This is a genomic window from Streptomyces sp. M2CJ-2, from assembly GCF_016757295.1.
Taxonomy (GTDB): domain Bacteria; phylum Actinomycetota; class Actinomycetes; order Streptomycetales; family Streptomycetaceae; genus Streptomyces.
This window is the reverse complement of record NZ_JAESIF010000044.1, coordinates 1-57413: the sequence shown is the minus strand read 5'-3', so window position 1 is coordinate 57413 and position 57413 is coordinate 1. Positions and strand designations below refer to the sequence as shown.

Below are 57413 nucleotides of genomic sequence, written 5' to 3'. Positions count from 1 at the left end.
CGCTCCAGGATCCGCCGCCCGGCGTCGAACTGCGCACCGGCGCCGACTTCGCCGACGACCCGCGCCCGCTGTTCGTCCTGGACGCGGAGACCTCGTCGGACGAACCGAGCGACATCGACACCGAGTTCACCGACTACGAGGCCTGGCTCGAGGCGACCTGGCGGCACCCGCTGCTCGACCCCGCCCTGACCACGGTCGCGGTGGTCGACGGCGCCCCCGCCGCCTTCACCGCGGTCTACACCGACGGCGCCGGCCGCTACAGCACCGCCATGACCGGCACCGCCCGTGCCCACCGCGGCCGGGGCCTGGCCAAGCTCGCCAAGAACGCCTCCCTGCACCGCGCCCGCGCCGCCGGGTGCACGGAGGCCTTCACGGGCAACGACACCGGGAACGAACCGATGATCGCGATCAACAAGTGGTTCGGCTACGAAATCTGCGCAACGGAGGTACGCCATGTCCGCGAACTCGTCTGAGGGCCCCGCACGCGTCGAGGTCGTCCTCGTCAAGGCGGGCCGCACCAAGATCCGCTACCCCGCCGACCTCCTCTCCGACGACGGCACCCGCATCACCGTGCGCGCCCCCTGGGCGGGCGACGGCACCCGCGACTTCGGCTTCGTCCGCTTCGAACCCGGTGACGTCTTCACCGAGCACTACTGGCGCGACCGGTGGTACTCCGTGAAGGAGGTGCGCACCGCCGGGGGCACCCTCAAGGGCCACTACTGCGACATCACCCGCCCGGCCGTGCTCACCGGTGCGGAACTGGTGGTCGAGGACCTCGACCTGGACCTGTGGCGCTCCGCCGACGGCACGGACGTACGGCGGCTCGACGAGGACGAGTTCGCGGCGAGCGGTCTCCCGCAGACGGACCCCCGTGCGGCCGCCGCCGCCGTCGCCGCCCTCGACGAACTGGAGACCCGGGCCCACGACGACGAGTTCGTCGAGCTCCTGAGTTGAGGAGGTGGGCCCGGCCGGGCCCACCTCACTCCGGCATCGCGACCACCACGTACCACTCTTCACCCACCTCCCCCACAGCGCCGCCTCGTCCGACAGCCCCTCGACCCGCACCTGTGCGGCGAGCGGGGCGAGGAGCGAGGTGAGCCGGTCCTTCGGTATGCCGACCGGGCTCACCGTCCCCCAGAACCCCTCCACCAGCACGAACCGGCCACCAGGACGCAACAGCCCCCGCCAGCGCCGCAGCACCCGGGCCGGATCGGGCAGCGCCCGGGGATCGCGCAGCCCGTGGTCCGGTTCCTCGTCGAAGGCGGCGGCCGCCAGGTCCCAGTCGACACCCACCGTGCCCGTCACGTCACTGTCGTCGGTCATGGGGCAAGAGTGGCAGCTGCCACTGACAATCGATTCGTGATCGGAGCCACAGACAGATCGGGATCGATGAGGAACTCTCCCCCGAAAGGTCCACCCCTGCGAGACCGCGGTGTCCGTGGACCCCGGAGGAGGCAGCCATGCGCCGTGTCACCGCACAGAAGCCCCTGAAGAAGACGGAAGCCCGCCGGATCCGCGAGAAGACCGGCGAGCGCCCGGCCACGCGCCCGGAGATCCGCGAGGACATCGCCCGCACCTGGTGGCCGGACGGCTGAGCGTGTCCGGTGGGCGGCGTCCGTCACACGGCGCACACCGCCTACCTGATCTCAGTCTGAGCGCTTCCTTAACGCGGCCATAAGGATCTCCTCGTACAGCCTCTGCCAGGCGATTTCACTGTTTCTTGGGGCTAGTTTCTGAGCCGTCCCCCCACGGGATCCCCCCTCAAGTCCAGTGATCGTTCCGAGGAGTTGCTGCCCCATGACCGCACGCCGCAAGGCCGCTGTCGCCGCCGTCGGTATCGTCCCGCTCGTCCTGACCGGGCTGTCCGCCGCACCGGCGGCCGCGCACGGTTCGATGGGCGACCCGGTCAGCAGGGTCGCGCAGTGCTTCGCCGAGGGACCGGAGAGCCCGAAGTCGGCGGCGTGCCGGGCGGCGGTCGCGGCCGGCGGCACCCAGGCGCTCTACGACTGGAACGGCATCCGCATCGGCGACGCGGGCGGACGCCACGAGGAGCTCATCCCCGACGGCAAGCTGTGCAGTGCGAACAACGAGGCGTTCAAGGGGCTCGACCTGGTTCGCGACGACTGGCCGACCACGTCGGTGAGCAGCGGCTCGTACACCTTCAAGTACCGGGTGACCGCCCCGCACAAGGGCACCTTCGAGGTGTACATCACCAAGCCCGGCTACGACCCGTCCAAGCCGCTGGGCTGGGGCGACCTGGATCTGGCGAACCCGGTGGCGACGTCCACCGACCCGGCCGCCTCCGGCGGTTTCTACACGTTCACCGGCACCCTCCCCGAGCGCTCCGGCAAGCAGTTGCTGTACGCAGTGTGGCAGCGCTCGGACAGCCCGGAGGCGTTCTACTCCTGCTCGGACGTCACGTTCGGCGGGGCGAGCGGAAGCACCACGAACAAGAGCACCGCTGGAAGCGGTGCCGAGTCCGGCGGCGACACACCCAAGAGCGCGGCCGCCCCGGCGCCGGTCGCCTCCGCGCCCTCCGAGAAGCAGGTCGAGGACGGCGCCGAGAAGTCGACCATCGAGAACCACGGGCACGGGGACGACGATCCGCACACCACGGCGCAGCCCACCCCGGCGGCCGACGACACCTCCGGCGACAGCACGGACGACGGCTCCGACGCGGCAGCCGGCGACACCACCGACGACACCACCGGGGCCACCCCCAACCAGCCCAAGGCGGCCGGCGCTTCGCAGAACCTCGCGGAGACCGGGGGCGACGGGAACACCCCGTACCTGATGGTCGGCGGAGCCGCGGCGCTGGCGCTCGGTTCGGCGGCGCTGTTCGCCTCCAACCGGCGGCGCGCGGCGAGCGGACGGAACGGCAGCTGACCCGACTCCGCCCGCACCCGGGGGGCCTGTCCGGCGGCTCAGGCCGGACAGGCCCCCGGCATGCGTGTCACCGACCACACGCATCACCGACTACACGTGTCATTGGCTACACGTGTCAGCTGAACACCGAAGCGCAGGTGGTGGGTCGGGCGTTGGCCGGGTCGAGGGCGTTGGCGACTTCGTGGAAGGCGATCCGGTCGAGCAGCCCGATCGCCAGATGCTCGGACAGGTCGAGCGGGCACAGGTCCTGGAGCAGGACGTTGCGTACGTTCGGTCCGCTCAGATACTGGCTGCGGTAGGGGGTGACCACCTCGTCGTACCGGGTGGCGAGGACGGTGTAGCGGACGCCGGGCACGGTGTCACCGCCCGCGTTCAGCTTGGTGAGGAAGTCGGAGCCGACGATCTGCTGGGCGAGGGCGGGGGTGTTCTCGTTCAGCAGGTCACCGGCGCCCGGGAAGTAGGGCAGCAGGTTGGTGAGGCCGCCGAGGGTGGTGCCGTGGTTGCTGGGCGCGATCCCGACGAGGGCGTTCACCTCGTCGGCTCCGCCGAGGAACTTGAGGTAGTAGCGGGGCATCATGCCGCCCTGCGAGTGCCCGACGAGGTCGGCCTTGGTAGCGCCGGTCGCGGCGAGCACCTTGTCGACGAAGGCGTCGAGTTGTTCCGCGGACCGCTCGATGGGGCCGAGGCCGTGGAAGAGGGGGACGCCGGCGAGCTGACCGTAGTCGAGGGAGAAGACGCAGTAGCCGCGGTGCTTCAGATAGGGCGCGAGGCCCAGCCAGTTGTCGACGGAGTTCCCGAAGGTGCCGTGGACCAGGACGACGGGACGGGGATGGGCGGCGGACGGCTTGCAGGTGTAGTCGTTCCAGCCCGAGCTGGGTGCAGCCGCGGCGTGGGCGCCGGTGGCGGTGGCGGTGGCGGTGGCGGTGGGGACGGTGAGGGCCGCGGTGGCCAGCAGCAGTGCGGCCAGCGGTCTGGCCACTCGCTTCCAGGGCAGCATCGAGTGATCTCCTTGCACGTCGAGGGGAGAGTGCGACGGCCTTGCGCCCTGTGACCCGGATCACGAGGATGTTGTTCACTCGTCAAGTTACGGGTGAGTAGCCACACAGGGAAGTTACGCGTCGGTAAAAACTTCCCACGACAGCCGACAACGCACGACGCTGCCTGATAGTGAGTCATCAAGCGGGACAATAAGGGCCGTTGGGCGCAATGCGCAGCAGACCTTCGCGCAGCAACCGCGCTTCCCGCACCGGGCGGGCACACGAAAACGCCCCGCCCCCCGTATGGAGGGACGGGACGTCCGCGTGTGTGCCGCAGGTACTACGGGTACCGCGGGTGGATCAGCCGATCCGGGTGCCGGTCACCGAGAGGGCCTCCGTCACCGGCTGGAAGAAGGTCGTACCGCCGGAGGTGCAGTTGCCGCTGCCGCCGGAGGTGAGACCCACCGCGCTGCTGCCCGAGAAGAGCGAGCCGCCGCTGTCGCCCGGCTCGGCGCAGACGTCGGTCTGGATCAGCCCGTTGACGATGTCGCCGTTGCCGTAGTTCACGGTGGCGTCCAGGCCCGTGACCGTACCGGAGTGCACCTGGGTCGTGGAGCCGCTGCGGGGAACCTGCATGCCGACGGTGGCCTCGGCGGCGCCGGAAATCGCCTGCGTGGAGCCGTCGTAGAGGTTCACCTCGCTCGGGTGGCCCATGTCGGCGGTGTACTTGACCAGGCCGTAGTCGTCGCCCGGGAAGCTGGACGCCTCGTTCTCGCCGATCACGTTGCCGGAGGAGTCCGACCACGTGGAGATGCCCTCGGTGCAGTGCCCGGCGGTGAGGAAGAACGGCTCGCCGCCCTTGGTCACGTTGAAGCCGAGCGAGCAGCGTCCGCCGTTTCCGGTGATGGCGTCGCCGCCCGCGACGAAGGTCTTGAACTCGTCCTTGCTGCACTGGAGTTCGACCTTGCCCCCGAGCCCGTCGACGACCTTCGTCAGGGTGGCCCACTCGGCCTCGGAGACCGTGCGGTCCGCGGTGACGACGACCTTGTCGGTGGTCGGGTCGGTCACCCAGGAGGTACCCGGGATGGTCGCGTCCTGCTCGAGGGTGGTGCGCGCGGTCTTCAGCTCGGCGAGGGAGTTCGCCACGACTCTCGCCTTGGCGCCGGCCGCCTCGGCGGTCTCGGCGGCGGCCTCGTCGAGCACGTTCACCACGAGGCTCTTGTTCTTCGCGTCGTAGTACGTTCCCGCCGCGTCGGCGCCGAGGTCCTCGGCGAGCGTCGAGGCGAGGTTTCCGGCCGCCGCGATCGAGAGGGTCCGGGGCGTGGAGGTCTCCGGGGTCTCGCTGGCGTTCGCAGTCTGGAAGTTGAATCCTCCCCTCCCTGAGGGGGAGGGGATTCCTGGCTCAGGCCGCCTCCCGGAGCAGCGCCCCGGGAGGTCTTGTGCCGTCGGCTTCGGCATCCCGGCCCGGCGCGCCCCGGGCAGGCGCTCCTTGGCGTCCTTGTGCGCCTTGGCGCGGGAGCGGCCGAAGCCGCGGATGACCTGCTGCTGGGGCACCGACGAGCCTTCACGCAGTCACGGCGTGCGGGCGCGGGCTTCGGTCAGCATCCTGTCGAGCCGAGCCGGGCCGCACGTGGCCTTCTGGCCGGTGGACTTGTTGTACAGGTGCACGGCCCGGGACTTGGCGACGCATTCGTTCCACACCCAGCGGCACCGGTCCCACTCCGCCGCCAGGACGGTGCGGGCAGCGGACGACACGCGCAACCGGTAGGTGTACCGGGCATGCCCGGCCCCCGCATCCGCCCCCACCTGCGCCATCTCGCCTCCGCACGGCCCCGCCCGGAACACTCCGTCCCGGGCTCTTTGAGGGACCGTACGTACGACAGCCGCACAGACGCACCCCGATCCCACGGTCACCACCCCCACCGGCGACCACGGGCACACGCGTTCGCATCACCCCGACGGCAGCGCCGGCGGTACGGGGGCGCCGCGCCCCGGACCGGATGCGGCGACGCCCCGCGTCGCGACACCCGAATGCGATTCCTCCCCGGCGTGCACGCCGGGGCCTCCTCACAAAAAACAGGTAACTCCGCGCCCCCATCAAGAGCGAGCCCCCGCACGGCGGTTGCCGTACGGGGGCTCGTCATGCTGCCGTCTGCGGTGAACCTGCGGGGGCCGGTGGTACCGGCCGACCCCCGGTCCGTCCTCCTGGACGGGTGACCCGCTGCTGGTCCGTCGACCCAACAGGTCCAGCAGGCCTAGTAGACGCTGACGCCGTAGGCGCTCAGGGCCTCCGTCACCGGCTGGAAGAAGGTCGTACCGCCGGAGGTGCAGTTGCCGCTGCCGCCGGAGGTCAGACCGTACGCGGTGCCGTTGCTGCCGTAGAGCGAGCCACCGGAGTCGCCGGGCTCGGCGCACACGTTGGTCTGGATGAGGCCCGAGACGATGTCGCCGCCGCCGTAGTTCACGGTCGCGTTGAGCGCGGTGACCCGGCCGCTGTGCGTGCCCGTGGTGGAGCCGTCACGGATGACGGTGGTGCCCACGGCCGGGGTGGCCGCGCGGGTGATGTCCACGCCGTTCGCGGTGCCGGGGCGGCTGACGGAACCGGTGTAGCGCACGATGCCGTAGTCGTTGCCCGGGAAGCTGGAGCCGGCGGTCGTGCCGATGGCCGTGGTGCGGGCGGAGTTGGAGTACCAGGTGCCCGCGCCGTCGGTGCAGTGACCGGCGGTCAGGAAGTACTCGACACCGCTGCTGCTGCGGACGTTGAAGCCGAGGGAGCAGCGCCAGCTACTCGCGTAGATGGCGTCGCCGCCCTGGATGAGCTTGCTGAACGTACCGGGTGTGCGCTTGATCTGCAGCGCGCCGGCGTCGGCACCGGCCTGCTGCTTGATCTGCGCGATCTCGGCCTGGGACACCGTGCTGTCGACGGTGACGACGACCCGGTTGGTCTTGCTGTCGACGGCCCAGGCGGTGCCCGGGATGTCGGCCTTCAGCACCGATCCGCTGACGCTCTTGAGCTCGGCGGAGCTGAAGGTGGTGGGGGATTCGGACGCGTTCGCGCTGGGGATCGCGATCGCGGCGGCGGCCACGAGGCCGGTGGAGACGGCGATCAGCCGGGTGCGTCTCGAGATGCCACTGCGGGGGGTGGTGCGCTTGATCCTCACTTCTCGTTCCTCCACAAAGGAAGTAGGGGGCCCCGTGGGGTTCGGGCCCGTGAGGCGCAGTCAGGGGACCGACCGTCCGGATTCCGAACATGCCGTGCCCCTGACAAGCGCTGGGGGTGAGTATTCGGCCGAACGACCGGTCGACGCAAGAGTGCCTTTCGGCCGTCACCCGCCTCGAGGTGTCCGGAAGTCGCCCCTCCGGTTCCCCTCCGGTTCCCCTCCGGTTCTCCTCCGGGCTCCTCCGGTTCCTTCTGCGGAGCCCCCTCGAACGCCTCCCCTGACGCCGGTTCAGCAGTCGCAGCCGCAGCCGCCGTCCTCGCCGCAGCAGCTGCAGCACTCACAGCAGCTGCAGCAGTCGCAGCACCCGCCGCAGTCGTACCGGGAGCAGACCGCGTCCTTGTGCTCCCGGCTCCAGGGGTCCTCGTAAGTGCCGCAGCACATCTGGCACGTACAGGCCAGTCCCAGCCACACGGCGCAGCCGGCGAGCAGCCCGCGCCGGTCGCGGCGCGGCGGCTCGGGCGGCATCGGGCCTCCGGGCGTGCCCGGTGTGCCGGGTGGTGCGTAGGGGCCGGAGCCGTGGGCACAAGAGACGGTGTCGAAGGCACGGTGGACGGAGTTGGGCAGTTCATGGACGAGCAGCCGGTGCGCCAGAGAGCCGTCGCCGAACTCCACCTCGCGCAGCGCGAGCCGGATGCCGTGCACGGCGTCGTCGGCGAGCCGGCGGGCTTCGGCGAGGGGGGTTCCGGTGGCGGTGAGGGGGTTCCACGCGCCCGCCGCGGCGTCGGCCTCCCGGTCCTCCACGGCGTCCAGGAGATGGGCGAGCCGACCGAAGAGACGCCCGGCCTCGGCGAGCGGCCCAGCATTGTGCGGGCGCCCGGCGAGCACCGCGGTGTGCGCGAAGGCCGCCGCGGTGGCGGTCTCGGTCGGTTCGGTGACGGTGAGGATCGGGGTGCCCGGCCCGGCCAGGGCCTCGATGCCGGCCTGCCGGTCGACGGCGTCGACCAGGACGGCCGTGTCGAACCCGACGTCCGAACCGGTCCGCGCCCCGGCCCGGTCCCAGCTCGCGGCGACGCGGCGAGCGGCGAGCGCCACCGGTCGGCGGGCCAGCAGCCCGTCCCCGTCGGCCACATGGTCGCGCACCTTGGCGGAGGCCAGGACCAGCGAGACGGCCGCCGCGAGTCGCGCGCCCTCACCGTGCGCGACGGAGGCGGTCCGCATGCCGCGCAGCGGGCACGGCCCCGCCGTGCGCCGTCCGGCGTCCGCGCGCATCGCCTGAGCCTCCGTCAGGACCGAGACGAGCAGCCCGTCGTAGTTGGTGACCACGCGTGCGAGCTGCCCGTGGTCCCCGCGCAAGGCCAGGCACAGCCCGCACAGATGCGCCGTCCACTGAGCCGTGAGTCGTTCACCGAGCCGATGCCGGCAGGGCCTGACCATTCCGAACATGACGTCCCCCCGTGGGTGCCGCGAAGTGGAGCGGCGGCATCGTACCGACTGTCGCGTTCACCCGTACGCGCCGCTCATCACCCATACGCCGAGAAGAATCATATTTCACTCACAGTCAGCATCCGCTTGCGTCAATGCCCTTGGGGGGCTTGGGCTCTCGACGGATTCTCCGTGCACCAGTACCGTCACAAACCCCCCGCGCGGCGTCCCATCACTTGGCGCGCCATCCGCATCATGGACGACCATAGGGATGCGGAAAGCAAGAAGGACCGCTGTGAGAGGAGGCGTCCATGGGATCGGTACGCAAGGCAAGTGCCTGGCTTGGCCTCGTCGACGACAACGAAGACGAGCGTTACTACGACGACGACTACTCCGACGGGACCGAGCCGGGGGGCGCCTGGGTCACCGATCCGCGGGTCAAGGTGGCCTCGGACGTCGCCGAGGAGAGGGGCCGCCGCATCGGCACGGTCACCCCGGACAGCTTCCGGGACGCCCGCGCCATCGGCGAGCTGTTCCGGGACGGGATCCCCGTCATCATCAATCTCACCGCCATGGACGCCGGTGACGCCAAGCGCGTCGTCGACTTCGCCGCCGGGCTGATCTTCGGTCTGCGCGGTTCCATCGAGCGCGTGTCCAACCGTGTGTTCCTGCTCAGCCCGGCCGACACCGAGGTCGTCAGCGGAGAGCCCGCGGCGCACCGGTCGGACGGCTTCTACAACCAGAGCTGAGGCAGGGCCGCTCGCCGGCCCTGCCCCCACCGGGCCTACCGGAAGGCGTCGATTCCGGTGAACGCCTTGCCCAGCACCAGCTGGTGCATCTCCACGGTGCCCTCGTAGGTGAGCACCGATTCGAGGTTCGTCGCGTGCCGCATCACGGGGTACTCGAGCGAGATCCCGTTGGCGCCGAGGATGGTGCGGGCCGTGCGGCAGATGTCGATGGCCTCGCGGACGTTGTTCAACTTGCCGAAGCTGACCTGCTCGGGACGCAGGCGGCCGGCGTCCATGCGCCGCCCGAGATGATGGGCGAGCAGTATCCCCTTGTGCAGTTCGACCGCCATGTCGGCGAGTTTCGCCTGCGTCAGCTGGAACCCGCCGATGGGCCGCCCGAACTGCTCCCGCGACTTCGCGTAGTCGACGGCGGCCTCGAAGCAGGCGCGCGCAGCGCCCATCGCGCCCCAGACGATCCCGTACCGGGCGTGCGTCAGGCAGCTGAGCGGTCCGCGCAGCCCGGTCACCTCGGGCAGTACGGCGTCGACGGGCAGCCGCACGTCGTCGAGGACCAGCTCGCTGGTGACGGAGGCGCGCAGCGACCACTTGTGCTTGATCTCCGGCGCCGAGAACCCGGCGCTGTCGGTCGGCACCACGAACCCGCGGATGCCGTCGTCGGTCTGCGCCCACACCACGGCGACACCGGCCACGGATCCGTTGGTGATCCACATCTTGCGACCGTTCAGGACCCAGTCCCCGCCGTCGCGCTTGGCGTACGTCCGCATGGCCGCGGGGTCGGAGCCGTGGTCGGGTTCGGTGAGCCCGAAGCAGCCGATGACCTCACCGGCGGCCATCTTCGGCAGCCACCGCTGCTTCTGCTCCTCGCTGCCGAACCGGTGGATCGCGTACATGGCGAGCGAGCCCTGTACGGAGACCAGGGACCGGATGCCGGAGTCGGCGGCCTCCAGTTCCAGGCAGGCGAGCCCGTACTGCACGGCCGAGGCGCCCGCGCAGCCGTAGCCGCGGAGGGGCATGCCGAGCGCGCCGATCCCACCGAGCTCCCGGGCCAGCTCCCGGATGCCGGGCAGCTCGCCCTTCTCGTACCAGTCGGCGACGTGGGGCAGCACCCGGTCTCCCGCCCAGGCGCGCACGGTGTCCCGGACCGCCAGGTCCTCCGGCTCCAGCAGGTCGTCGAGGCCGAGCGGGTCGGCCGGGTCGAAGGGGGGCAGCTTCGATGACTTCGCTGACTTCGCTGACGCGGACACGGGACCTCCGGGGGATCCGACCGGGGCGGAGCCGGCCGGCACACTGGTCAACTAGCGCTGCTAGTCGCGGCTCGGACCGACCCGACGTTACGACGCGGTGTCGCACACGTCCACCCGGCCCGGCGGCGGTGTGCCTCACACCGAGACACGGGAGTCCGCGGCCGCCCGCGGCGCGGGCACATCGCCAGTTTTGCCCGATCCGCCCGAAGGGTCATCGGCGGGCACGTCCGCGGGAGCCTCGGTCGGCACGTCCGCGGGAGCCTCGGTCGGCACGTCCGCGGGAGCCTCGGTCGGCACGTCCGCGGGGGCCTCGGTCGGCACGTCCGCGGGCGTTTCCCCGGCCGCCGCCGTCTCGCAGTCCATCGCCCGCGGCAGCCGCAGCGCCATCGCGGCCCCGAGCAGCAGCAGGCCGGCGCTGACCAGCAGGGTCACATGCAGTCCGTGCACGAAGGCGTGGCGTGCCGCGTCCAGCAGGGCGGCTCCGGCGGGCCCGCCCAGTCGGGCGGCGACCTCGTGGGCCTCCCCCAGCGAGTGTCCCGCCGCCGTGGACGCCGACGCGGGCACCCCGGGGACACCGGTGAGGCCGGGCGCGTAGGCGGCGTTCATGACGCTGCCGAGGAGCGCGATCCCGATGCCCGCGCCCAGCTGGTACGAGGTCTCGCCTATGGCGGCGGCCCCGCCCGCCTGCTCCGGGGGCGCTTCGCTCAGCATCGACTCGTACGCCCCGAACAGGGTGGTCTCCAGGCCGAAGCCGAGCAGGACGAATCCGCTCAGCAGCAGGGTGCGGTTGTCCTGTCCGCCCATCGCGGTCAGCAGCAGCACCGCGGCGGCCGTCAGACAGAAACCGAAGCAGACCATGCGGCGCGGCCCGAACCGGCGCAGCAGCCGCGCACCCGCCAGTCCCGCCGCCATCGCCGCGAACGTCAGCGGCAGCAGGCGCAGGCCGGTCTCCAGCGGGGACAGTCCCAGGACGAGCTGGAGGTACTGCGCGGCGATCAGTTCCAGGCCCACCAGGGCGAGCATCGCCAGCACGATGCAGCCCACCGACGTACTGAACGCGGGCCGGGCGAACATCCGCAGGTCGACCAGCGGGTGCGCGCGCCGCCGCTGCCGACGGACGAAGGCGAACAGCAGGGCGGCGCCCGCGACCAGCGTCAGGGCGGTCCACACACCGCCGCCGGCGGCGAATTCGCCGCTGCCGAGCCGCTTCACGCCCAGGACCACCGCGAACAGCCCGGCGGCGGCCATCAGCGCGCCCGCCACGTCCCAGGGGCCGCTGCCGTCGCCCTTCGACTCCGGCAGCAGGATCCGCCCCACCGGGAGGCTGACCAGCATCAGCGGAATGTTGATGAGGAAGACCGAGCCCCACCAGAAGTGCTCCAGCAGGAACCCGCCGAGCAGGGGCCCGACCGCCGCACCGACCGCGGCGACCGCGCTCCAGACGCCGATGGCGAGCGCCCGCTCGCGCCGGTCCGGGAAGACCTGCCGCAGGATCGACAGCGTCGCGGGCATGATCATCGCACCGCCGACGCCCAGCAGTACCCGCGCCGCGATCAGCACCTGCGCGTTGTCCGCGAGGGCCGCGATACCGGAGGCGACGCCGAACAGGGCGTAGCCGAGCAGGAGGACGCGTCTGCGCCCGACCCGGTCGCCCAGGGTGCCGAACAGGATCAGCAGCGAGGCGCAGACCAGCGGGTAGGAGTCGACGATCCAGAGCAGTTCCATCCCGCCGGGCTTGAGGTCCTCCGTGACGGCGGGGACCGCCACGTGCAGCACGGTCGCGTCGACGGCTACGAGCAGCAGGCTGGCGCACAGGACGACGAGTACCACCCAGCGGTTGGCACCGGACCCGGCCGCCCTACGGCGCAGCGCGGCGGCCGTGGTCGTCCCGGACATGCACAGACCTCCCAGATGTTCCCTCGCGCTCGGCGGGCTCACGGGGTGGGGACTCCCCCGCGACTCGGCCGGAGAGGAGCGGTGTGGCCTCCGGCCTGCGCAACGAACGGCGAGTGACACGTCAGCGTACGCGAGGGAACGGCGGTATCGAGTGGCGGGCCTCTCACAGATTCGGCAGAAACGTGTGGCGTACACCACTTTCTTTCGGGCCGCCTCCGGTGCCTTCCGGGCGCCTGCGGGGCCCGTACGCCCTGCCGGGCCGCCCTTTCGGGTGGGCGGCCCGCTCTGGAGGGTCGGGCGCTCCGCCGGGCCGCCCCGCCCCGCGCCCGGTCGATAATCGGGCCCGTGACCGATCTGGAGACGCGTGCCCTGCCGTCCCGCCCCGGCCTGCTGCGCCGGGCCGGGCCGGCGCTCCTCGGGTACGCAGCCGTGCGCACCCTGGGCCTGGTCGTCCTGGCGCTGTGGAGCGAGGCGCGCGGCAAGAGCGCGTACACCCTGCTGACGGCCCGCTGGGACGCGCTCTGGTACACGAGGGTCGCCGAGCTGGGGTACGGCTACGAGGTGCGCCTCCCGAACGGGGACGTGCACTCGAACCTGGCCTTCTTCCCCCTGCTCCCCTGGCTGGAGCGGCTGCTGGCGGCGGTGTCCCCGCTGTCGTACGCCGACGGGGGCTTCGTCGTGGCCGTGCTGGCCTCGCTCGCCGCCGCCTGGGGGATCTTCGCGGTGGCGGACCATGTGTACGGGCCGCGGGTCGGGGTGTGCGCGGTGCTGCTCTGGGCGGTGCTGCCGGTCGGTGTCGTCCAGTCGATGGCGTACAGCGAGTCCCTGTTCACGGCACTCGCCGCGTGGTCGTTGTACGCGGTGCTGACCGGGCGCTGGGTGGCGGCCGGGGGGCTGGCGGGTCTGGCCGGCCTGACCCGCCCGGTGGGGCTGGCGGTGGTCGCGGCGGTCTGGGTGGCCGGCATCGCCTCTCTCGCGCACAGCCGCCGCTTCCCCGTCGGCTTCCGCTCGTTCGGGGGAAGCCGGGGTGCGGCAGCGGTGGGCGGCGCGCGATCCGGGGAAAGCGCCGCACCGCACGAGGACGCCCGGCGCGTTCCCGCACCCGAGGGCGCGCACGTGCTGCCGGGCGCCCCCGGCGTCCGCGTCCGCCGGGCGCTCGGCATGTTCCTCGCTCCGCTCGGCGCCGCCGGTTACGTTCTGTGGGTCGGCCACCGGACCGGGAAGGGGCTGTTCGGGTATCTCGATGTGCAGGCCGGATGGCGGAACGGGTTCGACGGGGGTTATGCCTTCGCCCGGTTCACCCTCGAGAAGTTCACGTCGTTTCCGTCGGCCCTGGCGGGGCTCGGACTGGTCCTCGGGGTCGGTCTGCTGGTGTGGCTATACGTGATCTGCGTACGGCAGCGCCAGCCGCTCCCACTCCTGGTGTACGCCGGTGTCGTCACCGCCCTCGCCCTGTGCGCGTCGAGCTACTTCGGCTCGAAGCCTCGTCTGCTCATGCCCGCCTTCCCGTTGCTGCTGCCCCTCGCGCAGGGCCTGGCCCGGCTGCGTACGCCCAGGTCGGCGCTGGTGGTGGCGTCCGTCGCGGTGGCCTCGGCGGTGTACGGCGCCTTCTGGCTGAACGGTTCCGGTCCGCCCTGAGCCGCCCCCGCCCCGCCCACCGGCGGTGATCACCGGGGAAATTCCGCGCCATCCCCCGGTGAACGGATTCCAAAAGCGCGATAAATCCGCGACCCCGAATGATCAAAAGAATGGAGAGAAACGATGTCCGGGGATTGCCGATTCGCCAAGAATAAAGATCACCTTGAGAGCAATCCCACATCACATCGTCATCACAAAGCCGCTGATTCGGCGGGGCTGCGCGTTCACTCCCTGTAACGTCGATTGGGTGCGTACCGAACGTAAGCCCACCCGTCTGGACCGGGTGTTCGCGAGGCTGGATCGTGAGCCGGAACGACCGGCTCACATCGACATGCCCCGAATGAGCCGGCACCGGACGGTGCTCTTCGGCTCCGCCCTGGCCTTCTACGTGGCGATCGTGTGGGCCGTCGTCATCACGTCCTGGCTGGTCCGGCTGGACTGGCGGGTGATGTTCTTCCGCCCCTACGAGCAGTGGGCACAGCTCCACGCCTTCGTCGACTACTACGTGGTGCTCGGCCAGCGCGGCCCGACCGCGGTGATGGTCGCCGCCTGGCTGGGCTGGCGCTCCTGGCGGCAGCACACGCTGCGTCCGCTGCTCGCGCTCGGGGTCTCCCTGCTGCTGCTCAACATCACCGTCGGCGCCGCGAAGTACGGCATGGGGCGCCTCGGGCCGCACTACGCCACCGAGATCGGATCCAGCGAGATGTGGCTCGGCGGCAGCATATTTCCCAGCGGCCACACCGCCAACGCCGTGGTGACCTGGGGAATCCTGGCCTATCTGGCCTCCACCCCGAGAGCCCGGCGCTGGCTGTCCGCCCTGTCCGCGGTGACCTCGCTCGGTGTCGGTCTGTCCACCGTCTACATCGGCACCCACTGGCTGAGCGACGTACTGCTCGGCTGGGTGGCCGGCCTGCTGATCCTGCTGGCGCTGCCCTGGTTCGAACCGATGATCGCCCGCGCCGAGGACCGGATCTTCGACTGGCGCGACCGCCGGCGCGAGCGCCGGCACGCACGTCGGGACCGTACGGCGCCCGCCGCCCCCCTGCCCGCCGCAGCGCCGGTCGCGCTCAAACCGCTCACCGACCGCGAGGGCACCGCGGCCCCGGAGCCGGTGGCCACGTCCCGTTCCGCCACCCGGTCACCCGTCTACCTGGCGCCCGGCCCGCACACGGGCCGGGCGGAGCGCAGCCCGGTCACCCCGACGGGCAGCCGCCGCCCGTCGCACGGGGAACGCCATCCGCGCGGCAGCGCACCGTCGGCCCGCTCCTGACGGGATCCCAGGGCACCGCCACGTCTCAGCCCTTCCAGGACCGCACCACGCTGCCGTCCCTCACCTCGAAGTTCAGCCGTCCCACGAGGTACTCCATGGTGATGATCGCCCCCGGCGGCAGCGCCCGCACCGTCGACCAGCCGCGCTCGCGCGCGAGCTGCTCGGCGCGGTCCGCGGGCAGGCCCACATAGGCGTCCGGGCTGTCGTCGGGTTCCGCGGCGGGTGTCGGAATCGGTGCCATACGGTCACGCTATGCCCTCCCCGGCGGACGGGGAAGGCCCGGCCGGGAACACGCTCCGAGATCCCCCGAGGGTCACACTTCTGTCACAGGATCACGACAGGCGTTTATGCCCGCACCATCACACGAATGGGTGATTCGGTGCCTCGCCCGGAGGAAGTCTCGGACAATTCCCGAGCGTCGCGCCGGGGGCGCGGATAAACCCGGCGGCGAGTCCCGGAAGAAACGTGCGGGAGTTCATGCATTTCGCCGTCCACATGCCCGCGAGGACGGAACTGCACAGAATGTTCGCGTTCCCCTCACATGGTCCGCCGTCTTCGCGGTCCCGGCGCGGGAACCGGGACCGCGGGTGATGCCTCAGGGCTTGTAGGCCAGGTGCGGCACGTCGAAGCAGGTGCGGTTCATGTCGCCCTGGGAGATCCAGCCCTCGCCGTCCCGCCAGCGGGCCACCGACAGACAGGTCCTGCGGTGCCCGGCGGTTCGGGCGAGCGGGCGAACGTGACGGGAAGCAGCAGCCCGCCCGCGGTGTAGCCGTCGGCGCGGTCCACGAAGCCGTCGACGCACGCGCGCGTGATGCCCGTGCGGGCACAGGACCTCGCCGCGTCGGTGAACCAGCGCGCGGCGGCCCACCCCTCCAACTGCCACTGGGAGTGTGCCTTCAGGCCCTCGGTGGCGTCCCGGAACTCCCGCACCGCCTCGTGGCCGGTGTCGTCGAAGTTGCGGCTGGAGCCGGTGGCCCACAGGGCGTTGCGGCAGTGCGGGGCGTCCTTGTAGTCCTCGGCGACGGTGGACGTCCAGTTCTGCACGTTGGTGACCTTGGCGGTGACCTGGGCGCCGACCTCGTCCATCGCCTGGCAGAGGCGTGCGTTGCCGTGGCTGTCGATGGAGTCGAAGACGAGGTCGGCGCCCTGCTGGCCACCCGGGTCCTCCGCCGGGGCCGCACCGGGCGGGCCCTGGCGGCGATGCGGGACCACGAGTCGGGGGCGCGGGCGGTGGGTGTGCCCGTACCGTCGCTGAAGCTCCTGGCCTTCGTCTCCGGCGCCGCGCTGGCCGCGCTCGGCGGCGGCATGCTGGGCATGGGCCTGCGGGCCTTCGACCCCGAAGCCTTCGACCCCGTGCGGGGTCTGCTGTGGTTCGCCGCGGTCGTGGTGCTGGGGGCGGACAGCACCCTGGGCGCCCTGCTCGCCTCGGGCCCTCCTGGTCGGCCTGGACGCGGGCACGCACGGGGGCGTGGCGGCGGCCGTGATCGGCGTCCTGGCGGTCCTGGTCGGCCGCTTCCCCGGCGGCCCCTACGAGGCCCTGCGCACGGCGCCGCGACGCCTGCGCCCGGAACCGCACGGGAAGCCCACGCTCACCCCGCTGGGAACACGGGTGCGCCGACGGCTCCGCCCGGCCCGTACGGAACCGGCCGCCACCCCGCCACCACCGACCGGAGCGACGGCTACGGCTACGGCTACGGCGAGCACCGCGCCGCGGCCGGGCACGCGGCGCACGCGGGGTGCGGGCGCACGCGGGGTGCGGGCGCGCGAGGGGGTGAGCGGCCGGCACGAAACCGCCCGGACGACGGGGGAACCCGGGAAACCCAGGGAACCCCGCCCGTGCTCACCGCGCGCGGACTGTACGTCCGCTACGGGGGTTTCACCGCGCTCGACGGCGTCGACATCGACCTGCCCGCGGGACGGGTGACCGCGGTGGTCGGGCCCAACGGGGCCGGGAAGAGCACCCTGTTCCACCGTCTGGCGGGGACGTCGCGGCCCGCGCGGGGAAGGGTCCGGTTCGGCGGGCGGGACATCACGCGGCGGTCCGCGCACGCCCGCACCCGGCTCGGGATCGCGCGGACGTTCCAGCGGCTGGCGGTCTTCCCGACGCTGACCGTGGCCGAGAACGTGCGCGTGGGCGCCGAACAGGGACGGACGCGCGACCCCGGCGCGGCGGAACGGGCGCTGCGGCTGCTCGGGCTCGACGGACCGGTGCGCGCCCTGCCCGCGGCCGGACTGCCCACCGGAACGCTGCGCCGCGTGGAACTCGCGCGGGCGCTCGCCGGTGGTCCGCGCGTGCTGCTGCTCGACGAACCGGCCGCCGGGCTCGACACCGCCGAAGTGACCGCGCTGGCCCGGGTGCTGAAGGCCCTGGCCGCCGACGGCACGGCGCTCCTGGTCGTCGAGCACGATCTCGACCTGGTCGCGGACCTCGCCGACCGCGTGCACGTGATGGCGGCCGGCCGGATCGTCGCCTCCGGGCCTCCCGGTCGCGTGCTGGACGTCCTCGGGGAGGCGAGCGGCCGGTGAGCACGGTGTCCCTGCGTCACGCGCGTGTGCGCTACGGCCCGTTGGAGGCCCTGCACGGCGTCACCCTGGCCGCTCCCGGCCCGGGCCTGACCGTGCTGCTGGGCCGCAACGGCTCCGGCCGTACGACCGTCCTGCGCGCGCTGGCCGGTACGGTGCCGCTGTACGGCGGGGCGGTGGTGTGGGACGGCACCGACGTGACGGGCGTACCGGCCCATGCGCGGGCCCGGCGCGGGATGCGCCTGGTGCCGGAGCGGCAGGCGGTGTTCGGCTCCCTCACCGTGCGCGAGAACCTCGTGCTCGCCGCTCCCGCGCGCCCCGGTGGCGGCTCCTCCGGCGCCTTCGCGGTCCGCGGCGCGACGGCCCCCGACACGGCGGCCCTCGACGCCTGTCCGGAGCTGCGGCCGCTGCTGGAGCGCCGCGCGGGCACCCTTTCCGGCGGTGAGCAGCGCATGCTGGCCGTCGCACGGGCGTTGTCGGCCCACCCGCGCGTGGTGCTCGTCGACGAGCCCGCCCAGGGCATGTCCCCGGCGGCCGCGGCCCACACGTACGGACTGCTGGCCGCGGCCGCGCTCCACGCGTGCGTGGTGATCGCCGAACAGCGGTTCCCGTCCGCACTGCGCGACCGGCCCGCCTTCGTCTACGAACTGCACCGGGGTGCGGTGGTGTTCGCCGGAGAGGCGGGGGAACCCGGCCGCCGGATCTGACGCCGGACCTGGCACCGGGGGTCCCGTCCGGGCGGCCGAGGAGCGGCGGCCGACCGGTGGGCCTCACCTCGGGTGAGCGGGCCTCGTCCGGGGCCCTGGTCCGCCCGGGGCGGTTCAGAGCGCGAGACGCTGTCCTGGCATGATCACGTCGGGGTCGCCGCCGACGACGTCCTTGTTGGCGGCGTACAGCCGCTGCCAGGTGGTTCCGTGCCGGGCGGCGATGCCGCTCAGCGTGTCGCCCTTGCGGACGGTGTAGTAGCCGCCGGACGGGCCCTGCTTCGCGTCGCCCGACGGCTTCGCCGGTGGCTGGGACGGCTTCGCCGGTGCCTTCTGCGGGGGCGCCGGGTCGGCAGCGGGTGCGCTCCCGGACGCCCCGGCGCGTACCGAGCAGGTGGGCCAGGCGCCCCACCCCTGGGCCTGCTGGACCTTGGCGGCGACAGCGATCTGCTGGGACTTGGTGGCCCGGTCGGCGGTCGGCGCGTAGGCCGTGCCGCCGAACGCGCGCCAGGTGGAGGCGGTGAACTGCAGCCCGCCGTAGTGGCCGTTGCCGGTGTTGATGTGCCAGTTGCCGCCGCTCTCGCACTGCGCGATGCGGTCCCACACTCCGCCGCCCGCCGCCGCGGCGTCGCCGTTCCCGGCCAGCAGCCCGAGGGGCGCGAGCAGTGCCGCGCCGGCCAGAACCGCCGCCGTACGGGGCCTCTGAGCCTTCCGGGCGTCGTCGTGGATGTCGTCGCGGGTGTTGCCGGCACATTCGAACATGTAGTTCCCTCTCCAAGGACTCGGGGTCCCCCTCAAGGCGGAGCGCCACCACCACGTCACGAGACGCCGTGCGTCAACGCCCGAACCGGCAGGATCAAGCAACTCCCCGTCCTCCCAGGCCAGTTCACCTTCACCCTAAGTAGCGTCAGCTTCAGGACGTCCACTTTATCCCCCTATTTCCTGATTTACCGACCGACACGCCGAATGTTCCGTGAGTCACTTCGCCCGGACAACGCCGTTGACATCGAAGGTAGTTGACGACGAGTGTCTGATTCCGTGCCGGAAGTGACCGGGTGCGCCAGATGGTTCGATTCCGTTCGCTCCGGGGCGTGACTCCCCCCACGGATCGCCCGTTGTCTTCTGTATGAGCCGGGGACCCGCCCGGACCACGGGCCGGGAGCCCCCGGCCTCGCCACGCACCGCATCCCGAGGGAGCCACCCGTGCCGCGCATGCTCGACGTCAGCGACGAGGTACGCGCCGAGATCGGCGACGAAGAAGCCGACCGCCTGCTCGCCGGAGATTCCGCCCCGGGCGGCTACGACTGCACCTCCTGCCGCACCCCGGGCGACCCGGACCAGGAGCGCACCAGCACAGTCCTGTTCATCGGGGACGAGACCGCCGTCCTCGCCTTCGCCCACTCCACCTGCCTGCCCTCGCAGGTCGTCCAGGTCACCGAGGAGCAGCTCCAGGGAGCCGTGCGGTCCATCGGCGGAAACGACACCGCGCCCGCACCCGCCGTGCAGGCCGCACACGTCGCACCGGAACAGGTCGCACCGGAACAGGCCGTACCGGAGCAGGCCGTGCTCGGCGTGACCAGCGGACTGGTCCTGATCGCCGGGGAGCTGCACCCGGCCCTGGTCGTCGAGCCGACCGCGCCGGTCGCGCGGCCCGGTTCGCTCACGGCCGGCGACGACTTCCTGCCGCTGCTCATCGAGCAGGGCTTCATCCCCGTGACCGAGTTGTCCACCACACCGCCCGTGCTGCACGGCTGGTCGGTGCTGCTGGCCGTGGGCCAGCTGCACGCGGTACTGCAGCCGAATCCGAACGGCGGACAGCCGGTGGCCTGGTGGCAGGCCCACCAGCCGCTCCAGGTCACCGAGGGCTGGCGGACGGCCGCCAACAAGCACCAGCAGGTGCTGCTGTTCGCGGCCCCGGTCGGCTCGATCGGCCGTCAGCCGCGCGAGGACCTGCTGCGCGACGCCCTGGACCGGGCGGCGGCGAACGGGAGGCTGGTCGCGGCGGCACTGCCGCTCGCCGGCCTCTGACCGGCGAAGAGGGGCGGCCGTCGGACGGGCGAAGGGGGTCGGCCGTCCGGCGACGGCCGACCGGCCGGTGACCGGCGAAAACCCCACGTGGGCCGCATCCCTTGCCGAGCGGGGTCGTTTGGAGATATGTGCACGCATACGACGTTCCCCGCCGCCAGACCTTCCCGCTGGTCCCCGCCCCGGTGCGGTCGGCTCAGGACTCCACGAGCGGCCCTTCGGCCACGCCGATCTACGACGCGCTCTACGCCGAGTACGTGAAGTCCTTCCGCTCACTGCCGGGCGACCGCAGCGGCGAGGAGAAACTGGGCTTCACCGCCTTCGGAAGCATCCCGCACAGAACGAGCCCGTCCGCCGGTACGGACTCGTCCGTCGGCCACGGTTCGGGGACCTTCGGCGGTTCCCTCGGCGGCGGGTCGTACGACGCCCACGGCGCGGGGGCGGACGGCGCCCGTCAGACCGCCGGGCAGCAGCCGCAGTGGCAGCAGGTCACAGCGGTAGGCCGGCACGCCATCGGGATGCACCACGTGCCGGCGGCGCTGCCCCCGGCCCCGCGCCGGGAGTCCTGACCGAGGGCCACCAAGCCCGCCGACGGCACACGGCACACGGGGTGAAGGGGGCGGTCCCGGTCGGGACCGCCCCCTTCACCCCGTGTGCCGTCGGGTCACTTCTTCTTGCCGCGCTTCTCGCGCACCCGCACCGAGATGTGGATCGGCGTGCCCTCGAAGCCGAACTCCTCGCGCAGCCGGCGCTCGATGAACCGCCGGTAACCCGCCTCGATGAAGCCGGAGGCGAACAGGACGAACCGCGGCGGCTTGGTGCCTGCCTGCGTGCCGAACAGGATGCGCGGCTGCTTGCCACCCCGCACGGGGTGCGGGTGGGAGGCGACCAGCTCGCCGAGGAAGGCGTTCAGCTTGCCCGTCGGGACGCGGGTCTCCCAGCCCGCCAGGGCCGTCTCGATCGCCGGGACCAGCTTCTCCATGTGGCGTCCGGTGCGGGCCGACACGTTCACCCGCGGCGCCCACGTCACCTGGCCGAGCTCGGTCTCGATCTCCCGCTCCAGGTAGTAGCGGCGCTCCTCGTCGAGGGTGTCCCACTTGTTGAAGGCCAGGACGAGCGCCCGCCCCGCCTCGACGGCCATGGTGACGATGCGCTGGTCCTGCACCGAGATGGTGTCGGCGGCGTCGAGGAGGACGACGGCCACCTCGGCCTTCTCGACGGCGGCGGCGGTGCGCAGCGAGGCGTAGTAGTCGGCGCCCTGCTGCAGGTGGACGCGCTTGCGGATGCCCGCGGTGTCGACGAACTTCCAGGTCTTCCCACCCAGCTGGATCAGCTCGTCGACCGGGTCGCGGGTGGTGCCGGCGATCTCGTTGACGACGACGCGCTCCTCACCGGCGACCTTGTTCAGCAGCGAGGACTTGCCGACGTTCGGGCGGCCGATCAGGGCGACCCGGCGGGGACCGCCGACCACCGTGCCGAAGGTCTGCGCGGGTGCCTGGGGCAGCGCCTCCAGGACCTGGTCCAGCATGTCGCCGGTGCCGCGGCCGTGCAGGGCCGAGACGGGGTGCGGCTCGCCCAGGCCCAGGGACCACAGGTAGGAGGCGTCGGCCTCGCCGCTCGGGCCGTCCACCTTGTTGGCGCACAGGACGACCGGCTTGCCCGCCTTGCGCAGCAGCCGGACGACGGCCTCGTCGGTGTCGGTCGCGCCGACCTTGGCGTCCACCACGAACACCACGGCGTCGGCCGCCTCGATCGCGTACTCGGCCTGCGCCGCCACGGAGGCGTCGATACCGAGGACGTCCTGCTCCCAGCCGCCGGTGTCGACGACCTTGAAGCGGCGGCCGGCCCACTCGGCCTCGTAGGTGACACGGTCCCGGGTGACGCCGGGCTTGTCCTCGACGACGGCCTCGCGGCGGCCGATGATGCGGTTCACCAGAGTCGACTTGCCGACATTGGGGCGTCCGACGACGGCGAGCACGGGCAGCGGACCGTGCCCGGCGGCCTCGATGGCGCCCTCGACGTCCTCGAGGTCGAAGCCTTCCTCCGCGGCGAGCTCCATGAACTCCGCGAACTCGGCGTCACCGAGCGCCCCGTGATCGTGCTCGTGCTCGGCCGAGCCGTCGGGCTGGATGTGGTCGTTCATGAAGTCCGTACCTCGTTGTCCGTCGTGGTCGGTGGAATGCCCGGTTCCGGGTGATCCACTACTCAGTGTCGCCTAGCGCCCGGTGAGGCGTCTGGCGTTTTCCAGGTGCGCGGTGAGCTGCTTCTGGATCCGCTCGGTCGCCGCGTCCAGCGCCTTGCGGGTGCGGCGGCCGTCGCCGTCACCCGCGTCGAACGGGTCGCCGAAGACGACGTCGACACGGGAGCGCAGCGGGGGCAGCCCCTTTATCAACCGTCCGCCCCGTCCGGAACTTCCCAGCACGGCGACGGGCACGATCGGCGCGCTGCCGCGTACGGCGAAGTACGCGAGCCCCGCGCGCAGCGAGGCGAAGTCGCCCTCGCCCCGGGTGCCCTCGGGGAAGATACCGAGGACGCCGCCCTCCCGCAGGACGCCGAGCGCCCGGGAGACCGCCGTGCGGTCGGTGGTGTCCCGGTCCACCTTCACCTGGCCGATGCCGGTCAGGAACGGGTCGAGCGGTCCGACGAACGCCTCCTTCTTGATCAGGAAGTGCGTCGGCCGGGGCGCCACGCCCATGACCATCGGTCCGTCGATGTTGTGGGAGTGGTTCACGGCGAGCACCACCGGACCGGTCGCGGGCACCCGCCAGGCACCCAGCACGCGCGGCTTCCACAGCCCGTACATCAGGCCGACGCCGATCCGCCGCCCGACCTCGGCACCCCGCGCCGACGGAAGTTCGGTCACCGGCCGGCTCGCTTCTCCTCGACGAGGGTGACGACACACTCGATGACCTGCTTCAGCGTCAGGTCGGTGGTGTCCACCTCGACCGCGTCGTCCGCCTTGGCCAGCGGGGAGGTCTTGCGGCTGGAGTCGGCCGCGTCCCGCTTGATCAGGGCCTCGCGGGTGGTGTGCAGGTCGGCGCCCTTCAGCTCACCGCTGCGGCGGGCGGCGCGCGCTTCCGGGGAGGCGGTGAGGAAGATCTTCAGGTCGGCGTCGGGCAGCACGGTGGTCCCGATGTCGCGGCCCTCGACGACGATGCCGGTGACGGCGGAGCCGGCGATCGTGCGCTGCAGCTCGGTGATCCGGGAACGCACCTCGGGGACCGCGCTGACGGCGCTGACCTTGGAGGTGACGTCCTGCTCGCGGATCGGACCGGCCACGTCGACACCGTCGACCGTTATGGTCGGTCCCGCCGGGTCGGTGCCGGAGACGATCTCGGGCTTGCCGGCCACGGCGGCGATCGCGGAGGGGTCGGCGATGTCGATGTCGTTGGCGACCATCCACCACGTGATCGCCCGGTACTGGGCGCCGGTGTCCAGGTAGCTCAGGCCGAGCTGTGCCGCCACGGCCTTCGAGGTGCTCGACTTGCCCGTGCCGGACGGGCCGTCGATGGCGACAATCACTGGCGTGGCGCTTTCCACAGTGGGGACCTTCCTGGACCTGGCTGGCGGGGAGCGGGGCGCGACTGCCCTGGACAAGGTTACTGGGTGTATGTCCCTCGATCGGCCCTACCCGCTCCCGGCTGCGCGCAGGGCCCCGGAAGCGGCACGGGCGCTGTCGCGGGACACACCGCCCGCCCGCCGTCCGGCGGGTGCCTACTGGCGGATCGCCCAGCCCCGCTCCCGGAGTGCCGCGGTGAGTACCAGGGCCGCGTCGGGTTCCACCATGAGCTGCACCAGACCGGTCTGCTGCCCGGTCGCGTGCTCGATGCGCACGTCCTCGATGTTGACGCCCGCCCGTCCCGCGTCGGCGAAGATGCGGGCCAGCTGGCCCGGCTGGTCGTCGATGAGCACCGCCACGACCTCGTAGACGCGCGGCGCGGAGCCGTGCTTGCCGGGGACCCTGATCTGGCCGGCGTTGCCGCGGCGCAGCACGCCCTCGATGCCGGTGCCGCCCTCGCGGCGCTTGTCCTCGTCGGAGGACTGCAGCGCGCGCAGGGCCCGTACCGTCTCCTCCAGGTCGGTGGCGACGTCGGTGAGCAGGTCGGCGACCGGTCCGGGATTCGCGGAGAGGATGTCGATCCACATCCGGGGGTCCGAACCCGCGATCCGGGTCACGTCCCGGATGCCCTGCCCGCACAGCCGTACGGCGGCCTCCTCGGCGTGCTCCAGGCGCGCGGCGACCATGCTGGACACCAGGTGCGGCATGTGGGAGACGAGGGCCACGGCACGGTCGTGGGCGTCGGCGTCCATGACGACCGGCACGGCCCTGCAGTGCGAGACCAGCTCGAGGGCGAGGTTCAGCACCTCGGTGTCGGTGTCCCGGGTGGGGGTGAGCACCCACGGGCGGCCCTCGAAGAGATCCGCGCCGGCGGCCAGCGGGCCGGACTTCTCCCGGCCGGACATGGGGTGGGTACCGATGTACGCCGACAGGTCGAGCCCCCGCTGCTCGAGCTCACGGCGCGGACCGCCCTTCACGCTGGCGACGTCGATGTAGCCGCGCGCCGCACCACGGCTCATGGCCTCGGCGAGGACTTCGGCCACACGGGCGGGCGGGGCGGCGACGATCGCCAGGTCCACCGGCCCCTCCGGCTCCCGGTCGGTGCCGGCGCCGAGCGCGACGGCCGTACGTGCCTGCTCCGGGTCGTGGTCGACGAGGTGGACGACGACACCCCGCCGGGACAGGGCGAGGGCGGCGGACGTGCCGATCAGCCCGGTGCCGATGACGAGTGCGGTTCTCACTGGGCGATGTCCTTGCGCAGGGCCGCCGCGGCACCGAGGTACACATGCGCGATGTCGGCACGCGGCAGATCGGATTCGATGTGCGCGAGGACGCGGACGACGCGGGGCATGGCGCCCTCGATGTCCAGTTCCTGGGCGCAGATCAGGGGGACGTCGACGATGCCGAGCTTGCGGGCGGCAGCGGCCGGGAAATCGGAGTGCAGGTCGGGCGTGGCCGTGAACCAGATGCTGATCAGGTCGTCCGCGGCCAGACCGTTGCGCTGCAGAACAGCGGTGAGCAGGGCGCCGACCTGCTCCTCCATGTGGCCGGGCTCGTCCCGCTCTAGCTGGACGGCGCCCCGGACCGCTCGTACCGCCACGACGATGCTCCTTGCTGGTGCGCTGGTGTACGGGTGTGCCGGCGTGTTCACTCGTCGGCACGCCGACGTGGGTGTCGGTCGTCCAGCCTAGTCAGAACGGGCGCGGCCGGTGTCCGGTGCCCGCCCGCCGAGACGGACGGCGCGTCCGGTGCCGGACTGCCGGGCCCCTCCGCCTCACCCACGGTCCTCTCCCCCGGAGTGACGACGTGTCCCTTCCCGCAACGCGGCGCACGGTCCCTCTCACGACAGGCGCGACGGCACCGGCCTCGACCCGCGGCATCCCGGTGGGCGGAGGGAAACTCGATTCGCCTGGCGTGAGTCGCCGCATACGCTCCCGGGCATGCGCCCCGAACACCTGGTCCGCGACCACACCGTCTACGCCTGCGTCATGGGGTCGCGTGCCTTCGGTCTGGCCACGGAGGGCAGCGACACCGACCGCCGGGGCGTCTTCCTCGCCCCCACTTCCCTGTTCTGGCGCTTCGAGAAGCCGCCGACCCATGCCGAGGGACCGGCCGAGGAGCAGTTCAGCTGGGAGCTGGAACGCTTCTGCGAGCTGGCCTTACGGGCGAATCCCAACGTCCTGGAGTGCCTGCACTCGCCGCTCGTGGAGTACGCCGACGACACCGGACGCGAGCTGCTCGCCCTGCGCGGCGCGTTCCTCTCCCGCCGGGTCCACGAGACGTTCACGAGGTACGCCTACAGCCAGCGTCGCAAACTGGAGGCCGACGTCCGCGCCCACGGGGCTCCCCGTTGGAAGCACGCGATGCACCTGCTCCGTCTCCTGGCCTCCGCCCGCGACGTGCTGCGCACGGGCACCCTCACGATCGACGTGGGCGAGGAGCGCGAGTCGCTGCTCGCGGTGAAACGGGGCGAGGTCGCCTGGTCCGAGGTCGAGGCGCGGATGACCCGCCTGGAGCGGGAGGCCGGGGAGGCCGCCCGCCACAGCCCGCTCCCCGCGGAACCGGACCGCCGACGGGTGGAGGACTTCCTCGTCCGCACCCGCCGGGCCTCGGCCCTCCGGGCGGGTTAGGGACGGGCGTCCCAGAGCGCCCCCAGTGTCAGCAGTTCGTCCCGGTACTCGATGCGGTCCGCCCACTCGGCGGGCCAGGCGTCCGCGCCCAGGTGGGCACCGGCGAAGGCACCCGTCAGGCAGGCGATCGAGTCGGAGTCGCCCGCGGTGCAGGCGGCGCGGCGCAGGGCGGTGAGCGGTTCGTCGACGAAGAGCAGGAAGCAGAGCAGGCCGGTCGCCAGGGCCTCCTCCGCGATCCAGCCCTCCCCCGTCGCCAGGCACGGGTCGGTCTCCGGCGAGACGGTGCGCACGGCGTGCCGGAGGCGTTCCAGGACGTCCAGGCACTCGTCCCAGCCGCGCGCGATGAAGTGCTCGGGCGTGGGGTCCTGGGCGCGGGTCCACAGGTCACCGAGCCAGAACTCGTGGTAGCGGGTGCGGTTCTCGTAGGCGTAGGAACGCAACAGGCCGATCAGACCGGTGGGTTCGGCCCCCTCGGCGAGCAACCGTACGGCGTGCGCGGTGAGGTCGGAGGCCGCGAGCGCGGTGGGGTGCCCGTGGGTGAGCGCCGACTGCAACTGGGCGGCGCCCGCGCGCTGTTCGTCGCTCAGCCCGGGGGCCAGACCTATGGGCGCGACCCGCATGTTGGCGCCGCAGCCCTTGGAGCCGACCTGGGAGGCGTCCTGCCAGGACCGGTCCTCGCGGGTCAACAGGTGGCAGGCCTTGAGGCAGGTGTTGCCGGGGGCGCGGTTGTTCTCGGGCGAGCGGTACCACTCCACGAACTCCTCGCGCACCGGACGCTCCAGCCGCTTCGGAGTGAGCACGCCCCGGTCCATCGCCGTCCGCAGGCCCCTCCCCAGAGCAAGGGTCATCTGGGTGTCGTCGGTGACGATCGCCGGCTTCGGCAGGTCCGTCCCCCGCCAGGGACCGAACTTGGCGAGGATCGACGGGACGTCGTCGAACTCGGTCGGGAAGCCCAGCGCGTCCCCCAGGGCGAGTCCGGTGAGCGCGCCTGTGGCGGCGCGCTTGGTGACGGTGGTCGTGGTCATGCGGGGCGTCCTTCCGGAGTCGGCCGGAGCAGTGGCGGGTGGAGGGTGGCGGCGGCGCCCGCGCGGTACAGCGCGGCGGGCTTGCCCCGGCCGCCGGTGAGGCGCGCGGCGCCCGGGACGGCCTCGACGAAGCCTGGGGTGGCGAGCACCTTGCGCCGGAAGTTGGGCCGGTCGAGCGCGGTGCCCCACACGGTCTCGTAGACCTGCCGCAGCTCCCCGAGGGTGAACTCGGGCGGGCAGAAGGCGGTGGCGAGGCAGGTGTACTCGAGCTTGGCGCCGACGCGGTCCCGGGCGTCGGCCAGGATCCGGTCGTGGTCGAAGGCGAGATCGCGCGCACAGTCGTACGGCGTCCAGCGGGCCTGTGCCGCGTCGCTGCCGCCGTGCGCCTCGGGAGCGTGGGGCAGCAGCGCGGCGAAGGCCACGGACACGACGCGCATCCGTGGGTCCCGACCGGGTTCGCTGTAGGTCCGCAGCTGCTCCAGATGCAGCCCGGACACGTCCGTCAGCCCGGTCTCCTCGCCCAGCTCGCGCCGCGCGGCGCTCTCCGCGGACTCGTCCGGCCGGACGAAGCCTCCCGGCAGCGCCCACCGGCCGGCGTACGGCTCCTGGCCGCGTTCGACGAGCAGCACGTGCAGCGCGCCCCCGCGGATCGTGAACACGGCGAGGTCGACGGTGACGGCGAACGGTTCGAAGGCGTACTTGTCGTAGCCGTCCATGACCTGCACCCCCTTTTATAGTCGCTCTGACTATAAAAGGGGGTGCAGTCCGGCGGCAAGCCTTTAGAGCTCGACCTCCTGCATCAGCATGCCGACCTCGGTGTTCGACAGCCGGCGCAGCCAGCCCGACTTCTGGTCGCCCAGGGCGATCGGCCCGAACGCCGTGCGCACCAGCTTGTCGACCGGGAAGCCGGCCTCCGCGAGCATGCGGCGCACGATGTGCTTGCGGCCCTCGTGCAGGGTCACCTCGACGAGGTAGTTCTTGCCGGTCTGCTCGACGATGCGGAAGTGGTCCGCGCGCGCGTAACCGTCCTCCAGCTGGATGCCGTCCTTCAGCCGCTTGCCCAGGTCGCGCGGGACCGGTCCGACGATGTGCGCAAGGTAGGTCTTCTTCACCCCGTACCTCGGGTGGGTCAGCCGGTGTGCCAGCTCACCGTGGTTGGTGAGCAGGATGACGCCCTCGGTCTCGGTGTCGAGCCGGCCGACGTGGAACAGCCGGGTCTCGCGGTTGGTGACGTAGTCGCCGAGGCACTGGCGCCCATCGGGGTCCTCCATGGTGGAGACGACACCGGCCGGCTTGTTCAGCGAGAAGAACTGGTAGGACTGGGTGGCGACGGTCAACCCGTCCACCTTGACCTCGTCCTTCTCGGGGTCGACCCGGCGGCCCTGCTCCAGCACGATCTCGCCGTTGACCTCGACCCGCGCCTGCTCGATCAGGTCCTCGCAGGCGCGCCGGGAGCCGTACCCCGCGCGGGCGAGCACCTTCTGCAGCCGCTCGCCCTCCTGCTCGGCGCCCGGGAAGGTCTTCGGGAGCTTCACGTCCTTCTTGCCCGCGTACCGGTCGCGGTTGCGCTCCTCGATCCGCGTCTCGTACTCACGCGACCGCCCGGGGACGGTACGGCCGCCCCGGCCGCCGCCCTTCTGGGACGACGGCTTGGCACCGCCACGGGCGGACTTGGGGCCGTCCTTGGTGCCCTCGGGGCCCACGTCGTAGCGGCGCTCCTCGGGGCGGGGCTTGCCGGGGCGGCCCTGTCCCTGCCTCTGGTCCCTGTTGCCGCCTGCACCGCGGGGGTTACCGCGTCCGCCGCTCTTGCCGCTGCTTCGCATCACAATTCCGTGTTCGTAGGGGGACCGCCGTCCGGGTCCGGGGCGTCCGGATCGAACGACGGTACGGCTTCCTGGGTCTCGGCCTCGATCGCCTCCGCCTCCGGGAGGAAGGGCGCGAGCTCCGGGAGCTCGTCCAGACCGCGCAGGCCCATCCGCTCCAGGAAGTAGTTCGTCGTCGTGTACAGGATCGCACCTGTTTCGGGTTCCGTGCCCGCCTCCTCGACCAGACCGCGCTGCAGCAGGGTGCGCATGACCCCGTCGCAGTTCACTCCGCGTACGGCGGAGACCCGGCTGCGGCTGACCGGCTGGCGGTAGGCGACCACGGCGAGGGTCTCCAGGGCGGCCTGGGTGAGCCGGGCCTGCTGGCCGTCCAGGACGAAGCCCTCGACGGCCGCGGCGTACTCGGGGCGGCTGTAGAAGCGCCAGCCGCCGGCGACGAGCCGCAGCTCGAAGCCGCGCCCCTGGACGGTGTACTCGTCGGCCAACGCGCGCAACGCGTCCGCGACCTGGCGTCTCGGCCGTTCCAGTGTCCTCGCCAGGTGCTCCTCGGTCACGGGCTCGTCCACGACCATGAGGACCGCCTCCAGGGCGGGCTCGAGGTCGAGGTCCGCGACGGTGCGCAGCCCCGCGGGAACGTCGGTCGTGTCCTCGCTCACGCCTTCTCCTCCTTCGGCCGTCCCTTCGGCCGTCCCTCCGGCCGTTCCTCCGGGCGCTCCTCCGGCTCCCTCGGCTGCTCGGGCGGCCGGTCGAACTCGTCGGTGACGGCGGGGGCGGCGTCCCCGTCACCGCCGGTCCAGCGCACGGTCAGCTCGGCGAGCGCGGTCTCCTGCTCGAGGGCCACGGCTTTCTCCCGGTACAGCTCCAGGAGCGCGAGGAACCGGGCGACGACGGTCAGCGTGTCGTCGGTGTCCGCGATCAGCTCCCGGAAACCGGCCTCGCCGAGTTCCTTCAGCCGCGCGACGACGATCCCGGCCTGCTCCTGCACGCTGACCAGCGGCGCGTGGATGTGGTCGACGTACACCTGCGGCTTGGGCCTGGGTTGCATCGCCTTGACGGCGAGCCTGGCGAACCCCTCCGCGCCGATGCTGATGACCACCTCGGGCAGCAGCTCGGCGTGGTGCGGCTCGAGCCCCACGGTCCGGGGGTGACGTCGGGCCTCCTCGTCGAGCCGCCCGCTGAAGATCTCCGCGATCCGTTTGTACGCCCGGTACTGGAGCAGGCGGGCGAACAGCAGGTCCCGGGCCTCCAGCAGGGCGAGGTCCGCCTCGTCCTCCACCTCGGCGGCGGGCAGCAGGCGCGCCGCCTTGAGATCGAGCAGAGTGGCCGCCACGACCAGGAACTCGGTCGTCTCGTCCAGGTCCCAGTCCGGCCCCAGCGCCCGGATGTACGCCATGAACTCGTCGGTCACCCGGGACAGCGCGACCTCGGTGACGTCCAGCTTGTGTTTCGAGATCAGCTGGAGCAGCAGGTCGAACGGCCCCTCGAAGTTCGAGAGCCGGACCTTGAACCTGCCGTCGCCCTCCTCGGTGCCTCCGGCACCCTCAGCCCCCTCACCCGCCTCAGGACTCCCAGGTGCCGGCTCGGGCGGCCGCCCGACGTCCGGTACGTCCTCCAGGGCCGCCGGAGCGGGCACCCGAACCGGAGCCTGGGCCTCGGTGGGATGCACGGTCCCCGGCCCCGGCCCCTCAGCCTCCGCCTCAGCGGGCGGTGTCACCGGCGGCGTGACCCCCGGCCCCCGCCCCAGCGCGCGCCGGCGGCCGGGCCGCGGACCGTGGCCGGTGGCGGGGGTGTCGTTCGAGGTCATGACCTCCGCAGGCTACCGCTACCGTCCGCGCAGGCGCCGTACGAGGATGCTGGCGTCTCCGCGGGACTCCAGGTCGGCGAGGACCACGGCGACCGCCTCGCGGACGATCCGGCCCCGGTCGACGGCCAGTCCGTGCTCGCCCCGAAGCACCAGACGGGCGTGCTCGAGGTCCATGAGTTCTTCGGCGGACACGTACACCGTGATCTTCTCGTCGTGCCGCTCACGTCCACTGGGCCGTCGCGCCGTCGCTCTTGCGCGCTTGCGCGGGGCCGCTTCGGCGGCCGTACCCGCGGAACCGGCGGAACCCGTCGCCCCCTGCTGCGCCCCCCGCCGTCGCACGGGGCGCTCCGGCGCGGCGCGGCTGCGGGACTCGCCGGCTTCGGCCGGTTCGGCGTCCGTGGCGACGTGCTCGGCACCCTCGCCGTCGCCGCCCTGCGCGGGCACCGACTGCGGAGTGTCGTCCTGGGCCGCGGCCGCGCCGCCCTCCCCCGCGGGAGCGGGGACCCGGGCCTCGCCGCCCGCCTGGCGCCTCGGCGTGGACGCCTGGAGCGCCGTCCCCCCTGTCGTACGGAAGAGTTCGTCGGCCCCCGGCAGACTCACTCGGCGTGACACCGGGCGAGCACCTCCCTGGCAAGCTGGCGATAGGCGGCGGCACCGACGGAGTTGGACGCGTACGTGGTGATCGGCTCACCGGCGACGGTCGTCTCCGGGAAGCGGACCGTACGCCCGATGACCGTGTGGTAGACGTGGTCGTCGAACGCCTCGACGACGCGCGCGAGCACCTCGCGACTGTGCACCGTGCGCGAGTCGTACATCGTGGCGAGGATCCCGTCGAGCTCCAGCTCGGGGTTGAGCCGTTCCTGGACCTTCTCGATGGTCTCGGTGAGCAGCGCCACACCGCGCAGGGCGAAGAACTCGCACTCCAGCGGCACGATCACCTTGTGCGCCGCCGTCAGCGCGTTGACCGTGAGCAGGCCGAGCGAGGGTTGGCAGTCGATCACGATGTAGTCGTAGTCGTCCATGAGCGGCTTCAGCGCGCGCTGCAGCGTCGACTCGCGGGCGACCTCGGAGACGAGTTGGACCTCGGCCGCCGACAGGTCGATGTTGCTGGGCAGCAGGTCCATGTTGGGGACCGCCGTCTTCAGCAGCACCTCGTCGGCCGCCATGCCCCGCTCCATGAGCAGGTTGTAGACGGTGAGGTCGAGTTCCATCGGGTTGACGCCGAGTCCGACCGACAGCGCGCCCTGCGGGTCGAAGTCGACGAGCAGCACCCGACGGCCGTACTCGGCGAGCGCGGCACCCAGATTGATGGTCGACGTCGTCTTGCCGACGCCGCCCTTCTGGTTGCACATCGCAATGATCTTCGCGGGGCCGTGGTCGGTCAGCGGGCCCGGGATCGGGAAGTACGGCAGCGGGCGGCCGGTCGGGCCGACGCGCTCACGGCGCTGGCGGGCAGCGTCGGGCGCGAGGGTGGCCGCGTACTCGGGATCCGGCTCGTACTCGGCGTCGGGGTCGTAGAAATGCCCCTCGGGCAGTTCGTCGTAGTCGGCGAGTTGGTTGTGGGGCGCGCCACTTCCGTCGCCGGCCATGGCGTTCACGTGATGGCCATCCATGCTCGGGTGTGCAGTGAGAGTCGCCTGCTGACTCTGTTGGGCTGCGAAGGTGTGCACGGCGACGGAGCCGACAGCGGCGAACCCAGCGGGACCCCGGTCCCGTGCAGGCATTCCTGGTTGACCACCCCCGGGAGTAAATGTCGACTCATTCACAAGTCGTCTTACCTCCTTGGTGACCAGGAAACTTCTAGACAGGTCAGCGTGGCATCATGCCGACGATTGGCGACTCTATGGCGTGTCGGCGGTCCGCAGCAACACAATCCGCCGGACCCGGCCCGATGTGTCGACAATGAAACATCCCTCTGTCAAGGGCGTACGACCGTCGCACAGCAGGTTTCACCGGTGTGCGAATCGGTGGAAGCGTTACGTTCGAGGCGAGTTGTCCCGGATCCGTGAAGTGACCATACACACATCTCGCCGGACCTGGCGGGCAAGGCCGGGCCGAGTCGGCCGCGTTGATGAAGGAAGTTGACCTATTGCCTTTGCCGGTCGGTGACTTGGTCGACTTGACGCCCGGAGGTCACCTTCCCCTCCTCCTCCGGGTTCAGTCGAGCAGCGCAGCGACTTCCACGTGCTCCAGGCCGTGGGCTTCGGCGACCTCCTGGTACACGACCTTGCCGTCATGCGTGTTGAGGCCCTTGGCGAGCGCGGGGTCGTGGCGCAGCGCCTCCACCCAGCCGCGGTCGGCGAGTTCGACGACGTAGGGCAGCGTGGCGTTGGTGAGGGCGTAGGTGGAGGTGTTGGGCACCGCGCCGGGCATGTTGGCGACGCAGTAGAAGACCGATTCGTGCACCCTGAAGGTCGGCTCGGCGTGCGTGGTCGGGCGGGAGTCCTCGAAGCAGCCGCCCTGGTCGATCGCGATGTCGACAAGGACACTCCCGGCCTTCATCCGTGAGACGAGGTCGTTGGTGACCAGCTTCGGCGCCTTGGCGCCGGGGATCAGCACCGCGCCGATGACCAGGTCGGCCTCCAGGCAGGCCTTCTCCAGCTGGAAGGCGTTGGAGACGACGGTCTGGATCCTCGTACCGAAGACCCGGTCGGCTTCACGCAGTTTGTTGATGTCCTTGTCGAGCAGGGTCACGTGGAACCCCATGCCGACGGCGATCTGCGCGGCGCTCCAGCCGGAGACTCCTCCGCCGATGACGACGGCCCGGGCTGCCTGCACCCCGGGGACACCGCCGGGCAGCACGCCGCGGCCGCCGTTGGCCCGCATCAGGTGGTAGGCGCCGACCTGGGCGGACAGTCGCCCCGCGACCTCGGACATGGGCGCGAGCAGCGGCAACGCGCGGCCGGGCAGCTCGACGGTCTCGTAGGCGATCGCGGTGGCGCCGGACGCCAGCAGCGCGTCCGTGCACTCCCTGGAGGCGGCCAGGTGCAGGTAGGTGAAGAGCGTCTGGTCCTTGCGCAGCCGGTGGTACTCCGCGGCGACCGGCTCCTTGACCTTCAGCAGCAGGTCGGCGGCGGCCCAGACCTCGTCGGCGGTGTCCAGTATCTGCCCTCCCGCGGCGATGTACTCACCGTCCGGGATCGAGGAGCCGACGCCTGCGCCGCGCTCGATGACGACCTGGTGGCCGTGGCGCACCAGCTCGTGCACGCCGGCGGGGGTGATGGCCACCCGGAACTCGTTGTTCTTGACCTCGCGGGGGATGCCGACCTTCACATCGATCACGGTCCTCGGTTCGCAGGGTATGAGGTATCACTACCCATACCCGGGCACACGCGCGCGCACCGGGCGACCACCGAAGACAGCGCCGCAGCGCCACCTCAATCAAGGCTGTGCCGCTGTCCGGCCTTGCAAAGCATCAGCCTTCCGCAGGGACACCACGGATCTCGCAGGCGTCGCCTCCTTGTTGCGGGTCGATGCCGGACGCCTGGGACGCCTCGGCCTCCTCCTGCAGCATCCGCTCGGCCGTTTCCCGGTGCAGCGCGGCCGACGTGGGGTCGCCGAGGTGCTCGAAGGTGTCGGCGAGCCGCAGGTGCAGCGCCGCCTGCAGCCGGGTGTCCTCGGCCCGCCGGGCCCACTCCACCGCCTCCCGGCAGGTGCGCAGCGACTCCTCGGGCCGGCCCGCGTACTCCTGGACCCGGGCCAGTTCGCTCAGCGCCCGCGCCTGGGCGGCCACATCACCGCTCTTGCGGTACCCGGCGACCGCCGCCCGCCAGTTCCGCAGCGCCTCGCCGTAGCGGCCGCCGTAGGTGTGGGCGGCGGCGATCCGGCCGTAGAGGCGGGCGGCGTCCGCGCGCTCGTCCCGGGCGAGCCGCTCGGCCAGGGCCCGCCCGAACCAGTCGGCGGCCCGGTCGAAGTCCCCGAGCTCCAGCTGGGCGCCCCCCACGGACTCCATCGCGCGGCCGGTCGCGTACGGGTCGTTCGCCGCGCGTCCGGCGTCCAGCGCGGCCCGGTAGCGCGCCAGCGCGTCGGCCGTGCGGCCGGTCCGGGCGTCGAGGTCGCCGAGGTTCAGCAGGGCCGCGGCCTTCTCGCGGGGCAGTTCCCGGCGCTCGGCCACGTCGAGGACGAGGTGGTGGATGCCGTACAGGTCGCTCGCGGCGGCCTGGGTGCCGAAGTGGGCCACCATGGCACGCACCAGCTGCGACATCAGGCGGCGGGCCAGGGTGTCCAGCGTCCCGTCGGCGACCGCGAGCCGGGCCGAGGCCAGCAGGGCGGGCCTGCGGGCACGCAGCCAGTCGGCGGCGTGCCGGGGAGTGGCGAAGCGCAGGGAGCGCGGCATCCCGAGCAGTTTCTCGCGTGCCTGAGGGCTGTCCGTCTCGGTGATGGCCCTGCACGACTGGAGCAGCCGCACGGTCCGCTCCAGCATGCGGGCGCGGGCCAGCTGGAGCTCCCCCGGCCGTTCGTGGGTCTCGGCGAGACCGCGCAGCAGGGGGTGCAGGCAGCAGGGCACCTCGTACTGCGGCAGCGACGACCCCGCCGGGTGCAGCAGGCCCACGGAGACGAAGTCGTCCAGGGTGGTGCGTGCGCTGCTCACCGAGCAGCCGGCGAGCGCGGAGGCGGTGTGCGGGTCGACCAGACCGGCCGGGGCCAGGCTCAGCAGGCGCAGGGTCCGGGCGGCGGGCGCGGGCAGTTCGGCGTGCACGAGGTGGAGGACACGGCTGACCGCGGTGCCCGCGGTGCCGACGGTGCCGTTGTCGGGGTCGGCGTGCAGCTGCCTGGCGAGGTCGGCGACGGCGGCCTTGGGCCGGGCGGCGAGCCAGCCTCCGGCCAGTACCAGGGCGGCCGGCTGTCCCTGGCACTGTTCGGCCAGGCCCTCCGCGGCCCGGGGGTCGACGGTGATGCGGACCGAGCCGGTGGACCGGGACAGCAGTTCCACGGCGGACTTGGTGTCGAGGCCGCCGAGGGTGCACGGGCGGACGTCGGAGATGCCGGTCAGCGGCCCCTCCGAGACGGCGACCACCAGGCAGTCGGGGTTGTCCGGCAGCAGGGCGTCGACCTGCTCGGCGTCGGCCGCGTCGTCCAGCAGGAGCAGCACCCGGCGGCCGGCGAGGGCGGTCCGCAGCGCCTCGACGAGATCGTCCTCGGCGGCTCCGGCCGGGGCGGGCCCGTCGAGCGCTTCGAGCAGTTCGCGCGCGGAGCGCTCGACGGGCACCCGTGTGCCGTCGATCTCGCTCAGCCGGGCGCGCAGCACCCCGTCGGGGTACCGGTCGGCGACCTGGCGTACGAGTTCCTCGCCGAGAGCCGTACGGCCCGAGCCCGGCCGGCCGGCGATGAGCAGCACACGCGCACGGGGAGCCTTGCGGCCGGAGAGGGTGTCCAGTCCCGCGCGTTCGATGTCGGCGCGCAGTTCCTTCAACTCCCTGGTACGGCCCAGGAATCGGTCATCCGCCGTAACGCCCCGGGAGAGCCGTGCACCGTCCGTGTCCACCGCCTGATCCGTCACGGGCCACACTCCCGTCCCACCGCACGCGCAAGCCCGCCGGGACTCCGGACCGGGCGTTTTCCAGAGCCTAGTTCACGCTCTGCTACGTTCCGTGTGGAGCACGGCGAATGCGTCCCTCGATCGGATCAGCCGATGGTCACATCGCAAGGGGGCCGGGGCGGTTCAGACCTCGAACGGGCGCGCCGGCCACGGCGCCTCGGCGGGGCGCAGCGCGTCGAGCCCGTCCCCGCCCCGTGCGGCGACGAGCGAGAGGACGCCCACCACCAGGCAGTTGTTGTGCAGTTCACCGGCCAGCACCTTGCGGACCAGGTCCGCGGCGGGCACCCGGGCCAGTTCCATGTCGGCCTCTTCGTCCTCCACCTCGAAGCGGTCGCCCTCGGCCTCGGACAGTCCGCGGGCCAGGAAGATCCGTACGGCCTCGTCGCAGCCGCCGGGGGTGGTGTAGACGTCGGTCAGCACCCGCCAGTCCTCGGCCTTGACGTGCGCCTCCTCGTAGAGCTCCCGCTGGGCGGCGCGCAGCGGGTTCTCGCCGGGTACGTCGAGCAGACCGGCCGGGATCTCCCACAGCTTGTGGCGCACGGGGTGGCGGTACTGGCGCAGGACCAGGACGCGATCGGCGTCGTCGAGGGCGAGGACGGCCACGGAGCCCGGGTGGACCTGGTAGTCGCGATGGACCACGGTCCCGTCGGGCATGACCACGTCGTCGGTGCGGACCGAGGTCTTGTTGCCGACGAAGGGGGTCCGGGTCGCCCGGACCTCCCACTCCTCCGGGGTGTCCTTGATCGTCATGCCCGTCCTTCCCGACGTACAGGGGTCGTGCGATTGCGGTGGGTGAGAAAAGCGGCCGGGGTGCTCACCCTTTGAGGGTCCGCACCCCGGCAACCGTACAACCGGTGTGTTACTTCGAGATCTTCCGCTCGACGGCGGCCCTGACGAGACCCGCGAACAGGGGGTGCGGACGCGTCGGACGCGACCGCAGTTCCGGGTGTGCCTGGGTCGCGACCAGGTACGGGTGGACCTCGCGCGGGTATTCGACGTACTCGACGAGCTTGCCGTCCGGGGAGGTGCCGGAGAAGACGATCCCCGCCTTCTTCTCCAGCTCCGCGCGGTAGGCGTTGTTCACCTCGTAGCGGTGCCGGTGGCGCTCCTCGACGTACTCCTTGCCGTCGTACACCTCGCGCACGATCGAGCCCTCGGCCAGCTTCGCCGGGTACATGCCGAGCCGCATCGTGCCGCCCAGATCGCCCTCACCGGCGACGATGTCGAGCTGCTCGGCCATGGTGGAGATGACCGGGTGGGAGGTGGCCGGGTCGAACTCGGTGGAGTTGGCGTCGGAGACGTCCGCGAGGTTGCGGGCCGCCTCGATCACGATGCACTGCAAACCCAGGCAGAGACCGAGCAGCGGAATCCGGTTCTCGCGCGCGTAGCGGATCGCGCCGACCTTGCCGAGCACACCGCGGTCCCCGAAGCCGCCGGGGATGCAGATCGCGTCGACGTCACCGAGCTGCGCCTGGGCGCCGGCCGGGGTCTTGCAGTCGTCGGAGGTGACCCACTTGATCTTCACCCGGGCCTTGTTGGCGAAGCCGCCCGCGCGCAGCGCCTCGGTGACCGACAGGTAGGCGTCGGGCAGGTCGATGTACTTGCCGACCAGGGCCATGACGATCTCGTGGTCGGGGTTGTGGACCCGGTCGAGCAGGTCGTCCCAGGTCGTCCAGTCCACGTCCCGGAACGGCAGGTCCAGCTTGCGCACGACGTAGGCGTCCAGGCCCTCGGCGTGCACGACCTTCGGAATGTCGTAGATCGAACGGGCGTCGGGGCAGGCGACCACGGCGGCCTCGTCGACGTCGCACATCAGCGAGATCTTCCGCTTGATCGCGGTCGGCACCTCGCGGTCGCAGCGCAGCACGATCGCGTCCGGCTGGATACCGATGTTGCGCAGCGCGGCCACCGAGTGCTGGGTCGGCTTCGTCTTCAGCTCACCCGAGGGGCCGATGTACGGCAGGAGCGAGATGTGGACGACGAACACGTTGTCGCGGCCGACCTCGTGCCGCACCTGGCGGACGGTCTCCAGGAACGGCAGCGACTCGATGTCGCCGACCGTGCCGCCGACCTCGGTGATCACGACGTCGACCTCGTCCGTCGCCATCCGGCGGATGCGGTGCTTGATCTCGTTGGTGATGTGCGGGATGACCTGCACGGTGTCGCCCAGGTACTCGCCGCGCCGCTCCTTGGCGATCACCGTCGAGTAGACCTGGCCCGTGGTGACGTTGGCGGAGCCGTCCAGGTCGCGGTCGAGGAAACGCTCGTAGTGACCGATGTCCAGGTCGGTCTCGGCGCCGTCGTTGGTGACGAACACCTCACCGTGCTGGAAGGGGTTCATCGTGCCGGGGTCGACGTTGAGGTAGGGGTCGAGCTTCTGCATCACGACACGCAGACCGCGGGCCTTGAGCAGCATGCCGAGGCTGGAGGCGGTCAGGCCCTTGCCGAGAGAGGAAGCGACACCCCCGGTGACGAAGATGTGCTTGGTCGTCGTGGATTTTGGCATGGCCAAGAGGGGGCTCCCGTGGTCGCGGTCTGGGGGTGCGGGGCGGCTGCCTGCCGGAGGTCTCCGACGGCGCCGTCGCTGCGGTTCGGGGGTGCCCTGTTCGGATTTCCCCTCCGGGGAAGGGGCCCACCGGTCCACGGGCTACCAGCGTATCAGCGACGCGGGGCGATGCCGTTCGGGCACGCTCCGCGCACGCTCCGGCACGGGTCCGTCACCTCTCACAGGCCCATCACCCGCTGCTCACCCGTTCGGCGGTGGTGCGTTGCCCGGAGCGGCACACAGACCCTCTACGTGCGTCGTATCCTGCTCGGACACCCCACCGCCGAGCCCGGCCGGCCGGACGGCACCACCCCGCCCGTCACGCCGGAACAACGGAAGCTCGTCAGTTCGTTGACTAATAATCGACTAATCGACGCTTTGCATTCATGGCTGAGCGACTGCTTTGCTTCGTCTCTCAACGACGCATGACGTGATCCCCTCGATTCACTGTTCCCTTGACCGCACTAGCGACAGCCCCCTCGCGGGGTGACGTGGCCGTTCGACTGGAGTTGCACGTGGCCGGGCGCATCGAAGACTACGCACTCATCGGAGACATGCAGACCGCCGCCCTGGTCTGCCGGGACGGCACAGTCGACTGGCTGTGCCTGCCCCGCTTCGACTCGCACGCCATCTTCGCCGGCCTACTGGGCACCGAAGAGCACGGCTTCTGGCGGATCGGCCCGGCGCACGCCTCCGACGCCCCGCCGCCGGCCGCGACCCGGCGCGGCTACCGCGGCGACTCGCTGGTCCTGGAGTCGGAGTGGGACACCGGGCACGGCACGGTCCGGGTGATCGATTTCATGCCCCCGCGCGACGGCGCCCCGCAGCTCATCCGCATCGTGGAGGGCGTCTCGGGCCGGGTGCCGATGCGTTCGGCGCTCCGGATGCGCTTCTCCTACGGCCGGGTGGTGCCGTGGGTGCACCGGCACGAGGGGCGCACGGTCGCCGTCGCGGGCCCGGACTCGGTGTGGTTCGACACACCCGCCGAGACGTACGGGGAGTCGCTGACGACGTACTCGGACTTCACGGTGGCGCCGGGCGACCGGATCACCTTCACGCTCTCGTGGCAGCCCTCGCACAAGGAGCCGCCGTCGCTGCCGGAGCCGGAGCAGTCGCTGGAGGCGACCGAGGAGTTCTGGCGGGAGTGGGTGGAGCACTGTACGTACCACGGCCCCTACCGCGAGGCCGTGATCCGCTCCCTGATCACGCTGAAGGCTCTCACCTACGCCCCGACCGGCGGCATCGTCGCCGCGCCCACCACCTCCCTGCCCGAGGAGATCGGCGGCGTCCGCAACTGGGACTACCGCTACACCTGGCTGCGTGACGCGGCGATCACCCTGTCCTCGCTGCTGCGCACCGGCTACCGCGAGGAGGCCCGCGCCTGGCGCGAGTGGCTGCTGCGCGCGGTGGCCGGCGACCCGGAGAACCTGCAGATCATGTACGGCATCGCAGGTGAGCGGGAGCTCGGCGAGGCGGAGCTGGACTGGCTGCCCGGCTACGAGAACTCGACCCCGGTCCGGGTCGGCAACGGCGCGGCGCACCAGCTCCAGCTGGACGTGTACGGCGAGGTCACCGAGGCCCTGCACCTGGCCCACATGACGGGCCTGACACGCAACGACTACGCGTCCCTGCTCCAGGTGAAGCTGATCACCTACCTGGAGAAGCACTGGACGGAGCCGGACGAGGGCATCTGGGAGGTGCGCGGCCCTCGTCGCCACTTCGTGCACTCCAAGGTGATGGCCTGGGTCGCCGTCGACCGCACCATCAAGCTCATCGAGTCCGGCGACGCGGAGGGCCCGCTGGAGCGCTGGAGGCAACTGCGCGACGACATCCACCGGGACGTGTGCGAGAAGGGCTACGACAAGGAGCGCAACACGTTCACGCAGTCGTACGGCTCCAAGGAGCTGGACGCCTCCCTGCTGCTGATCCCGCAGATGGGCTTCCTGCCCCCGGACGACAAGCGGGTGATCGGCACCATCGAGGCGATCCAGCGCGAGCTGTCCACCCCGGACGGCTTCATCCTGCGCTACCCGACGGAGGGCGCCGACGAAGGCGTCGACGGGCTGCCGGGCGACGAGGGCGCGTTCCTCGCCTGCTCGTTCTGGATGGCCGACGACCTGGCGATGATCGGCCGCGTGGACGAGGCCCGCAGGCTGTTCGAGAGGCTGCTGGCCCTGCGCAACGACCTCGGCCTGCTCGCCGAGGAGTGGGACCCGGTCAACCAGCGCCAGGTCGGCAACTTCCCCCAGGCGTTCAGCCACGTCCCCCTCATCGACACGGCTCTGCGTCTGACCGCCTCGGGGGCGTACGGGGGCTGAGGAGCCGCCCGACGGCCCGTGCGCCCGTGCGCGCGGGTAGCGTCCGGTGCATGGGCGGCAGCGGCAGCGACAGGGGCAGTGACGGCGGACACGACACGCAGGGTGCCGGGATCACCGTGCGGCAGGCGCTGGAACTGCCCGCGCTGCGCAGCGGGCTGCCCGAGGTGGTGGCCGGAGCCGACGGCCTGGGGCGCACGGTGCGCTGGGTGCACGCGGGCGAGGTGCCCAACATCGCCTCGCTGCTCAAGGGCGGGGAGCTGCTGCTGACCACCGGATACGGTCTCGGCAGCCGCCCCGCCGAGCAGCGGGCGTTCGTGCGCACGCTGGCCGAGCGGGACATCGCGGCCCTCGTCGTGGAGCTCGGCACCCGCTTCACCCGGCTGCCCGCCGCTCTGGTCGACACGGCACGGACGGCGGGGCTGCCCCTGGTCCAGCTGCACCGCGAGGTGCCGTACGTGACGGTGACCGAGGAGATCCACACCGAGATCGTCAACGGTCACTACACGCTGCTGCGGCGTGCCGAGGAGGTGCACCGGCGCTGCACCGAGGCGCTGCTGGGCGGTGGGGGTGTCCCCCAGGTCCTGCGGATCCTGGCCGACGTCAGCGGCAACCCGGTGTTCCTGGAAACGACGGACGGGCGGCTGCTGTACGCCGCCGGGGAGGGCCCCGAGGGCGCCGACCCGCTTCAGGTGTGGGAGGGGCTGCGTGACCGGCACCAGGACGATCCGCCGGCCGGTTCGGCGCTCGTCGACGTGCCGGGCGGCGGGCCGGGCGGCGGCGGGGTACGGGCGCGTCTGGTGCTGCTGCCGGTGCGGACGCCGCCGGCCCCGGTGCACCGCATGGCGGCCGAGCGGGCGGCGGGCCTGCTCGCCGTGGTGCTGATGCAGGCCCGTCAGGAGGAGGAACTGGCGGCACGCGGACGCGGCGACTTCCTGGTCGACCTCTCCGAGGGCCGGGTCGCCCCGCAGGACGCGCCCGCGCAGGCGCGCCTGCTGGGTTTCAGACCGGGCACCGGCCCGCTGCTCCCGGTGGTGATGCGGCTCGATGACGTCCTGTCCCCGCAGGGCGGCGGCTGGGCGGTGCTGGCCCGAGCGGTCGCCGAGGAGCTGGCCTCGCTCGGGGTCCCCGTGCTGCTGGGTGTGCGGCCGGTGGAGGGGCGGGTACCGCTGCTGCTCGGGCTGCGCGCGCAGACGGAGCGGCCGGCGATCGCGGACCGGGTGGCGGCGGCGCTGCGCGCCGGGGCGGAGCGGGCGGGGATGACGCCGCCGGGGGCGCGGCCGCCCGTGGTGGTGGTCGGGGCGGCCGGCGACTGGGCGGCGGCGTCGGCGGGTCTGCGGCATGCGGCCCGGACCGCGAGCGCGGCGCAGGGGCTGCCGGACCGTCCCTGGTACGACGCCCGCCGCCTGGACATCGACCTGCTGATGTGGCGGCTGCGCGACCAGCCGGACCTGGCGGCCTTCGTGGACCGCGCGATCGGCCCGGTCCTGGACCACGACCGCCGCTCGCGGCCGCCGCTGCTGCCCACCCTGGAGACCTATCTGGCCCATGCGGGCCGCAAGGCGGAGACGGCCCGCGAACTGCACCTGAACCGCCAGACGCTGTACAACCGGCTGGCCAGGATCGGGGCGTTGCTGGGCAGCGACCTCGACGACCCGCACACGGTCCTGACCCTGAGCCTGGCCCTGCGGGCACGGCGGCACGTGTCCTGACGCGGCTTGTGACGTCAGATCAACGGACGATGCTGCGTCAACTCGTCGTAGACACTGAGCACCTGGGCCACCGCCTCGTCCTCCGTCGGCCACCCGGCCACCTGCCGGGCGCCCCTGGCCCTGAGTTCCTCCCGGTGCCCCGGGTCGCCCAGCAGCCGTACGACGGAGTCGGCGAGCGCACGCGCGTTGCCGTGGGGGACGAGTTCGGCGGCGTCGCCGACGAGTTCGGGCATGCCGCCGGCCCTGGTCGCGACGAGCGGCACGCGCGCGCGGAGGGCCTGCTGGGCGAGCGCGGAGCGCCCCTCCCACCGGCTCGGCAGCAGCGCGAGGTCCGCGGCCTCGAGCAGTCCGGTGACGTCGTCGCGTCGTCCGATGAGCCGGACCGGCAGTTCCTCGTCCGCGATCCGCCGCTGGAGTTCACCGCGCAGCGGGCCCTCCCCCGCGACGACGACCAGCGGCACAGGGTCGAGGCGGCGCCACCCGTGCGTGGCGTCCAGCAGGGTGTGGCAGCCACGGCGCCGTTCGAGGGGGCCGACCGCGACCAGTAAGGGGCGGCCGACGGCGCCGAGTTCGGCACGCAGTTTGGACCGCGCCCCGTCGGGGTCCTCCGGCTCCTCGGCCGTGCGGGGCGCGGGGAGGGCGACGGCCGCCAGCCGCGCGTCCCGCGCTCCGGTCCGGCGGGCCCGGTCGACCAGGGCGGATGTGGTTCCGAGCACCACGGTGGCCGCCTTGACCACCCTCCGCTCCAGCAGCCGCAGGAAGTGCGCACGGGCGCCGTCGGCGGGCGCCCGGTCGTGCCAGGTGACGATCAGCGGGGTGCGCCGGCCGCTGAGGGCGAGCACGGTCCGGAAGGAGGCGTGCAGTCCGTGCGCGTGCACCAGGTCGGCGTTCGCGCAGGCCGTCCGCAGGGCGGCCACCGAGCCGGGGTCGCTGCTGCGCGGGACGTGCACATGGCCGGCGCCGACGCCCGTGAAGTCGTGGGTGTGCTCCGCCTCGGCGGGGGCGCACACCGTGACCCGCACGCCCCGTGCGACGAGCCCCGCCGCCAGTGAGCGCACGTGGGCGCTGGTGGCGGCGTTGCCGCCGCCCAGCACCTGCACGGTGCTCAGCGGCGACTGGCCGTGCGGTGAGTGGCTGCTCACGGGGGTCACGTGACCGAGCTCCTGGTTCGGGTCGGATGGTCCCGAAGAACGTACAGAAGGACCGTGCGGAGGGGGTGTACCGCACGGTCTCCTACGCGTGCTCCGTCAAGCATGCCAGGGCACAAGGGGATCGCGGCAACGACGGGAGCGCCCGCCTGCACCGGACCGGACAGAAACTTCACCCACAAGAGTGAAGAAAATCCTCCCGTCGGCCGAGCCTCCGGGAGGTACGACGGTCAGGGCCTGCCCGGCGGATCCTGCCGCAGACGTGGGGTCCGGCACGCCCTCCTCCGCCTTGCAACTGGACGCCCCCCACTCTCGGCTTCGCTCGAGCGGGAGGGCCCCATGAGCGGGGGCACCCCCATCGCCCCCGCTCACCCGCGCCGACAAGGCACCGTCGATTTCCTGCGACCCGATCCGCCGGACAGGCCCTAGCCGTCCGCGCGAGCCGTGGCCAGGAGTTCCTCCGCGTGGGCACGGGCCGTTTCGGAGTTCTCCTGGCCGGCCAGCATCCGGGACAGCTCCCGGATCCGCTCCTCCCCTTCGAGCACCTTCACTCCGGACCGGGTGACCGACCCGTCGTCGGTCTTCGCCACCAGCAGCTGCCGGTCGGCGAACGCGGCCACCTGCGGCAGATGCGTGACGACCACGACCTGCGCGCTCTTCGCCAGTTTGGCGAGCCGCCGTCCGATCTCGACGGCCGCCTTGCCGCCGACACCGGCGTCGACCTCGTCGAACAGATACGTCGGCACCGGGTCCGTCCCGGCGAACACGACCTCCACGGCCAGCATCACGCGCGACAGCTCACCGCCGGACGCGCCCTTGGCGATGGGCCGGGGCGGTGCCCCGGGGTGCGGGGCCAGCAGCAGCTCGACCTCGTCCACACCCGAGGGCCCGTGGGCGACGGTGCGCCCGCCGACCTCGACGCCGTCCGGGTCCTCCGTCTGCCGGATCTCGAACGACACGCGCGCGTGCGGCATGGCGAGGGACGCCAGCTCCGCGGTGACGGCCGCCGCGAACCGCTCCGCGGCCTCGGCCCGTGCCTCCGACAGCGCCTGCGCCAGCCCACCCAGTTCGGCGCGCAGGCCGTCCCGCTCGGCGGTGAGTTCCTCGATCCGCTCGTCGTCCCCGTCCAGTTCCGTGAGCCGCGCGGCGCTCTGCTCGGCCCAGGCCAGCACGGCGGCGACGTCCTCGCCGTACTTGCGGGTCAGTCCGGTGAGCGCGGCCCGCCGCTCCTCGACGGCCGCCAGCCGCAGCGGATCGGCGTCCAGGTCCTCGGCGTACCCGGCGAGCTCCCCGGCCACGTCACGCAGCAGGATGCCGACCTCACCGATCCGGTCGGTGAGCGCGGCCAGCGCGGGATCGTGCGCCCGGACGGCCTCCAGGGCCCGCTGGGCGCCCGCGACGAGCGTTCCGGCGTCGACGCCCTCGGGGTCCTCCGGGTTACCGGCGAGGGCGGCGTGCGCGGCGTGCGCGGCGTGCGCCAGGGCCTCGGCGTGACCGAGCCGCTCGGCCTCCTCGGCCAGCTCCACGTCCTCACCGGCGCGGGGCTCCACAGCGGCGATCTCGTCGAGCCCGAAGCGCAGCATGTCGGCCTCCTGGGCTCGCTCACGCGCGCGCGTGGTGATCTGTTCGAGCTCCGCGGCGACGGCCCGCAGCCGCTTGTACGCCCCGGTGTACTTGGCGAGCGGACCGGCGACCGCGTCGCCCGCGTACCGGTCGAGCGCCTGCCGCTGCCGGGACTGCTTCAGCAGCCCCTGCTGGTCGGTCTGCCCGTGCACGGCCACCAGGTCGTCGGCCAGTTCGGCGAGCAGCCCCACGGGCACGCTCCGCCCGCCCAGGTGCGCCCGTGAGCGCCCCTCGGCGGAAACGGTACGGCTGATCAGCAGCGCTCCGTCGTCGAGCTCGGCCCCGGCCTCCTCGGCCCGTACGACGGCCGCGGCGTCCTCGGGCACGGCGATCCGTCCCTCGACGACCGCGTTCCTGGCGCCGATCCGCACCAGGGCCGCGTCCGCCCTTCCGCCCAGCAGCAGCCCGAGGCTGGTGACCACCATGGTCTTGCCCGCGCCCGTCTCACCGGTGACGGCGGTGAAGCCTGGTGATAGCTCGACCACGGCGTCGTCGATGACTCCGAGCGACCGTATCCGCATCTCCTCCAACACGTCCCAGACCTTACGAGGTTTTCCTCGCGCTGTGCGACGCCGCCCCCCGCCCGTCCGGGATCGTGGCAGGTCGTCACCCGTGCGTGGGAGCCCCTCCCCGGCGGGTCCGGCGGGTGCGGAGGCGGGCGGGAGGGAAGCGGGAGAGAAGAGGCACGGGAGTGGTGCCGAAGCGGTCCGGGCACGGCACCACCTCGCGACAGGCCCTAGTGCGGAGCCCCCCGCCACCCCGAGACCGGCAGGGCGAACTTCGCGACCAGCCGGTCCGTGAACGAGGCGTGATGCAGCCGGGCCAGTCGTACCGGTACCGCGCCGCGCCGCACCTCGACCCGCGCCCCGGGCGGCAGCTCCAGGGTCCGCCGCCCGTCGCACCAGAGCACACCCGGCGGAACGTGCGGCAGGACCTCCACGGCCAGCACCGAGTCCGGCGAGGTCACCAGCGGCTTGGCGAACAGCGCGTGCGCGCTGATCGGCACCATCAGCAGTGCCTCGACCTCCGGCCACACCACGGGCCCGCCCGCGGAGAACGCGTACGCGGTGGATCCGGTCGGGGTGGCGCACACGATCCCGTCGCAGCCGAATCCGGTCACCGGCCGCCCGTCGATCTCCAGCACGACCTCCAGCATCCGCTCGGCAGAGACCTTCTGCACGGCTGCCTCGTTCAGCGCCCAGTCCGTGTGCACGATGGTGCCGTTCCGGTGCACGACGACATCGACGGTCATCCGCTCCTCGACCTCGTACGCCTTGCTCACCACCCGGTCGACGACCTTGTCGAGGTCGTCCCGCTCGGCCTCGGCGAGGAACCCGACGCTGCCGAGGTTCACGCCGAGCATCGGCACCCCCGAGGCGCGGGCGAACTCCGCGCCGCGCAGCAGCGTGCCGTCACCGCCCAGCACGATCAGCAGTTCGCAGCCGTCGAGGCACTCGGGCGTGGCCTCCTTGACGGTCTCCACCTCGTCCGGCAGCGGCAGGTCCTGTGCCTCGGTCTCCAGCACCCGCACGCCGAGCCCGGAACGCAGCAGCCCCTTGACCACGAGTTCCGCGCTGCGGATGGCCGCGGGGCGGCCGGTGTGGGCGAGCAGGAAAACGGTACGAACTCGATTCGGTGTCAACGCGGCCCCTCCGCCACTGCACGGTCAACGTCGGCCGGGTCCAGTTCCGGAGCTCCGGCCCGCAGCCACAGAAAGTATTCGACATTCCCCGAGGGTCCGGGCAGCGGACTCGCCGTCACGCCCTTCGCCCCCAGTCCCAGCTCCCAGGCCTTGGCGGCCACCCCCCGCACGGCGTCGGCGCGCAGCTCCGGGCTGCGGACGACTCCCCCGCTGCCCAGCCGCTCCTTGCCCACCTCGAACTGCGGCTTGACCATCATCACCAGATCGGCGTCCGGCCGCGCGCACCGTGCCAGGGCGGGCAGGACCAGCCCGAGCGGGATGAAGGAAAGATCCCCCACGACAAGATCCACAGGCTCCCCATCGATTGCCTCAAGCGTCAACTCCCGTACGTTCGTACGGTCCTTGACGGTGACGCGTTCATCGTTTCGGAGAGACCACGCGAGTTGTCCGTATCCGACGTCCACGGCGACCACGTGCGCGACCCCGGCCCGCAGCAGGACGTCGGTGAAGCCCCCGGTCGAGGCGCCGGCGTCCAGCGCCCGCCGCCCCTCGACGACCAGCCCTCGGGGCACGAAGGCCTCGAGGGCGCCGGCGAGCTTGTGGCCGCCGCGCGACACGTAGTCCGGGTCGCCGGCGTCCTCGGCGACGAGGATCGCGGCGGCGGTCTCCACCTGCGTGGCGGGCTTGGTCGCGACGGTCTTGCCGACACTGACCCGCCCGGCGGCGATCAGCTGGCCGGCGTGTTCACGCGAGCGCGCGAGCTTCCGGCGGACCAGCTCCGCGTCGAGACGGCGGCGTGCGACTCCTGCCACGTTCGGTTCAGCTCCCCTGTCGGTGCGGCAAATGGGATTCGTGGCCCGAAGGACCCCACTGAGGGGTGGTGGTCGGGCGACGGGTGGGCTCGTGGCCGGAAGGGCCTCGTTGAGGGGTGGCGGTCGGATGACGGGCCGGAGCCGGAGGCCCCGGGCGGGCGTCGAGCGCGGTGAGCGCGTCGCGCAGCCCCCGGTGCACATCTTCGTACACCTCGACATGACCGTCCGTGGTGAGGTGGTCGGCGTCGGCCAGCCGCCCCAGCCGCGCGTCCACCTCGGCGTTGCCGGTGGGCGTACGGGGCACGTTCAGGGGTGCGGGGGCCGCGGGGGCGTACTCGGGCGCGGTACGGGAAGTGGTGTCCTCGACCGGTGGTACGGCGTGCTCCACCCGCGGGGGCGGCTGCTGCGCGCTCCCCGGCTGGGGTACTGCGTCGTTCATGCCCCGACGCTACCGCGAACCACTGGGGTACCGTCGTCCGCGATGGCCACGATCGAGGAGTGCCGCGCCGCACTCACCAGACTTTCGGACAGCATGCGGCACGCCGAGGGCGACGTCCGCACGGCTGCGGCGATGGACCGCTCCGTCAGCTGTCACATCACCGACCTGGACGTGACCTTCGTCGGCCGCCTCACCGGCGGGCGGATCGAGGTGCACGACACCCTCGAGGGCCCTCCGCGCGAGAAGGCCCAGCTCAGGCTCGCCATGAAGGGGGAGGACCTGCTGGCCCTGGTCGACGGCGAACTGCACTTCGCCCGGGCCTGGGCCTCGGGCCGGGTGAGACTGGAGGCGGGTCTGCGCGACCTGTTCCACCTCAGGAAGCTTCTCTAGCGCCCACCTTCTCCTGCCGGTCCGCGGCCCGCCCGGTTCCGGCCGCGACGCGCGCATTGCGGGCCGCCGGCACGATCAGCGGCGTGCCCGTCTCGGGATCGTCGATGACCTGGCAGCTCAGCCCGAAGACCTGCTCGACCAGTCCGGCGGTGACGATCTCCTTCGGCGCGCCCTGCGCGATGACCTTCCCTCCGCGCAGGGCGATGAGGTGGGTGGCGTACCGGGCGGCGTGGTTGAGGTCGTGCAGAACGGCGACCAGGGTGCGCCCCTGCTCCTCGTGCAGTTCCGCGCACAGGTCGAGTACGTCGATCTGGTGCTGGATGTCCAGGTAGGTCGTCGGCTCGTCGAGGAGCAGCAGCGGGGTCTCCTGGGCGAGGGCCATGGCGATCCACACGCGCTGGCGCTGCCCGCCGGAGAGTTCGTCGACATGGCGCTCGCCGAGGTCCGCGATGCCGGTCCGGGCCATCGCCTCCTGGACGACCCGCTCGTCCTCGGCCGACCACTGGCGCAGGAGGCCCTGGTGCGGATACCGGCCCCGGCCCACCAGGTCGGCGACGGTGATCCCGTCGGGCGCGACCGACGACTGGGGCAGCAGGCCGAGGGTGCGGGCGACCTTCTTCGCGGGCATCGACTGGATGACCTGGCCGTCCAGCAGCACCCGCCCCTGACTGGGCTTCAGCATGCGCGACAGCGCCCGCAGGAGCGTCGATTTGCCGCAGGCGTTCGGGCCGACGATCACGGTGAAGGAGTTGTCCGGTATCTCCACCGACAAATGCTCGGCGATGACACGCTGGTCGTAGGCGAGGGTGACGTCCTCGGCGGACAGTCGGTTCACGGTGCTCCTTCGGTTGTTCCGTCCGCCGCCGGCGGTGGTGGGGTTCCTGGCGCTCCCGGCACTCATATCCGGCCCGCCTTGCGCTCGGTGACCAGCAGCCACAACAGGTAGACGCCACCGAGTACCCCGGTGACCACTCCCACGGGCAACTGCTCGGCACCGAAGGCCCGCTGCGAGATCCAGTCGGCGCTCACCAGCAGGGCGGCGCCCATGCACATCGACGCCACCAGGTTGGGGCCGGGCGAACGGGTCAGGCGCCGGGCGAGCTGCGGCGCGGTGAGCGCGACGAAGCCGACCGGTCCGGAGGCGGCGGTCGCGGACGCGGTGAGCAGCACGGCGGACAGCATCAGCAGCAGTCGTACGCGCTCCACCCGGACCCCGAGGGCGTACGAGACGTCGTCGCCCATCTCCATCATCCTGAGCCCGCGGGAGTTGGCGAGGACCAGCGGTACGAGGACGGCGCACAGCGCGAGCAGGGGCCAGACCTGGTCCCAGTCACGGCCGTCGAGGGAGCCGGTCATCCACACCACCGCACGGGCCGCGTCGACGATGTCGGACTTGGTGAGCAGATAGCCGTTGACCGCGGTGACGATCGCGGAGACACCGATACCGACCAGGACCAGCCGGTACCCGTGCACGCCCCTCTTCCAGGCGAGCACATAGATGGCGAACCCGGTCACCAGCCCACCGATCAGCGCACCGACGGCGACCTGGTTGGCGGTCCCGGAGAACAGCACGATCATCACGAGCGCGCCGGCCGTGGCGCCCTGGCCGAGGCCGAGGACGTCCGGACTGCCCAGGGGGTTACGGGAGATGGACTGGAACAGCGCGCCGCCGAGCCCGAGCGAGACGCCGACCAGCAGCCCGACCAGCACCCGGGGCAGCCGCAGTTCGGTGACGATGAACTCCTGGCCCGGGTCGCCCTCGCCCAGCAGGGTCCGGATCACGTCGGCGGCCGGTATCGGGAAGTCGCCGGTGCCGATCAGCACCACGCTCGCGGTGAGCGCCACGAGCAGGAGCAGGACGGCGACGACGAGGGCCCGCACGTCCACCCGGAACGAGAAGCCGCCCGGCGTCCGCACGGCACGGTTGGTCTTCACAGCTGGGCCGTCCTCCGCCGTCGTACGAGAAAGATGAAGACCGGGCCGCCGATGATCGCGGTGACGATGCCGACCTGGAGTTCCGCGGGCCGGGCCAGCACACGGCCGAGGACGTCGGCGCCGAGCAGCAGCACCGGCGACAGGACCGCCGTGTACGGCAGGATCCAGCGCAGGTCGGGTCCGGTGAACGAGCGCACGACGTGCGGCACCATCAGACCCACGAAGACGATCGGCCCGCAGGCGGCAGTCGCGGCCCCGCACAGCACGGTCGCGGCGAGCATGGCCAGCGCCCGCGTGCGATTCAGGTCGGCGCCGAGGGCCCTGGCGGTGTCGTCGCCCATGGCCATGGCGTTCAGCGGCCGGGCGAGCAGCAGCGCCAGCACGAACCCGACCAGCAGGAACGGCAGCACCTGCCGGATGACCGAGCCGCTCGCCGAGGACAGCGACCCGACCGTCCAGAAGCGCATCCTCCCCAGGGCCGCCTGGTCCAGGATCATCACCGCCTGGAGGTAGCCGAACAGCGCCGCGGTGATCGCGGTGCCGGCCAGCACCAGGCGCACCGGGGTCGCGCCCCGGCTGCCGCCGAGGAACCACACCAGGGCCCCGACCGCGGCCGCCCCGCAGAACGCGAACCACACATAGCCCGACAGCGAGGTGACGCCGAAGAAGGTGATGGCCGTGACGACCGCCGCCGACGCGCCCGCGTTGATGCCGAGCAGTCCCGGATCGGCGAGCGGATTACGGGTGAGCGCCTGCAGCACCGCCCCCGCCAGGCCGAGCGCGGCGCCGGCCAGCGCGCCGAGCAGGGTCCGTGACAGCCGGTCGGCGACGACGACATCACCGTAGGTGCCCGATTCCTCGAACAAGCCGTGCCAGACCTGGTCCAGGGACAGGTCCTTCGCCCCGATCGCGATGCTCGCCAGGGCGATGACCACCAGGATCGCGGCGGAGAGGAACAGCCCGAGGACACGTGGCGTCGCCCGGCGGTTCGGGGGCGCGGGGGCAATGTCCGCGCGCGGTTCGGGAGGACTGTCGACCAACACGCAGTTAGGTTAGCCTACCCTCCCAAGCGATCACGATCCTGAGGTGCTGAGGCTCTGAATCGAGGGTGCCTCACAAACCCAGCCGGGCCAGCGCCTTCGCCCCGTCCAACGCGCACACGCCGTCGCCCGCCGCTGTCCACGCCGCCGCGCACAACGCCCGCAGCCCGTCCAGAGCGGCACCGTCCCCGTCCAACGCCAGGGCCCCGCCGTCCGCTGCCGCCGTCCAGCCACCGCACCGGAATCCGCCGTCGCCGTCCGCCGCGGTCACTTCCGGCTGCCCGGTGAGCATCCCGCGCAGGTCGGCGTCGACGTAGGTCGGCCGGTGCTGCGGCGGCGCGGCCAGCAGCTGCGCCCCGTCGGTCACCCCGGTCAGCACCAGCAGCGAATCCACCCCTCCGTTGAACGCGCCCTCGATGTCCGTGTCCAGCCGGTCCCCCACCACCAGGGGCCGTTCGGCGCCCGTGCGCAGAATCGTCTCCCGGTGCATCGGCGGCAGCGGCTTGCCCGCCACCTGCGGCTCGGCGCCCGTGGCGATCCGTACGACCTCGACCGCCGCGCCGTTGCCCGGGGCGATGCCCCGCCCGCTGGGGATCGTCAGATCCGTGTTGGACGCGAACCACGGCACCCCGCGCGCGATCGCGTAACTCGCCTCCCCGAACCGGCCCCACGGGAAGTCGGGCCCGCCGTACCCCTGTGCCACCGCGACCGGATCGTCGTCCGCCGACTCCACGGGCACCAGGCCGCGCTCACCCAGCGCTACCCGCAGGCCCTCGCCGCCGATCACCAGCACCCTGGCCCCCTGCGGCACCTGCTCGCTGATCAGCCGCGCGACCGCCTGCGCCGATGTGATCACGTCTTCGGCGTCGGTCGGTATCCCCAGCTCCGTCAGATGCGCGGCCACCGTGTCCGGGGTGCGCAGGGCGTTGTTCGTCACGTACGCCAGGTGCATGCCTCCCGCGCGCGCCGTGGCCAGCGAGTCGACCGCATGGACGATCGCCTCCCCGCCCGCGTACACCACACCGTCGAGGTCGAGCAGCGCCGTGTCGTACGCCTCGCTCAGGGCCTGCCCACTGTCCCCGGGCCTCGTCCTGACGCTCCGGCTCATTCCGCATCGCTCCTCGCTCGACTGCTTTCCCCCGATCATCCCTCATGCCACCGGCCCCGTACGATGCCCTGATGAAGACTGCAGGTCCCTCGGAAGCAAAGGCGCGCCGAGGCCTGGAACTCACCCCGTTCCAAGGCCTTCGCTACGATCCCGACCGGGTCGGCAGCCTGGCCGCCGTGACATCCCCGCCGTACGACGTCGTCGTCCGCCCCGACGGTCTGCATCACCTGCAGTCCGCCGACCCCTACAACATCGTCCGGCTGATCCTGCCCGAGGCCGACACCCCCGGGGCCCGCAACGCCCAGGCCGCCGACACCCTGAGCCGTTGGCGCGCCGAGGGCGTCCTGACCGCGGACCCCGACCCCTGCCTGTATGTCTACGAACAACGCAACGGCGACGGCCTGCTGCAACGCGGGATCATCGGCGCCCTGCGCGTCTCGGACCCCGACGAACGGCTGGTCCTGCCGCACGAGGACGTCATGCCGCACGTCGTCGCCGACCGCGCGGCCCTGATGCTGGCCACGTCCGCGAACCTCGAGCCCCTGTTGCTGAGCTATCCCGGCGACGGTTCGACCGATGCCACCGCCGACCTGATCGAGCGCACGGCCAACACCCCTCCCCTCCTCGCGACCACCACGGAGGACGGCTTCTGTCACCGGCTGTGGTCCCTCACCGACCCCGCCGACCTGGCCACGGTCCGGACCGACCTGGCCGGCCAGCAGGCCCTCATCGCCGACGGCCACCACCGCTGGGCGACCTACCGCCGGCTCCGCGCGGAGCACCCCTCCCCCAGCCCCTGGGACGACGGCCTGGTGCTCCTGGTCGACACGGCCCGGTACCCGCTGCGTGTCCGCGCGATCCATCGCCTGCTGCACGGCCTGCCCGTCGCGGACGCGCTGGCCGCCCTCCACGGCCTGTTCCGGGTCCGCCGCGTGGACGCCCCGTTGCCGGACGCCATGGAGGTACTGGCCGAGGCGGCCGGCACGGGCAACGCCTTCCTGCTGGCCGGTGACGGCACCTTCCACCTCGTCGACCGTCCGGACCCCGATCTGCTGGCCCGCACCGTCCCCGGCGACCGCCCGGCGGCCTGGCGCACTCTGGACGCCACGGTCCTGCACTCCACGCTCCTGAAGCAGGTGTGGCGCGTCCCCGAGGACTCCCCGGCTCATATCGCCTACATCCACGACACGGCCGCGACCGTCGAGAAGGCGGAACGCGACGGCGGTACGGCGGTACTGCTACACCCGGTCCGTGAGGAGGTCGTCCGCGACCTCGCCCGCCAGGGCGTGACGATGCCCCGCAAGTCGACGTCCTTCGGGCCCAAGCCGGCGTCGGGGCTGGTGCTGCGCGCGTTCTGACGGGTGGCTCAGGAAACGGAAAGCAAAAAAAGGGAAGGGGTGGGATCCCCGGTCGGGTGAACCGGAAATCCCACCCCTTCGTCCTGCGCCACAGGCGCGAGCCGTCAATCCTTGTCGGCGTCGCTCTCGTCCTTGCCCTCCGAGGCGTCGGATTCGGTGTCGGCGTCGGTGTCGTCACTCTCGTCGTCGAGCGCGTCCATGAACTCCACGCCGTCCAGTTCGGCCAGCCGGTCCGAAGCATCCGTGCTGCCGTCCCGGTCGGCCTCCACGGCCTTCGCGAACCACTCCCGTGCCTCACCGGCCCGTCCGGCGGCGAGAAGCGCATCGGCGTACGCGTACCTCAGCCGCGCGGTCCACGGCTGCACGGAGTGGGACGCGAGCTCGGAACTCTGCAGCGTCACGATGGCGGCGTCCAGCTGCCCCATGTCACGCCGGGCGCCGGCCGCGACGAGCCGCATCTCGACCTGCCCTGCCTTGTCGAGCTTCTGCACTTCGGGAGCACCGGCCATGTCCAGTGCCTTCTCCGGCCGGCCGATGCCACGCTCGCAGTCGGCCATGAGAGGCCACAGCTCCGCGGTCCCGGTCATCCGCCGTGCCGCCCGGAACTCGGCAAGCGCCTCGGAGTACTTCTGGTTGGCGTAGGCGGCGAAGCCGGCGGCTTCCCGTACGGCGGCGACACGCGACGCCAGCCGGAGAGCCACCCTGGAGTAGCCGTAGGCGCCCTCGGGGTCCTCGTCGATCAGCCGGGCGACCATCACCAGGTTCTTGGCGACATCGTCCGCAAGGGTCTTGGGCAGGCTCTGCAGTTCCTGCCGTACGTCCTTGTCGATCTCCTCACCCGTGACGTCCTCGGGGATCGGCAGCCGCTTGATGGGCTCGCGGTCCCGGTCGCGCTCCTCACGGAACCGGCCGCCTCCGTGCCGGTCGTCACGCCCGCGGAACCCGCCCCGGTCACCACGACTGTCGTCGCGACGGAACCCGCCCCGGTCACCTCCACGGCTGTCGTCACGTCCTCGGTAGCCGCCCCGCTCGCCGCGATCGTCCCGCTGCCGGTCGTCACGCCGGTCGTCCCGGCGTCCGTAACCCCGGTCGTCGTCGCGACGGAAGCCGGAACGCTCCCGGTCACCACCACGGCGATCATCCCGGCGGTCGTCCCGACCACGGTAACCACCGCGCTCGCCACCCCGGCTGTCATCACGCCGACCGTAACCCCGGTCAGCACCACGGTTGTCGTCGCGACCCCGGTAACCGCCCCGCTCGCCACCACGGCTGTCATCGCGGTCTCGGTAGCCGCCCCGCTCGCCGCGATCGTCCCGCTGCCGGTCGTCACGCCGGTCGTCCCGGCGTCCGTAACCCCGGTCGTCGTCGCGACGGAAGCCGGAACGCTCCCGGTCACCACCACGGCGATCATCCCGGCGGTCGTCCCGACCACGGTAACCACCGCGCTCGCCACCCCGGTTCTCGTCACGGCCCCGGTAACCACCGCGCTCGCCACCACGACTGTCATCGCGACGGAACCCGCCCCGATCACCACGCTCGTCGTCGCGACGGAAACCACCACGGTCGCGGTCGTCACGGTCGTCACGACGGAAGCCGCCACGGTCGTCACGCCCGCGGAACCCGCCCCGGTCACCACGGCTGTCGTCGCGACGGAACCCGCCCCGGTCACCTCCACGGCTGTCGTCACGTCCTCGGTAGCCGCCCCGCTCGCCGCGATCGTCCCGCTGCCGGTCGTCACGCCGGTCGTCCCGGCGTCCGTAACCCCGGTCGTCGTCGCGACGGAAGCCGGAACGCTCCCGGTCACCACCACGGCGATCATCCCGGCGGTCGTCCCGACCACGGTAACCACCGCGCTCGCCACCCCGGCTGTCATCACGGCCCCGGAAACCACCACGCTCCGGCCGGCTGCCACCACGGTCGTCCCGACGGAACCCACGGTCGCGGTCTCCGTCCCTGCGGTCCCCGCGGTCATGGTCACTGGATCGACGCGGGCCTCCTCGCTGACCGCCACGGTCCGAACGGTCACCACTGTCCCGTCGCCGCTGGTCGCGCTCCGGTCGATCGTCGGGAGAGTTGGTGGACATGGGTGACTCCTGTCTTCGGTACCGCAAGTATTCTCGCGCAGCCGGACCTCCGGCGCGCTCCAGAAATGAAAAAGGACCCTTGGCCCCAGCTGAACGCTGGGACCAAGGGTCCTTCCAAAGATTGTTCGGCGGCGTCCTACTCTCCCACAGGGTCCCCCCTGCAGTACCATCGGCGCTGTAAGGCTTAGCTTCCGGGTTCGGAATGTAACCGGGCGTTTCCCCCACGCTATGACCACCGAAACCCTAATGGTTTCGAGCGAACAAGCACACTCTTCTATTGTGTTCCGCTCAAAGCCGACAACGGTCGTTGTCTCAGAACCAACACAGTGGACGCGAGCAACTGAGGACAAGCCCTCGGCCTATTAGTACCGGTCAACTCCACACCTT

General features: G+C 72.1%; 50 protein-coding genes, 1 rRNA gene and 4 pseudogenes (1 of these 55 running past the window's edge). 16 read left to right on the top strand and 39 right to left on the bottom strand.

The window, feature by feature from the left end; translation table 11 throughout:
• A protein-coding gene (locus JL475_RS26990) for a GNAT family N-acetyltransferase (protein WP_202280538.1) crosses the window boundary here: on the top strand, window positions 1-473 show its 3' portion. It extends 457 nt beyond the left edge of the window; 473 of the gene's 930 nt are visible here — the last part of the coding sequence; its start codon lies off the left edge, out of view; the stop codon is at window positions 471-473.
• Complete coding sequence (locus tag JL475_RS26985) at window positions 454-954, top strand: DUF402 domain-containing protein (protein ID WP_202280537.1); 501 nt, start codon at window positions 454-456, stop codon at window positions 952-954. The genes JL475_RS26990 and JL475_RS26985 overlap by 20 nt, the downstream gene beginning before the upstream one ends.
• Window positions 955-1014: 60 nt before the next feature.
• Here the strand turns inward: JL475_RS26985 and JL475_RS40300 are convergent.
• Window positions 1015-1323 (bottom strand): annotated as a pseudogene (locus JL475_RS40300) (hypothetical protein); the annotation flags it as partial.
• A gap of 137 nt (window positions 1324-1460) precedes the next feature.
• On the opposite strand from JL475_RS40300, the gene JL475_RS41275 reads away from it, so the two are divergent.
• Both JL475_RS41275 and JL475_RS26980 read left to right on the top strand, forming a co-directional pair.
• Window positions 1461-1595: a hypothetical protein gene (locus tag JL475_RS41275; protein WP_272932976.1), complete on the top strand. Its 135-nt coding sequence runs from the start codon at window positions 1461-1463 to the stop codon at window positions 1593-1595.
• Between the two features lie 202 nt (window positions 1596-1797).
• Window positions 1798-2886, top strand: coding sequence for a lytic polysaccharide monooxygenase (locus JL475_RS26980; RefSeq protein ID WP_202280536.1), 1089 nt, complete (start codon window positions 1798-1800; stop codon window positions 2884-2886).
• A gap of 115 nt (window positions 2887-3001) precedes the next feature.
• Here JL475_RS26980 and JL475_RS26975 read toward each other — a convergent pair whose 3' ends face one another.
• The 5 genes and pseudogenes from JL475_RS26975 to JL475_RS26955 form a co-directional block, all read right to left on the bottom strand.
• The gene (locus JL475_RS26975; RefSeq protein WP_202280535.1) at window positions 3002-3883 is read right to left on the bottom strand and encodes a triacylglycerol lipase; all 882 of its coding nucleotides are present in this window, start codon (window positions 3881-3883) and stop codon (window positions 3002-3004) included.
• A 340-nt stretch (window positions 3884-4223) separates the two neighbouring features.
• Window positions 4224-5321, bottom strand: coding sequence for a S1 family peptidase (locus tag JL475_RS26970; RefSeq protein ID WP_237408401.1), 1098 nt, complete (start codon window positions 5319-5321; stop codon window positions 4224-4226).
• Window positions 5316-5678 (bottom strand): annotated as a pseudogene (locus tag JL475_RS26965) (RNA-guided endonuclease TnpB family protein); the annotation flags it as partial. The pseudogene JL475_RS26965 and the gene JL475_RS26970, both read right to left, overlap by 6 nt.
• A gap of 440 nt (window positions 5679-6118) precedes the next feature.
• Window positions 6119-7024, bottom strand: coding sequence for a S1 family peptidase (locus JL475_RS26960; RefSeq protein WP_202280534.1), 906 nt, complete (start codon window positions 7022-7024; stop codon window positions 6119-6121).
• A gap of 288 nt (window positions 7025-7312) precedes the next feature.
• A complete protein-coding gene (locus JL475_RS26955) occupies window positions 7313-8467 on the bottom strand; it encodes a DUF5685 family protein (RefSeq protein ID WP_202280533.1) in 1155 nt (384 codons plus the stop codon).
• 290 nt (window positions 8468-8757) lie between these two features.
• Here JL475_RS26955 and JL475_RS26950 point away from each other — a divergent pair, with 290 nt between their 5' ends.
• Window positions 8758-9195: a cell division protein SepF gene (locus JL475_RS26950; protein WP_202280532.1), complete on the top strand. Its 438-nt coding sequence runs from the start codon at window positions 8758-8760 to the stop codon at window positions 9193-9195.
• 35 nt (window positions 9196-9230) lie between these two features.
• Here the strand turns inward: JL475_RS26950 and JL475_RS26945 are convergent, their stop codons facing one another.
• Both JL475_RS26945 and JL475_RS26940 read right to left on the bottom strand, forming a co-directional pair.
• Window positions 9231-10439, bottom strand: coding sequence for an acyl-CoA dehydrogenase family protein (locus tag JL475_RS26945; protein WP_307825171.1), 1209 nt, complete (start codon window positions 10437-10439; stop codon window positions 9231-9233).
• A 135-nt stretch (window positions 10440-10574) separates the two neighbouring features.
• Window positions 10575-12335: an MFS transporter gene (locus tag JL475_RS26940; protein ID WP_202280531.1), complete on the bottom strand. Its 1761-nt coding sequence runs from the start codon at window positions 12333-12335 to the stop codon at window positions 10575-10577.
• Window positions 12336-12680: 345 nt separating this feature from the next.
• Here JL475_RS26940 and JL475_RS26935 point away from each other — a divergent pair, with 345 nt between their 5' ends.
• Together JL475_RS26935 and JL475_RS26930 are read left to right on the top strand one after the other, a co-directional pair.
• Window positions 12681-13973, top strand: coding sequence for a glycosyltransferase family 39 protein (locus JL475_RS26935; protein WP_202280530.1), 1293 nt, complete (start codon window positions 12681-12683; stop codon window positions 13971-13973).
• Between the two features lie 247 nt (window positions 13974-14220).
• The gene (locus JL475_RS26930) at window positions 14221-15243 is read left to right on the top strand and encodes a phosphatase PAP2 family protein (RefSeq protein ID WP_202280529.1); all 1023 of its coding nucleotides are present in this window, start codon (window positions 14221-14223) and stop codon (window positions 15241-15243) included.
• Between the two features lie 25 nt (window positions 15244-15268).
• On the opposite strand, the gene JL475_RS26925 is transcribed toward JL475_RS26930, so the two are convergent.
• Complete coding sequence (locus JL475_RS26925; protein ID WP_202280528.1) at window positions 15269-15484, bottom strand: I78 family peptidase inhibitor; 216 nt, start codon at window positions 15482-15484, stop codon at window positions 15269-15271.
• 354 nt (window positions 15485-15838) lie between these two features.
• Window positions 15839-16395, bottom strand: a pseudogene (locus JL475_RS26920) (ABC transporter substrate-binding protein); the annotation flags it as partial.
• Here JL475_RS26920 and JL475_RS26915 point away from each other — a divergent pair.
• A pseudogene (locus JL475_RS26915) lies at window positions 16387-17769 on the top strand (ATP-binding cassette domain-containing protein); the annotation flags it as partial. The pseudogenes JL475_RS26920 and JL475_RS26915 overlap by 9 nt on opposite strands.
• Entirely contained in the window at window positions 17766-18473 is a 708-nt protein-coding gene (locus JL475_RS26910) for an ATP-binding cassette domain-containing protein (RefSeq protein ID WP_202280527.1), read from the top strand. The pseudogene JL475_RS26915 and the gene JL475_RS26910, both read left to right, overlap by 4 nt.
• A gap of 114 nt (window positions 18474-18587) precedes the next feature.
• Here the strand turns inward: JL475_RS26910 and JL475_RS26905 are convergent, their stop codons facing one another.
• Window positions 18588-19232, bottom strand: coding sequence for a transglycosylase family protein (locus tag JL475_RS26905; RefSeq protein WP_202280526.1), 645 nt, complete (start codon window positions 19230-19232; stop codon window positions 18588-18590).
• Between the two features lie 441 nt (window positions 19233-19673).
• Between JL475_RS26905 and JL475_RS26900 the strand changes: the two genes are divergently transcribed.
• Both JL475_RS26900 and JL475_RS26895 read left to right on the top strand, forming a co-directional pair.
• The gene (locus JL475_RS26900) at window positions 19674-20498 is read left to right on the top strand and encodes a hypothetical protein (RefSeq protein ID WP_202280525.1); all 825 of its coding nucleotides are present in this window, start codon (window positions 19674-19676) and stop codon (window positions 20496-20498) included.
• Window positions 20499-20626: 128 nt separating this feature from the next.
• Window positions 20627-21064: a hypothetical protein gene (locus tag JL475_RS26895; RefSeq protein ID WP_202280524.1), complete on the top strand. Its 438-nt coding sequence runs from the start codon at window positions 20627-20629 to the stop codon at window positions 21062-21064.
• A 95-nt stretch (window positions 21065-21159) separates the two neighbouring features.
• On the opposite strand, the gene der is transcribed toward JL475_RS26895, so the two are convergent.
• The 5 genes from der to aroH form a co-directional block, all read right to left on the bottom strand.
• Window positions 21160-22638, bottom strand: a complete 1479-nt coding sequence (der, locus tag JL475_RS26890) for a ribosome biogenesis GTPase Der (protein ID WP_202280523.1) — start codon at window positions 22636-22638, stop codon at window positions 21160-21162.
• 72 nt (window positions 22639-22710) lie between these two features.
• The gene (locus tag JL475_RS26885) at window positions 22711-23358 is read right to left on the bottom strand and encodes a 1-acyl-sn-glycerol-3-phosphate acyltransferase (protein ID WP_202280522.1); all 648 of its coding nucleotides are present in this window, start codon (window positions 23356-23358) and stop codon (window positions 22711-22713) included.
• Window positions 23355-24035 (bottom strand): (d)CMP kinase, encoded by a 681-nt coding sequence (cmk, locus tag JL475_RS26880; RefSeq protein ID WP_202280521.1) that lies wholly within the window; start codon window positions 24033-24035, stop codon window positions 23355-23357. The genes JL475_RS26885 and cmk overlap by 4 nt, the downstream gene beginning before the upstream one ends.
• 174 nt (window positions 24036-24209) lie before the next feature.
• On the bottom strand, window positions 24210-25295 hold the full coding sequence (locus JL475_RS26875; RefSeq protein WP_202280520.1) for a prephenate dehydrogenase: 1086 nt from the start codon (window positions 25293-25295) through the stop codon (window positions 24210-24212).
• A complete protein-coding gene (gene aroH, locus JL475_RS26870; RefSeq protein WP_202280519.1) occupies window positions 25292-25654 on the bottom strand; it encodes a chorismate mutase in 363 nt (120 codons plus the stop codon). Before aroH ends, JL475_RS26875 begins: the two co-directional genes overlap by 4 nt.
• Before the next feature lie 340 nt (window positions 25655-25994).
• Here aroH and JL475_RS26865 point away from each other — a divergent pair, with 340 nt between their 5' ends.
• Window positions 25995-26684 (top strand): nucleotidyltransferase domain-containing protein, encoded by a 690-nt coding sequence (locus JL475_RS26865; protein WP_202280518.1) that lies wholly within the window; start codon window positions 25995-25997, stop codon window positions 26682-26684.
• Here the strand turns inward: JL475_RS26865 and JL475_RS26860 are convergent.
• From JL475_RS26860 to JL475_RS26810, 11 genes are all read right to left on the bottom strand, one after another.
• Window positions 26681-27709, bottom strand: a complete 1029-nt coding sequence (locus tag JL475_RS26860; RefSeq protein WP_202280517.1) for an ADP-ribosylglycohydrolase family protein — start codon at window positions 27707-27709, stop codon at window positions 26681-26683. The genes JL475_RS26865 and JL475_RS26860 overlap by 4 nt on opposite strands.
• Window positions 27706-28425 carry an NUDIX domain-containing protein gene (locus JL475_RS26855; RefSeq protein ID WP_202280516.1) on the bottom strand — a complete coding sequence of 240 codons (720 nt, stop codon included), beginning with the start codon at window positions 28423-28425 and terminating at the stop codon, window positions 27706-27708. The genes JL475_RS26860 and JL475_RS26855 overlap by 4 nt, the downstream gene beginning before the upstream one ends.
• 63 nt (window positions 28426-28488) lie before the next feature.
• A complete protein-coding gene (locus tag JL475_RS26850) occupies window positions 28489-29532 on the bottom strand; it encodes a pseudouridine synthase (protein WP_202280515.1) in 1044 nt (347 codons plus the stop codon).
• Window positions 29532-30188, bottom strand: a complete 657-nt coding sequence (gene scpB, locus JL475_RS26845) for an SMC-Scp complex subunit ScpB (protein WP_202280514.1) — start codon at window positions 30186-30188, stop codon at window positions 29532-29534. Before scpB ends, JL475_RS26850 begins: the two co-directional genes overlap by 1 nt.
• Window positions 30185-31336, bottom strand: coding sequence for a ScpA family protein (locus tag JL475_RS26840; RefSeq protein WP_202280513.1), 1152 nt, complete (start codon window positions 31334-31336; stop codon window positions 30185-30187). Before JL475_RS26840 ends, scpB begins: the two co-directional genes overlap by 4 nt.
• An 18-nt stretch (window positions 31337-31354) precedes the next feature.
• Window positions 31355-31948 (bottom strand): hypothetical protein, encoded by a 594-nt coding sequence (locus JL475_RS26835; RefSeq protein ID WP_202280512.1) that lies wholly within the window; start codon window positions 31946-31948, stop codon window positions 31355-31357.
• Window positions 31933-33060 carry a ParA family protein gene (locus JL475_RS26830; protein ID WP_202280511.1) on the bottom strand — a complete coding sequence of 376 codons (1128 nt, stop codon included), beginning with the start codon at window positions 33058-33060 and terminating at the stop codon, window positions 31933-31935. Before JL475_RS26830 ends, JL475_RS26835 begins: the two co-directional genes overlap by 16 nt.
• 433 nt (window positions 33061-33493) lie before the next feature.
• Window positions 33494-34618 carry an alanine dehydrogenase gene (ald, locus tag JL475_RS26825; protein ID WP_202280510.1) on the bottom strand — a complete coding sequence of 375 codons (1125 nt, stop codon included), beginning with the start codon at window positions 34616-34618 and terminating at the stop codon, window positions 33494-33496.
• 133 nt (window positions 34619-34751) lie between these two features.
• Window positions 34752-36836: a tetratricopeptide repeat protein gene (locus JL475_RS26820; protein ID WP_202280509.1), complete on the bottom strand. Its 2085-nt coding sequence runs from the start codon at window positions 36834-36836 to the stop codon at window positions 34752-34754.
• A 162-nt stretch (window positions 36837-36998) separates the two neighbouring features.
• Complete coding sequence (locus tag JL475_RS26815; protein ID WP_202280508.1) at window positions 36999-37625, bottom strand: NUDIX hydrolase; 627 nt, start codon at window positions 37623-37625, stop codon at window positions 36999-37001.
• Between the two features lie 109 nt (window positions 37626-37734).
• The gene (locus tag JL475_RS26810; protein WP_202280507.1) at window positions 37735-39381 is read right to left on the bottom strand and encodes a CTP synthase; all 1647 of its coding nucleotides are present in this window, start codon (window positions 39379-39381) and stop codon (window positions 37735-37737) included.
• A gap of 554 nt (window positions 39382-39935) precedes the next feature.
• On the opposite strand from JL475_RS26810, the gene JL475_RS26805 reads away from it, so the two are divergent.
• Window positions 39936-41738, top strand: a complete 1803-nt coding sequence (locus JL475_RS26805) for a glycoside hydrolase family 15 protein (RefSeq protein WP_202280543.1) — start codon at window positions 39936-39938, stop codon at window positions 41736-41738.
• Window positions 41739-41788: 50 nt separating this feature from the next.
• On the top strand, window positions 41789-43447 hold the full coding sequence (locus JL475_RS26800) for a PucR family transcriptional regulator ligand-binding domain-containing protein (protein ID WP_202280506.1): 1659 nt from the start codon (window positions 41789-41791) through the stop codon (window positions 43445-43447).
• A 14-nt stretch (window positions 43448-43461) separates the two neighbouring features.
• Here the strand turns inward: JL475_RS26800 and JL475_RS26795 are convergent, their stop codons facing one another.
• From JL475_RS26795 to JL475_RS26775, 5 genes are all read right to left on the bottom strand, one after another.
• A complete protein-coding gene (locus JL475_RS26795) occupies window positions 43462-44598 on the bottom strand; it encodes a glycosyltransferase family 4 protein (protein WP_202280505.1) in 1137 nt (378 codons plus the stop codon).
• 422 nt (window positions 44599-45020) lie between these two features.
• Window positions 45021-46739: a DNA repair protein RecN gene (gene recN, locus JL475_RS26790; RefSeq protein ID WP_202280542.1), complete on the bottom strand. Its 1719-nt coding sequence runs from the start codon at window positions 46737-46739 to the stop codon at window positions 45021-45023.
• Between the two features lie 215 nt (window positions 46740-46954).
• Complete coding sequence (locus JL475_RS26785) at window positions 46955-47860, bottom strand: NAD kinase (RefSeq protein ID WP_202280504.1); 906 nt, start codon at window positions 47858-47860, stop codon at window positions 46955-46957.
• Entirely contained in the window at window positions 47857-48672 is an 816-nt protein-coding gene (locus JL475_RS26780; protein ID WP_202280503.1) for a TlyA family RNA methyltransferase, read from the bottom strand. Before JL475_RS26780 ends, JL475_RS26785 begins: the two co-directional genes overlap by 4 nt.
• Before the next feature lie 7 nt (window positions 48673-48679).
• A complete protein-coding gene (locus tag JL475_RS26775) occupies window positions 48680-49111 on the bottom strand; it encodes a hypothetical protein (protein ID WP_237408368.1) in 432 nt (143 codons plus the stop codon).
• A gap of 42 nt (window positions 49112-49153) precedes the next feature.
• Here JL475_RS26775 and JL475_RS26770 point away from each other — a divergent pair, with 42 nt between their 5' ends.
• Window positions 49154-49501, top strand: coding sequence for an SCP2 sterol-binding domain-containing protein (locus JL475_RS26770; protein WP_202280502.1), 348 nt, complete (start codon window positions 49154-49156; stop codon window positions 49499-49501).
• Here the strand turns inward: JL475_RS26770 and JL475_RS26765 are convergent.
• From JL475_RS26765 to JL475_RS26750, 4 genes are all read right to left on the bottom strand, one after another.
• On the bottom strand, window positions 49485-50402 hold the full coding sequence (locus tag JL475_RS26765) for an ABC transporter ATP-binding protein (protein WP_202280501.1): 918 nt from the start codon (window positions 50400-50402) through the stop codon (window positions 49485-49487). The genes JL475_RS26770 and JL475_RS26765 overlap by 17 nt on opposite strands.
• The gene (locus JL475_RS26760; protein ID WP_202280500.1) at window positions 50399-51436 is read right to left on the bottom strand and encodes an iron chelate uptake ABC transporter family permease subunit; all 1038 of its coding nucleotides are present in this window, start codon (window positions 51434-51436) and stop codon (window positions 50399-50401) included. Before JL475_RS26760 ends, JL475_RS26765 begins: the two co-directional genes overlap by 4 nt.
• Window positions 51433-52479, bottom strand: coding sequence for an iron ABC transporter permease (locus JL475_RS26755; protein WP_202280499.1), 1047 nt, complete (start codon window positions 52477-52479; stop codon window positions 51433-51435). The genes JL475_RS26760 and JL475_RS26755 overlap by 4 nt, the downstream gene beginning before the upstream one ends.
• 70 nt (window positions 52480-52549) lie before the next feature.
• On the bottom strand, window positions 52550-53584 hold the full coding sequence (locus tag JL475_RS26750; protein WP_202280498.1) for an HAD hydrolase-like protein: 1035 nt from the start codon (window positions 53582-53584) through the stop codon (window positions 52550-52552).
• Between the two features lie 71 nt (window positions 53585-53655).
• Here JL475_RS26750 and JL475_RS26745 point away from each other — a divergent pair, with 71 nt between their 5' ends.
• The gene (locus JL475_RS26745; RefSeq protein WP_202280497.1) at window positions 53656-54942 is read left to right on the top strand and encodes a DUF1015 family protein; all 1287 of its coding nucleotides are present in this window, start codon (window positions 53656-53658) and stop codon (window positions 54940-54942) included.
• 104 nt (window positions 54943-55046) lie between these two features.
• Here the strand turns inward: JL475_RS26745 and JL475_RS26740 are convergent, their stop codons facing one another.
• The 3 genes from JL475_RS26740 to rrf form a co-directional block, all read right to left on the bottom strand.
• On the bottom strand, window positions 55047-55805 hold the full coding sequence (locus JL475_RS26740) for a tetratricopeptide repeat protein (RefSeq protein ID WP_202280541.1): 759 nt from the start codon (window positions 55803-55805) through the stop codon (window positions 55047-55049).
• Complete coding sequence (locus JL475_RS41515; RefSeq protein WP_202280546.1) at window positions 55697-56953, bottom strand: hypothetical protein; 1257 nt, start codon at window positions 56951-56953, stop codon at window positions 55697-55699. Before JL475_RS41515 ends, JL475_RS26740 begins: the two co-directional genes overlap by 109 nt.
• 196 nt (window positions 56954-57149) lie before the next feature.
• Window positions 57150-57266, bottom strand: a 5S ribosomal RNA gene (gene rrf / locus JL475_RS26730).
• Window positions 57267-57413 lie beyond the last annotated feature (147 nt).

Bases quoted from the DNA above. Each gene is read 5' to 3' on its own strand.
- JL475_RS26985 (WP_202280537.1), top strand. From the start codon at position 454: ATGTCCGCGAACTCGTCTGAGGGCCCCGCACGCGTCGAGGTCGTCCTC.
- JL475_RS41275 (WP_272932976.1), top strand. From the start codon at position 1,461: ATGCGCCGTGTCACCGCACAGAAGCCCCTGAAGAAGACGGAAGCCCGC.
- JL475_RS26980 (WP_202280536.1), top strand. From the start codon at position 1,798: ATGACCGCACGCCGCAAGGCCGCTGTCGCCGCCGTCGGTATCGTCCCG.
- JL475_RS26975 (WP_202280535.1), bottom strand. From the start codon at position 3,883: ATGCTGCCCTGGAAGCGAGTGGCCAGACCGCTGGCCGCACTGCTGCTG.
- JL475_RS26970 (WP_237408401.1), bottom strand. From the start codon at position 5,321: ATGCCGAAGCCGACGGCACAAGACCTCCCGGGGCGCTGCTCCGGGAGG.
- JL475_RS26955 (WP_202280533.1), bottom strand. From the start codon at position 8,467: ATGTTCGGAATGGTCAGGCCCTGCCGGCATCGGCTCGGTGAACGACTC.
- JL475_RS26950 (WP_202280532.1), top strand. From the start codon at position 8,758: ATGGGATCGGTACGCAAGGCAAGTGCCTGGCTTGGCCTCGTCGACGAC.
- JL475_RS26940 (WP_202280531.1), bottom strand. From the start codon at position 12,335: ATGTCCGGGACGACCACGGCCGCCGCGCTGCGCCGTAGGGCGGCCGGG.
- JL475_RS26925 (WP_202280528.1), bottom strand. From the start codon at position 15,484: ATGGCACCGATTCCGACACCCGCCGCGGAACCCGACGACAGCCCGGAC.
- JL475_RS26905 (WP_202280526.1), bottom strand. From the start codon at position 19,232: ATGTTCGAATGTGCCGGCAACACCCGCGACGACATCCACGACGACGCC.
- der (WP_202280523.1), bottom strand. From the start codon at position 22,638: ATGAACGACCACATCCAGCCCGACGGCTCGGCCGAGCACGAGCACGAT.
- JL475_RS26865 (WP_202280518.1), top strand. From the start codon at position 25,995: ATGCGCCCCGAACACCTGGTCCGCGACCACACCGTCTACGCCTGCGTC.
- JL475_RS26860 (WP_202280517.1), bottom strand. From the start codon at position 27,709: ATGACCACGACCACCGTCACCAAGCGCGCCGCCACAGGCGCGCTCACC.
- JL475_RS26855 (WP_202280516.1), bottom strand. From the start codon at position 28,425: ATGGACGGCTACGACAAGTACGCCTTCGAACCGTTCGCCGTCACCGTC.
- JL475_RS26850 (WP_202280515.1), bottom strand. From the start codon at position 29,532: ATGCGAAGCAGCGGCAAGAGCGGCGGACGCGGTAACCCCCGCGGTGCA.
- JL475_RS26840 (WP_202280513.1), bottom strand. From the start codon at position 31,336: ATGACCTCGAACGACACCCCCGCCACCGGCCACGGTCCGCGGCCCGGC.
- JL475_RS26830 (WP_202280511.1), bottom strand. From the start codon at position 33,060: ATGCCTGCACGGGACCGGGGTCCCGCTGGGTTCGCCGCTGTCGGCTCC.
- JL475_RS26815 (WP_202280508.1), bottom strand. From the start codon at position 37,625: ATGACGATCAAGGACACCCCGGAGGAGTGGGAGGTCCGGGCGACCCGG.
- JL475_RS26810 (WP_202280507.1), bottom strand. From the start codon at position 39,381: ATGCCAAAATCCACGACGACCAAGCACATCTTCGTCACCGGGGGTGTC.
- JL475_RS26800 (WP_202280506.1), top strand. From the start codon at position 41,789: ATGGGCGGCAGCGGCAGCGACAGGGGCAGTGACGGCGGACACGACACG.
- recN (WP_202280542.1), bottom strand. From the start codon at position 46,739: ATGCGGATACGGTCGCTCGGAGTCATCGACGACGCCGTGGTCGAGCTA.
- JL475_RS26775 (WP_237408368.1), bottom strand. From the start codon at position 49,111: ATGAACGACGCAGTACCCCAGCCGGGGAGCGCGCAGCAGCCGCCCCCG.
- JL475_RS26770 (WP_202280502.1), top strand. From the start codon at position 49,154: ATGGCCACGATCGAGGAGTGCCGCGCCGCACTCACCAGACTTTCGGAC.
- JL475_RS26765 (WP_202280501.1), bottom strand. From the start codon at position 50,402: ATGAGTGCCGGGAGCGCCAGGAACCCCACCACCGCCGGCGGCGGACGG.
- JL475_RS26750 (WP_202280498.1), bottom strand. From the start codon at position 53,584: ATGAGCCGGAGCGTCAGGACGAGGCCCGGGGACAGTGGGCAGGCCCTG.
- JL475_RS26745 (WP_202280497.1), top strand. From the start codon at position 53,656: ATGAAGACTGCAGGTCCCTCGGAAGCAAAGGCGCGCCGAGGCCTGGAA.